This window comes from Halobacteriovorax sp. YZS-3-1, from assembly GCF_047084945.1.
GTDB classification, from domain to species: domain Bacteria; phylum Bdellovibrionota; class Bacteriovoracia; order Bacteriovoracales; family Bacteriovoracaceae; genus Halobacteriovorax_A; species Halobacteriovorax_A vibrionivorans.
The window spans coordinates 115,344-173,014 of sequence record NZ_JBKIYI010000002.1 but is presented as its reverse complement, the minus strand read 5'-3'; the positions used below and the strand labels follow the sequence as shown (position 1 = coordinate 173,014).

The following is a 57,671-nucleotide window of genomic DNA, read 5'->3' as shown; positions in this document are numbered from 1 at the left end:
ATGATAATTTACTACACGAGGTTAAAGCTTAATTATGAAATCACTTGCGATTATTGGTTCTCAATGGGGAGATGAAGGAAAAGGTAAAATCACTGATCTACTTGGATTAAAATGCGATGTTGTTGTTCGCTACCAAGGAGGAAACAACGCTGGTCACACGATCATTGTTGGTGAAAAGAAGGTGGTATTACACCTCATTCCTTCAGGAATTTTACACGATCACTGTGTCTCAGTTATTGGCCATGGTGTTGTTCTAGATCCAGAAGCATTCTCTAAAGAAATAGAAAATGTTAAAAACTCTGGTCTAACTGTTACTCCTGAGAAACTTAAGATTTCTTCTAATACCTCTGTTATCACTTTTTATAACCGTCTTCTTGACGGGCAACGTGAGGCCAAAGGTCCAGTAAAGATTGGAACAACAGGAAAAGGAATTGGCCCAGCTTATGAAGATAAGATTTCAAGAAAAGGGATCAAAGTAAAAGACCTTTTCGACAAAGAAGTTTTAACTGAAAAGCTAAAGGCAAACCTTTTAGAAAAAGAAACTCTTTTCACTAAATTATATGAGTGTGAATACCCAAGTGTTGAAGAAGAAGTAGAAAGACTTATGAACCTTGCTAAAGAACTTGAACCATTTGTTTGCGATACATTTAGCTTCCTTGATGAAGCAAAGCGCGCTGGTAAGAAGATTCTTTTTGAAGGCGCACAAGGTGTTCTTCTTGATATCGACTTTGGTTCATATCCATTTGTTACATCATCTTCAACTGCTTATGCAGGAATTTACTCTGGAGCGGGACTTCCAGGTGGTACCGTTGAAGAAGTTCTAGGGATTACAAAAGCCTACACTACTAGAGTTGGAGAAGGTCCATTCCCTACTGAATTATTTGATCAAATGGGTGAAGATATTCAAACTAAAGGTGGAGAATTTGGAGCGACAACAGGACGTAAGAGAAGATGTGGCTGGCTTGACCTTCCTCTTTTAAAATACTCTGTTAAATGCTCAAACTTAACTTCCATTGCGCTGACTAAGCTTGATGTTCTAAGTGAGATGGGACCACTTCAAGTTTGTACAGGATATGAGTACGAAGGACGTACAATCGATTGTGCCTATCCAGGAATTGATCTTTCAAAAGTTAAACCAATTCTTAAAGAAGTTGCTGGTTTTAACGATGACTTCAAAGGTGAGCTTTCAAAAGAAGTAAAAGATTATATCGCACTAATTGAAGAGGCGATTGAAATCCCAGTTGGAATCATTGCCTTCGGTCCAGAAAGATCTGAAATTAAATTTCTAAAAGAATACTTCTAATTAATCATTCAAAATAAGAAAGATTTTTGGCCTAGGTTCTACCTAGGCCTTTCTATCTTGAACGTTGTTTTGGGAGATGGCCGTTGCAGACTACCATCATTGAGGCGAGCGCCCTATTCAGAGCAACTCATTGGCGTGTGTGATATAGGTTCTATCGCATCTTTTCTAGAGCGATGTATTTTCTTACTTTCTTAGTCAAAAGATCTTTGTGCCATACCGGAGAGAGAGAGATGATCGAAATGGCACAAAGCTTTTGTACTCGTCGATAGGGACCTTCTCAGGGAGGGACAAGTTGAGATAAGCACGAGGAGTAAGAGGAGTTTTAAAAGCAGAACAAAATAAAGCTTACTTCCTTTTGCGTTCCCTATCGACAAGATTAGAATACGCAAAAGTTGATATGCATTTGTTCAACTATTGTTAGGAATCGGTTTTAAATTGTTAAAAAATTGTCAAAAGTGCCGTGAGCGGCGCAGCAATTACAATAACTCTGCAAAAACCTTATTATCTTTAAACTCTTTAAGTTGCACTTGATGAATTTGATTCTTCAAATCACCATCATGAGATACTTTTACGCGAATAAAGTTGGATGTATAACCTTCCCAAAGTCCGTTCTTATCTTTCTTTTCAAAAAGAACGTTAGACGTTTCACCAATAAAGTCTTCAGAGAACATATTAAGCTTAGCATCGCCTAACATCATCAGAGTCTTTACTCGACTCTTCTTTACTGGATGTTGGATATGGTCTTCCATACGTGCTGCAACCGTATTCTTTCTCTTAGAGTATGGGAACACATGAAAGTGTGTAATTGGTAATTCTTTTAAGAGGTTAAAAGTATCTTGAAATTGCTCATCTGTTTCACCAGGAAAACCACAAATAACATCGGCCCCAATCCCAGCATTTGGAAAACGTTCAATGATCTTATTTATAATGCGACGATAATCTTCCACAAGATACTTACGCTTCATCTTTGTGAGGATCTCATCATTTCCACTTTGCATAGGAACATGAAAGTGATCAAGAAACTTAGGTGAAGAGGCCATATAATCAAGAAGCTCATCTGTGATAGTATTTGGCTCAACACTTCCAAGGCGAATTCTCTCTAGGCCTTCAAGTGCATTTAACTCTTTCAAAAGATCCAGAAGTTTTTCACCTGACGTTGTTTCGTATTCACCAATATTAACACCAGTGAGAACAATTTCTTTAAAGCCTTGAGCAATAACACTCTTTGCTTCTTCAATCGCCTGAGCGATTGAGACGGCCTTAGAGCGTCCACGAGCAAAAGGAATAATACAGAATGAACAAACGTAATTACACCCGTCCTGAATCTTTAGAAACGCTCTCGTGTGACCTTCTTCTTTTGAAGTTGCCGCACCAAAGAAATCCTTAGATTTATCAATATGAATGGTATCTGTTTCATCTTCACTTAAATAATCAAAGACTTTATATTTCTCACTTGTTCCAAGAACAAGATCAACACCAGTCATTTTAGCAATGCGTGGGGCATCCATTTGGGCGTAACAGCCAGCGACGACAATCTTTCCATCAGGAGAAGCTCGATGGGCCTTACGAATTAAGTTGCGGCACGTAGAGTCCGCACCATCCGTTACTGTACATGTATTAATAAAAGTAACATCAGCACTATCACCAAATTCAACAACCTCATATCCACGCTCAACAAAGCCTTGAGAAATTGTTCCCGTCTCTGAAAAATTTAAACGACATCCTAAAGTGTGGAATGCCACTTTTTTTTGTGAATTATTATCTGTTGAATTTACTTCTGTCGTCACTGAAGTCTACCTTTATAAAGTCCTGTATTAATCGGCTTAAAATAGACTATTTCGGCTTTCGTGACAAGTTAGGCGATAAAAAATACCATGAGTAAATAAATTTAACTTCCTAAAAAAATTACCATTTTTCTTAACTTTTTTGAAAATCAGCATTGACTTCTGAACCAAGAACACTTATATTCTATCTCACCAAAACACAGATGGTCTCTTAGCTCAGTTGGTTAGAGCATCTCCCTTTTAAGGAGAGGGTCCTGCGTTCGAGTCGCAGAGAGATCACCATTTTGGTTTCCAAATCCGGGAAATAAGTTAGCGCTCCCATCGTCTAGCCCGGTCTAGGACACCGCCTTTTCACGGCGGTAACAGGGGTTCGAATCCCCTTGGGAGTACCAGTTTTATATTAGGCCAGATCTTAGATCTGGCCTTTTATATTTTAGGGCCTATTTTTTAATCCCCCCAATTACTTTCCCAATATCATATAAAATAAGGTCTTCTTTATATTTAACAATATGACTTTCAAGTTCCTCTACTCTTCTTTTATCTTTAATACTCAATTTGCCACTACCTAGACTTTTAATTCCATCAACGAGTACTAAAGATTTGTTAATAGTCGTATATACAAACTTACTCATTAAAATTAAGTCACAAATATAGATTAAGAGTATCTCTATCGCGGTAGGAGGATTAATGTAATGCAGGCCAACTGGAATATCAGAACTAAGTCTATATTCTTCATCAATACCCTTAAGTATAAGAAGTTCTATTTCTAGTGCATTAATTAATTGCAATGGTTGAGATAGACTAGATTTTAAATTTGATGCATTTAGAAGCGCTGCTTTTAATATGAAGTCCGTAGAATTTCTGTTGTTTAATTCTTCATAACTTCTCTTTTTGGTACATGTATAGTCTTTAAAACACTCGGAATCCTCCTTAATTGAAAGAATTGAAAGTGCCCCAGTCCCAACATAAGCAATATAGTTTAAACTATATGCCATTGGAGATACTACTGATCGCCACCACCCCTTTTCAATAGTTGCAGGCATTGAAAATAGAAGCTGAATTATAACAATAATAAATACTAGTTTGGTTTTATAAACTGGCTTATATTGATCACCTCTTTTATAAAAATAAAGAGAAAAAATAGATAAAAAGATTACTCCTACAAACAAAAATTCAAGTAATGTCCTAACCAAATACTCTTTCTTTGAAATCTTACTGATATCTAAAGATAATCTCCAAGATTCCTCTAGCTTATGAATCATTAAAGACGCAAATATTATGAATATTAAATAAAGAGCTATCAGAACGATTAAAGGAATATAGAGCCTTAATTTTAAAAAATAGTAGAAACTGATCCAAAAAATAGAAACAACAGTCAAATAGACAGAGAGATAAAATTTAGCTATTTTTCTAAACTCATCTTCAGTTAGAAGCATGACTAAAACTCATCATATTGACCCTGTAACTTTAAATGTGAACAAGGCTGCTACAGCAAGTAATAAAATATTCGTATAAATCAAACCAAATGAAATTATCAGCCAAAAAAGAACACTAAGAGCACCAGAGATGGTTTTCTTCCTCAATGCTCCGCTCTTCCATATATAGGTAATTAAAAATAAATGCATATATCCCAAGTTAAAACTTATATCTCTCACTGAAGCAAGATATGCATTTTTGTTATTTCTCATATACTCCATTAAAAGATTATAAGCCTTAAGTCGTTAAGTTCTTATAACTTCAATTACAGATAGTAATATTAAGTAATTACAGAAGCTTTCATTCTTTATTACTGCCAAGAATTGCTGTTTACTATGCTATTATTAATCTATGAATAAGTTTAAGAAATGGATATGGGATGGCGCCAACTGGTCATTCAAAGATAATTGGATCGCTTATATGACTATAGTACTGATTATACTTCCTATTATAGGAACATATCTTCTAGGACAAATTCTCGAATAAAGGACTTATATATGTGGCTAAAAACCTTCCAATCATACTCAGTTGAAGGATGGGAGATGCAAATGGCTTTCTCACTCCCCTTTATAATTTTACTTTTCAACTTCTCTCATAAGTTACAGTCAACAAAAGAAAGACTATCGCTTGAAAGAGTTGAAGAGAAAAGGGTGTTTTACAAAAAGAAAATTAGGGCCATAAGACTTGGAATGCTTATATTTATCATCTTATGGTCAGCTGCTCTGCTTCTAATCTATTAATTAATTCGGTCTGGTCAACACATAAAATGCCATGAAATCAAATGAAATACGATGAGAGGAAAGAAAGGTAAACGAATGATTTTACAACTAAGTCTTTGTTGATATTGAATTATCTTTTGCATCTGGATAAAACTTCAGTATTAGGCATCTTAAGAAGAATTTTGCTGAAAATACTCGAGGGAGAAAACGCTAACTTATTTAAATTGCATAAAGGTGTCGCATACCTGAATTACACTGTTTTTCTGAGGATTCGAACTTTCAATTAATTAATACTTCCCAACGACTAGCTTTGATTCGAAATCACGCGAGCTTCGCTCTTTGATTTCTTAAGTCACATTCATCTGTGCTTCAAAACTGCCCTTAGGGGCACTTTTGCCGCACGATGCCCCTTGGGAGTACCAGTTTTATAAAGAAGCCAGACCTAGTCTGGCTTTTTTATTTTTTGGAGGCAGCAATTGCCACGATGGCAAATTGATGCCGAACAACACCGACCGACCACTACGGGAGGTCAGGTGAACCAACTAAGCAAAATAGTCTCACTTACTTTTACTCACAATAATTCAAACAGAAGGGCCACGATGGCAAATTGATGCCGAACAACACCGACCGACCACTACGGGAGGTCAGGTGACGGGCCCTATTTTTCATTCAACCTCTAATTCATCAAATAAAATAACTAGACTAACCATTTCTTTAGAAGATATGTTCGTGAAAAAGTCACTAATAGATCATATGGAGGGGATATGAGATTTCTAGGTTTATTTTTCATCTTAATAACATTAAGCACTCAAGCATTTAATCTACCAGTTGTTGGAATTGGTAGATCGGGAAAAAAACATGAAGCCTATGAGGCCATGATTTCTTGGTGTGATAAAAATAAAGGTCAAATGGATGGTTATATTTGTCGTCGTGTAAGTAGTGAGGCCCACTGCTCATACAACACTTATGTATGCTCAGGGATTTGTATTGTTGGTGAAGAAGCATTAACAGAAGAGGCCCTAAGAGACTTTCAATTTTAATTGAAAACATTTCAATACTTTAGCACTATCAGGTACGAGATTGCGTATAAGAAGTTGCGATACGCGTCTCGTCCTGAAGCTGTATACCCGCTCTATCAGGGGTCTTCAAAGTAACAAAAACTGCATAAATATTTGTCATAACCCTGTTTAAATTACAAAAAGCACGTACCATACTGTGAATAAATACTATATATTGTATAATTAATACTATTTATTAAGGGGTGTACTAAATAGTATGCAAGCGAAAGACTACTTCCATTTGAATCAAAAATATCGTGAGTTCTTTCAAATGCACGTTTTGGCAGCAGTGATGATGATTATCATCTATATTGCCTTCTCATATTTTAATATTGAGCCTCACCTTTTAAAGGCCTTTAATCTTCTTATTCCATTTAATTTATTAATGGCATTTTGTTTTCATAAGAAATACTTTAAAAACCACTTAACGGGCTTCTTTTTTTTCACCGTTGTTGTCGAAAGTTTAATGTGGACTATTTACCCACGTTTGGCCGGATACACTCCAGCCAGCTCTTTTTGTTATATTGCTGCCATTATTATTTTGGCCTTTCATCTTCAGCATACAAATATAAAGTACTGTCTCCTGCACTTTCTTATTATTTCATTTAATAATTTTATGCTTGATGATCCCAATCTCGTATTAATTACATTTCTTCATATATTCATTACAACTGTGAGTTCAATCCAATCGATTATTTTTAGAAATAACGCTACTGAAATTCTACATAAAAAAGAATTCCACAAGAATATTTTAAATCTCAAAAGCTACTTCGCTCATAACTTATTAAATCCCATCAATAATATATTGAATGTCTTTTCTTCTGGGATTAAAGATCGAAAGAAAATAGAAGAAAGCCTAATTAAAAATAGCTCTCGTATCGAAGATTTTTTAGACGAAGACTTCGATGACGTTGACCACCTACTCGACTATCAAGTTGATATTTTCAACATTCCAATTTTCAATAACTTTAAGAAGTCTTCGATTATAGTCATCTTATCGATTTGTTTATTCTATATGCTCTATACAATTGATATCCATGCATCGATTTCAAATATCTCATATACTGGCCTAGCAATCGTTATAAACTTTCTAGTTTTTGCCTTTCATCTTTATAAGACAAAGAATCACTACTCTATTCAGAAAGTAAGTTTCTTTTATCTGCTGATAGCACAAATTCTTTTTTCAGCTAAATATTACTTCAGCCATGAGTCTGCTGTCTCACTCTCTCTACTATTGAGTAGCCTTCTATTTACAATAGTCTTAGCGGCCAATACTCGAGAGAAGTATATTTATATTTTATCGACAACGGCTTGCCTTCTCTCTCTTGTCACTGCAGATACAACACATATTATTATGTTTATTTCCTTTATCATTTACTTTACGAAAGTCGTCCTAGGATTCTATTTTAAGCATGAAATTATAAATGCAAGAATTAAAGACCTTGTTAAACAAGAAATATCTTTTGAATACTCAAATAAAATAGAGAAAAACCTAATTCCACTTTTTAGAAACCTTAAAAAAGATATTGATAACTTTATTATGAATAGTAGTGATAATCTCGATACAGAGGTTTTAAAAAGTGCACAGAGCCTCACCGAAGCGGTCTATATACTTAATCAAACAGACGAAAATGGCCAAACAGATTTCAGAAATTAATTAGATAGAGACTTTGCTAATTCAATGGCCTCTTGTACTTCATTGCCTTTAAAGCCTCGTTTTTCAATATAGCGTCGAAAAAAGCCACTCGCCTTTGCCACTAAAGTCTTGCGCTTAGGAATGACAACTAACTCAGCTCGATCTTCGAGGCCATTTAAGATCTCATCCACAACTTCTTCAACAGTGATCATTTTCCAAGGGCCTTCTTTATTTCCCCCCCATAATTTGTGCCCCACGGGATCACTCGTTACATTATCCATTAATGGAGAAGGAAAGAAAGTTGGATGATAGCTTCCAACATCGACTCCGAGATGTTTTACTTCTAATCTAATACTATTGCATACAGCGAGCATTCCGGCCTTACTAGCAGCATATGATGCCTGCAAAGGACAATGAACAAATGAGGCCATCGAGCAAATTGCAGCGAGGTAGCCCTTGCTTTCTTCAATATACGAAAGTGCAGCCTTAAATGTTCTCCATGAACCATTTAAATTTATATCGATAACTCTTGAGAAGTCTCTTTCATCAGTTGTCGTCATTGGTGCAATTTGAGTTATACCAGCATTAGCAATAACAATATCAATCTGTCCGTAATGATCGTTAACTTTGGCCATTGCCTTTTTAATCGATTCGTAATCTGTTATATCAACTTCTAATCCTAAGGCGTTGAGCTCAGTGGCCTGCTTTTTAACTTGCTCGACATCAAGGTCCATTAATGCAAGCTTAGCTCCTCGCTTTTCTAATTCAAGACTCAAGGCCTTTCCTAGTCCTCCAGTTGTACCGGTAATAGCAATGACTTTGTTTTTAAGATGACTGTTCATAGCCTATTGTAGGTCCACTTCAATAACGTTTTTAAATTTTGCATGACAGTTTAAAACCTTTTTAAAAAATCCGGTTTCTTCACACTTAATATTTGAAAGATAAGTATCTTCAAATGTTACTTCAATATTTTGCATTTTTGCCATTAGCTCAACGTAGAAATCATTAGTCATCTGTTTTATAATACTTTCTTGTGATCTCTCATCAGAATAAGAAAAGCCCATTGTAGACTCTTTGAAACGTCCAAAGTCAGAAAAAGAAAATAATCTTGCATCCACCTGCTTTCTCTCTTCCATGCTTAACTTTGCCATCTTTGCCGTTCTTCCATTCCTAACGACTGAAATGCTTCCAGCTTTCTTCTTTACAGAAACATTCCATTTAACATAACCATGGTTTTCTAACGTAAATGAACCAGCATAAATACTAGAACATAGAACGCTTATAATTAAGCAGTATATGTACCTCATAATCTCTCCTTTGCTCATTTATATCATGTCACAGAAGGCAGATTTTATAGCTTGTAAATATGATAGTGTGTTAATTCTTTAGATAGGTTAAAATACTGTAATTAAAGGATATTCTATGGCTTTTGACTTCTATGAGAAATTACCGGTAATCACTGATTTTAATAATATGACTGATCGACAATTCTACCGCGATCTACCAAGTGATTGGTCGATTATTGTAACAGACGTCAAAGGCTCGACAAAGGCCGTTGCAGCAGGAAAATATAAGGACGTAAACCTTATTGGTGCAGCAACAATCTCCTCAATTCAGGCAAAATTAAAGACCTTAAACTTCCCTTTCGTTTTTGGGGGTGATGGTGCAACTGTTGTTTTGCCAAATGAAGCCATTGAAAAAGTCAGAGGCGAGCTTATTGCATTAATGAATATTTCAAAAAAGAAATTTGGCTTAGAACTTAGAGTGGGAATGATTTTAAATTCAGAATTACTTGAAAAAGATATCAAAACAAAAATATCTCGCTATCGAATTAATCCCAATCAAAGTATTGCAGTCTTTAGTGGCGGTGGCCTCAAAGAAGCAGACCGTATTATTAAAGACCAATATGATAAATACCAACTTAAAGATAGTAACCCTATTGCCGATTCTGACTTAAGTAATTTGTCATGTCGATGGAACCCTATCCCTAGTAAAAAAGGTAAAATCTTAACTCTACTTATTGAATCAATTGGAGTTGAAGATCATTACAAAGAAATACTTCAAAGAATTAATGAGATTATGGGCAAAGATATTGCTCAATCGGGTCCAATGAATCTTGAAAAGATGTCATACAAAAGTTTTCTTCGCTGCTTAATTGAAGAGTCAAAATTTTCTCTTTCTTTTAAGCGACTGAAAGATATCTTCTTTTCTATTGTGCTTTTTAAATGGGGAAAGTTTAAAAACTACCCAAATGTCGAAAATTATCGCAATCAAATGGGAAGCCATAGTGATTATAAGAAGTTTGATGACATGATTAGGCTAGTTCTTGATTGTTCTAATGATCAAATCGAATCAATCAAGACTTATTTAGAAGAGCAATATCAAAAAGGAACTATCATCTATGGAACTCACCTATCAGATACTGCTCTCATGACTTGTTTAGTTGAAACAATCGATGATGGAGGGCATATTCACTTTATAGATGGAGGAGATGGCGGCTATACATCAGCATCTGTTCAACTTAAAGCCCAAGCAAAGGCATTAGTCGAGTAATAAGGTCCGATAACTAGAACAATAATTCCGACTAAATTTTTGAACATTTGATTAATGATAAACTTTTTTAGTGAAAGTATTATTAATATCAATACTATTCTTAATTTCTTCTTTATCTTTGGCCCAAAGTAAGCGTGCCAATGAGCTTTCTATTAAATTTGATAATGATGCTGCCTTTGAAACAGATAAGTACTACTCCAATGGAATTGAACTTATGTATAAAAGAAGATTTGGTGGTCAAAGCTCGTTAACAAAGTTTCGTCTTGGAGTTGCCCACAAGATCTTCACTCCAGAAGCAACTCTGAGTACAGCTGTTGTCGAAGGAGACCATCCATATACAGGATTACTCTATGGAATCTTTGGATTTAGCCATGTCAATAATAGCTATTATCTAAGGGCCGATCTCTGGTATGGAAAACAAGGCCCAGATGCAAAGGCCGGATCACTTCAAAATCTCTTTCATCGAATGACGCCATCATCTCAAGTAAATGGATGGCAAAATCAAACAAGTAATCAAACATTTTATAATGGTGAGTTTAAGATTATAAAAATTAATCGAGGTCCCGTTTTTGAATTCTCTCCCTGGCTACAAGGGCACACGGGTGGGCTTCTTAGAGATGTAGAACTTGGCCTTAAGATGGCCATCCATCTTGGTTTTCTTGAATTCTTTACAAATGGATCTGTTGTAAATAATTACTTCAATGCCATTTTACAAGGCTCAAAGAAGCAAGATTCTACTTATGTAATTGCCAGCGAGGATATGAAAGATATCTATTATAAGGCCGATGCAGGATTTCACCTTCTCCTACAATCATTTCGTCTAACTTTAAAAGTGAATTATTATAGCGCTCAATTTGAAGGAGCAAAAGATCATACCTACGCGACTTTAGAGACAGCTTTCTACTTCTAATCTCTAAGAATTGAGTAATATTTCATATCCCAAAACTTATTGCGATGATAAATCTCACGTCTTAATGTTCCCTCATAGGTCATTCCAAGCTTTTGCATAACCCTCTCACTTGCAAGGTTTTCAGACTTACATCGGCATTGAATTCGCTCGATATCAAAGTGCTCAAAGCAATACTCAATAACAGCATCGGCAGCTTCTACAATAATCCCTTGTCCCCAGTACTCATCATTTAGGACATAGGCCAATTCCATACTCTTATTCTTCGTTGATACCCAAAAGCATCCTACACAACCAATCAACTTTCCCTCACCTTTTAAAGTAATGGCAAAAGGCTCGGGAACTCCTTGCTCGTAATTTGAAAATGCATATTTTTCGATGAAGTCGATACTATCCTGGACAGATTCATGAGGCTCCCAAAGGGTGTATTTTGATATATGTGGCTTCTTGCCATATTCGAAAATGGCATCTTGGTCACTTAGTCTAATTTCTCTAAGCTCAAGTCGTTTTGTTTCAATTTTTGGTGGATGCCACATTTTTACCCTCCCCAGGAGATTCACTAAATATCAGATTTTATTATAAAGACAAAAAATTTACATAGGAAGTGCATTTTTCTATTGTGCGAAATTTGAGACAGGAATATTATATAACCTAGATATATAAATAAGGTATATATCTTAAGTATATACTAATAACTTATGAGGAAATTAATGATGAAAAAGCTTAGCCTACTGTTACTCCTATCTTTGATGTTCAACACTTCTTTAACGTTTGCACAAGAAGATTGGTCAGACTCAACAAGTGAGACTGAAACAGCAACAGAATATGAAAGTTCTGATAATGCACCAGCAACTGATTGCTCGGCGACTGATGATTGTGTAGATACTTCGTCAGAAGAATCATCTGCACTTGGATCTGAGACAACGTCCGATGACTCTGATCTAGAAGTCGAATATTAAACCCTTTTCGCAGCGGCCATAGTGGTCGCTGCCTTCGTTTACTAACCAGCTTTATCGTGTATATAATATGCTTGTGAAAGACTTAGCATTTTCAAGAATACTTTTAGATATTATGCCCTTTATTGTTCGCTCAATTAGAGACGAAGTTAAGGCCGTGGCATCTCCACGTATTTCCTATCCCCAATTTAGGGCCTTATCAAATATCGGTCGCGGACTGACGACAGTGGGTGAATTGGCCGAACATCATGGGATTAGCCAACCGGCCATGACAAAGACTATCAATATTCTTGTTGATGAAGGGCTTGTTACAAAGAAGAAGTCAGTTGAAGATGGAAGACTAACACTATTAAGCTTAAGCACTAAGGGCCAGGGACTTTACAATGAGGTCTGGTCAGAAGTTCAAGAAAAGATCTCAGTAAAACTTAAAGACTTTCCTATAAAAAATAGAAAGATGATGGTTTCAAATCTTGAGAAATTAAAAAGTATTATTAGTTAGGACTTTTGAAATCGATTGATATAAGTACAATGCTTACAGAACTCCTCAACTCTCTTATTATTATCAAAGCCTTTTCTCATTGCAATTGCTCTGTCAGACTTTAATATACCAGCAAGGTCTTGTTCAAATGCATTTCCAAGTGGAATCTGACATTCCTTATCCAGGCAACAAGGTACGACTGTACCGTCAGCATGGATTCCAATATGTGATTTAAGAGCATGGCAACGGCCGATCTCACCTTGATTTGGAAGATCCCAAGATGGCCAATCAAAATGCGTATCAAAATGAAGATAGACACGATTCCAAATTCTCTTACTTTTAATTGATTCAACTTGTGTACGACGATTCACTTCAATATCGTAAAAGCGCTCAAGGATCTGGAAGACTTCTTCATTTTCTTCCATAATCTGCTCATTTCGGCCGAGATTCCAAAGTCGATAATTCACATATGTCTCAGGTGAGACTTCATTTAACTCACGAGAGAAATCGAGAATAGGACGCAAGTAAGTGTAGAAATCGCGATTGGGAAAATTATCTTTATAACTTTGTATCGAAAAATTTATTTGCCTAAGAACCTTGCTTTTTAGAAGGATCTCTTTTCGATTGGCAATCACCACACCATTAGTCGTTATCTGAACAGGTACGTTATTTTCTTCACATATCTCCATCATTTTAACAAAGTTAGGATGGGCCAGTGGCTCCCCCATTAAATGAAGACATACTTGTTTCGCCAAAGGCTTTGCTTGCTTTAGAACCTTTTCAAAATCCTCAGGGCCCATGACTTTATTATCACGTTCCACCACTGGACAGAATGAGCACTGCAAATTGCAAATATTTGAAATTTCGATAAAGATTCTGTCTAACATAATCCATTTCTAACACGCTTCATCATGGCATGTCATGCTTTTTGACGAATGGCATATAGCACTCGATAATTATTATATTCAACAAAACTTAGGGAGTTCAAAATGAAGCAATTTCTATTGGTATTAGCTATTTTTATAAGCTCGGTATCGGCCCAAGCAAGCCTTGATCAATTCTGTAAATCAAAGAAAGGCGATACTGGTCACTATAAGAATGGTGATAACTACTATATCTACAAAGGAGCTTTTCTCTATAAATTTGAAGAAGATCAAATTAGATTGATCTTTTCAAAATATGAAATCCGGTCAGTAAGAGAATACGATGATAAGATCTATATCCTTACTCCAGACTATATTTTTGTCCACCGTCTCGGTGACTATGAATTCGTCACAAGTTTTCCAACTACCGATCAGCAAATGACAAAGAAGCATCAAACGGCTCAAGATATGGCAATACTCAATGATAAACTCTTTATCGCTCACGGCTCACTTGGCCTAATAAAGATTGATCTTCTTGGAAATAGCATCGAATCAAATCATCAATTTGACCTACCTCACGAAAGAGGACAAGTATCAACAGCAACAGGTATTGATACTTATAATGGAAGACTTTTTGTGATGCTCGATAATGTTACTTACAACTTCTCAACAAAGAAAAGGGCCTATGAAGGACTGGTTATCTTAGACGAAAATATGAATCAACAAAGAGTTGTTCCAATTCGTCAAAATAGAGAAGCACTACATATGCCAAAGGCCATCATTTCTGGCGGATTCCTTATTTCAAGAAATATGCAAAACCTATATTTTTATAAATTAAGTGAATTAGATCGAGTCAGAACACTCTGGCCCAAGCGTAGACTTTACGACTTTGCAGGAGTGGATTTAGACTCAAATCCTTGGATATCAAATGGACAAGTATATGGATGCTTTAATCGATATGATGGAAAAGGGTTTGAATACATGCACAGAGAATTTCAATTATAAAATAAGAAAGCCTAGCAATTGCTAGGCTCTCTTCACTTATTAGAATAAAGTTTTATCTAACAAATTCAATATGTCCTTCATTAATTCTCTCCAATTCCTCATCTAAATTAGGAACAGAAAGTTTTAATTTAATATAGGCATCAATTTCTCTATCTCCAAGAAGAGCATTTAATTCTTCTCCATTAACAACATTTTCATTAATCATATTTCTGATTAGATCACGTAGCCCCGCAAGACCTTCAACATCACCTCTTTCAACCATTTGTTCAATTTGTTCTCTTTCTTTTCTATTAAAATCAAATAAGTGAGAGATTCCTGTTGTTGCTTGTGAAACTAGGTAGAAAGCTGCACCAATACCTTCTGAAGTTAACGAGATACCATTTCCTGTATACTGTGTACCTTTTTCAAGATTGTCAGCACCAACTAGAAATGTTGTTAGTTCAGAAGATTCTTCACTGGCCTTAGCAATAAGTTCAAGTGCCTCTTCTGTTGCCATTGAAGAAATATCAATTGGCTTCTCGAGTACTTTTGAAAGGAATTCATTTAAGTCTGTTAAAAGCTCTGATCCTTTTGTCGTCGCTTCTAAAGCTAGTTCTACGATTCTCTCAATTCGAGAAAGACGTGTTGCCTTTGACAATAGCTTTGCAACTTCTTCTGTTGCCATCGATGTAATATCAATAGGCTTCTCTAATACTCTTGATAAGAATTCATTTATATTTGTCAGTAGCTCTGATCCTTCTGTTGTACCTTGATAAGCAAGGTCTAGGATGTGATCTAGAACCTCACCAGTTTTCTCTAAGCTTGGCTCTAGGAAAATATAGATTTTTCTTGAAGCTTGAAGGCCGGCTTTTGTAGCATCTCCAGATACTTCAAAAACCATCGCAATTCCATCGGCAGTGAAACGAAATACTGGTTTTGAGACTTCAGATATTTTAATAACTTGTTTAGCAATTTGTTCAGATGTACGGTAAGAAGACTGAAGACTCTTTGAAATTAAAGCTTCAAGTTGTTCACCAGTAATATCTGCGACTTCAACTGTTTTATCAATTGAACTTTTTCCGGCATCATATAATGCCTCTGATACTTTTGAAGAAGCACCTAGAGATGCATCTCTCATTTCAACTGCGTTTGCTTGAAGTGCTATTAATGTAAGCAATGCTGCTGCTGTCATCTTTTTCATTTCTATCCTCTCTGTGTATATGTATGTTTTGTTGTTTTGTTTTATAAATGGGAGCCAAAAATGGCCCCCAGTAGGAATGATTATTTTATTCCGTATACTTGTTTAAGATTTTCTTCTAAGTTAGGAACTGTAAGCTTAAGCTTGATATAAGCATCAACTGCATTGTCATCAAGTAGAGCATTAAGATCTTCACCATTTGCGATATTTTCGTTGATATTGTGTCTGATTAGATCACGAAGACCTGCTAGACCTTCAACATCACCTCTTTCAACCATTTGCTCAATCTGCTCTCTTTCTTTTCTGTTGAAATCAAATAATTGAGAGATACCAGTTGTCGCTTGAGAAACTAGGTAAAATGCTGCTCCAATTCCGTTAGAAGTTAGAGAAATTCCCTCTCCAGTATACTCAATACCTTTTTCAAGATTTTCAGCACCTAGTAAGAACTCAGAAACCTTAGTTGACTGCTCACTTGCTTTTTCAACTAGCTTTGCAATTTCTTCTAAAGTCATTGTTGTAATATCTAGTGGCTTTTCAAAAACCTCTGATAGGAATCTATTAATATCAGTAATTAGTTCAGATGCTTCTGATGTTCCTTCAAATGCAAGCTCGATGATTTCCATTAAGAATTCACCAGTTTGCTCAAGAGTTGGCTCAAGAAAAATATAGATTTTCTTTGAAACATCAAGACCTGCTTTTGTTGCATCTCCAGATACTTCAAATACCATTGCAAGACCTTTACCTGTTAAACGGAAAGCTGGCTTAGATACTTCTGATAGCTTTACGATCTGTTTAGCGATCGTCTCTGAAGCTCTGTAAGATGACTGTAGATTCTTAGAAATAAAAGCCTCTAATTGCTCACCTGTAAAATCAGCTACTTTAACTGTTTCATCTGTAGCACTTTTTCCTGCATCATAAATAGCTTCTGAAACTTTTGAAGAAGCACCAAGAGATGCATCTCTCATTTCAACTGCGTTTGCTTGAAGTGCGATTAGTGTAAGTAGTGCTGTTGCTGTCATTTTTTTCATTTTGTTCTCCTTTTTTGTTTTTTGTATTTTTAAAATTATTGGTTTGAATAAATCTTCATTGACATAATTCGTGATTCGTTTCTTATATTTCTAATTAAATCTAGTACTCTTGCTAAATCTTGTACTTCATCTTCATAGTTTGCTTTAACATCTTCTAATAACTGGTTCTCCATCTCTTCTAATTCGTGGGCCTTTGTATTGTGACGTTCAAAGTCTGAGTCCTTAACAACTAGTGGAATTCCATAATCATGGTCATTTGGTTTAACTCTTGTTGATTTACGAAGCTCATTCCATCTGTTAATTCTTTTTCCAAGTTCAGTCTCTTCTTCCATATTCTTATCTAAGAAGTTACCAACTTCTTCATCAATATAAGCTTGCTTAATCTTAAAGATTGCGCCTGTTAGAATTGAAAGATTCTTTAAACCTTGCTCAACATCTCTAGTTTCGCCAGCAAGTTTTAACTCTTCATATTTTTCAAATAAGCGATCAACATCAAATTCTTCTAAGATGTCTTTAATAAACTTTTCACGCTTAATCTTTTTATAGCGGTGGTGGTGCTGAGGACCAACTCTTCTGCGATATACTTTGTAGTCTGATTCTTCCATTCCAAATAATGACTTCTTAACATGCTTTAAAAGGTCGATATCACTTGGAAAGAACATTCCTTGCTCTTGGGCCTTTTCAAGGTCATCTAAATCTTCCTCATTTGAAAACTTACTTTCAGTAAACTTATCTAATAGTGAGTAAGGCAGAATTACTCTTTCATGTGCAAAGTCACTACTAGGAAAAGCTGCTTGAAATAATTCATTTGATTCTGAAGCACAATTGTTAGTGATAAACTTATAATCACCTTCGTACTCCCAATATGTTTCTAGAACTTTATGGATAAAGTCACGTTTCTCTTCTTTTGATAAATAGATAGGTTGGCTAATTAGGTCTCTTAACTCTCCACCATTGTACTCATTAAGTACTTCTGGAAATGAAAGCATAAATAATACTGAATCATATCCACCAAAGACACCTTTTAACATGTCACTTTTAATATCTGAAACGTTGGCACGATAAGATAGAACAACATGGTATAATTTATCTTTTAGACAGTTCTCATCGACCTTCTTTCTAAAAGGAGCACAAAGAACAATTCTAAACATTGAGTGACCAAAACCAGAAATTACAGAGTCACCTTTTGAAGCAAGTAAGTAATCAACACGATAAACACGATCTGGGTTTATATCTCTTACTGTTTTAAGATCGTCTAAAACAATCTTAGAATAGATTTCACAATTATTATCTTCAAATGGCCTGTGATTTAATAACTCACTATAGAACTTATAATAACTTGGTCTTTTACACTTATAGTCCTTATCCATTAAAAAGAATTCGAAGTTAACAGCATTATGCTCGTCTAGATTTTCATATTCGTACGAGTCTGCTGATCTCTTATTTGAAAGATTCTTTGTTTTCTTTTTAAAGAATCCCTTCTTCCAATTTGCTAATTTAAAAAATGAATGTAGTCCACTAATCGACTTTCTATTTCTCTCTTGTGAAAGTACAGCACGACATTCTGAAGACACATGATTGCGATCTTCTTTTTCTCTTTCACAAATACGTGCCTTTGATTTATGCTCGTCCGTTCTGACATATTTTAAGTCATAGAGGTGGGCAAGTTCATGTAGAATAGTTGCCTGGGCCTTACGAAGATAGTTTCGATGACCACAGTTATATTGAACTGTGCCCTCTTCATTGTTGATAATCTCGTTTATAAATAGAGAAGATATTTTTATTTCATCGCGATTAAAGAAACTTACTTTTCCGTACTTAATCCCAGCTGCATCATCACAACGATTTGTAGGAAATTTTGAAAAGGCTTCATTCTCTTTAAATTTCGTAAAGGTAATTTCAACTGCTTCACCAATGGCATCGCGAACCGTGGCCGGAACTTTCTCATCAACATTAGATAGGAATCTTTCAATATTAGGAACTAGGTCTTTTGGGACACTCTTCTTATTAAGCTTAAACACTGGCCCACTATAAGAGAAAGCCACTGTTGTTAATAAAGTAGTCACTAAGTACTTAAAAGTTTGTTGTTTCATAACATTCCTTAAACAGTTGTCTAAAACTTGTTCAGCTTGAGATAGTTAACTAGCTGAATCTCGTTCTCATTTGTTTGTTTGGAATATTATGTTGCAACCACTGTGCCAAAACTGATTTTGTTCAGTGTTTAATAGTTATTCACCCCACTTTCAATATCTTCGATATTTTCTCCGCATATACGCAATGGAGCCTGACCATTATAGCTAAGAGGAATTGTCTCCAGTAGTGTCCCCACAGCATCATCTTCATCCAGATAGCCTCGACATTCTATTGAGTTATTTCCATAAGTAATAACTTTATAGGAATAGAAGCTGGCAGGTGCCCTTTCACGTAGCTCTGGAGTTTCTTGAATACACGAGAAAAGTATTATCAGTAATATTATCCACTTTGATTTGTTCATAAGGAGTTTATCGGTTTAATTCGAATGGTGAGGAGTTAAGAAAAAATGAAAAGGGAGCTTGTGGCCCCCTTTAAGAAAATCTGAATCGCTAAAAGTTACCTGTATTCGAACCTGAACCAAAGCCTTGACTTGAGTTTGCGCTGGCCTCTGAACTAGCTGAGCTAGAACCTAGTCCACCTAAAAGGTGTCGAGAAGTGAAACGTATATAATCAATACTTTCTTCTGCACCAAATGAAGAAGTGTAAGCATGAAAGCTTGATAGGAAGTGATGCCAAAGCATTCTTCTAAAACCTTCCTCTTCTTCTGTTCGAATAATTATTCCTGCACTTCTAAAAAGCGGTTGAACCCATCCCCAATAGAGATCAATAATCTGAGGAGTTAATCGTGCTCCAACTGAGTCCTTATCTGAGACATTCTTTGTGTTGTATGCCAAAGACAAGAATTCATCCGCTATATTCTTATGAATCATTAACTCTTGGAAGACCTCTTTGTAATTTGCTGTGAGGTTATCTGCATTTGACATCGACTCATCAACCTTGAATGGCCGTTGAGTAATTGCCGCGTTCAGATTCTCTCGAAATAAACTAAAGATAACGTCTTCTTTCGACTTAAAGTAATTATAGTAAGTTCCAATTCCCAATCCACACACCTGGGCCAATTCTCGCATTCCTACTTCATCGACCCCTTTTTGAGTAAATAATTCCATTGAGTTTTTTAGAATCATTTCTCTTGTTCGTTGTTTTTTAATCTCACGTAATCCTGCCATAACACCTCCTTCATGGTCAGCGTCGAACTAGCAGCTCCCGAGCGATTCAGTCGAGAACTCTTTCTATATTGATCATAGTCGATAGATGAATGACGCTCATCTTAATTAAGTTAAAAGATGGTAATTCATTGGTAAAAATTTAGTCAGAACACCTTCATATTTACGAAGTCGAGCTTTTTACCTATAATTTGCGAATGAAATTCCTACTTAAATTAGTTCCGACGTTAGTCTCTTGGTATTTACGATTTGTCAGACTGACTTCTAAGATAACTGTCTTAAATAAAGAAAATCTTGAAAAGGCCAAGAGCATGAGCAAGCATGGCAATTATGCTCTCGCTGCTTGGCATGAACACTATCCTACAAGTGTAATTAGTGAGATTGATACAGGCATGATTGTCATGGCCTCGAAATCAAAAGATGGAACACTTGCAGCAGATACCGTTATGAAATTAGGCTTTACTCCAACGCGAGGAAGTTCATCACGAGGCGGTGCCCAGGCCCTCGAGTCCATGATCAGTCAAATTTCGCAAACTAGTCTTTGCGCTGCAATTACGGTGGACGGGCCGCGAGGACCTCGCCACAAACCAAAACGAGGAATAGTTCACGTTAGTCACGAATGTGAAATACCAATACTTCCAATTCAATGTGTTTCCAGTAGACATATCTGCTTTGAAAAAAGCTGGGATAAGACGAAGCTTCCAAAGCCATTTGGTCATATCTACATCAATTACGGTGAACCTTTTTTCGCAAAGGGTCTAAATAAAGAAGACCTCATTAAGTATTCTGAGCAGATTGTCGCATCGCAAGAGCTACTAACTAAAGAAAATCGTCTATACGTCGACTTCTAAGTACCTAAATATACGTAATTAAATCAGAGTTTTTGATGAATTAAGTCGTGAAATTATGTGTCGGAAGTGGTAGAAATTTAAGTTAGTATTAAGAGTTCAATAAGAATACATTATATAAATACTTATTAAATATCAGAAAGTGAGATGTTATGGCAGAAAAGTTGCTTGAAATTAAGAACCTAACAGTTGAATTTCAAACTGAAGATGAATCAGTAAAGGCCGTCAAAAGCCTCAACCTATCAATTCCAAAAGGAAAAACTGTTGGACTTGTTGGTGAGTCAGGGTCTGGTAAATCTGTTACTTCCCTTGCAATCATGGGCCTAATCCCTAATCCTCCAGGTCGTATCAGCGAAGGTGAAATCCTTTATCATGGTGAAGACCTAACAAAAGTTTCAAATGAAAGACTTAGACAACTTCGTGGAAATAAGATCGCAATGATCTTCCAAGAGCCTATGACTTCATTAAACCCAGTTTTTACAACTGGTAACCAAATTGATGAAGTACTAATGCTTCACCAAGGGATGAATAAAGAAGAAGCTCGCAAGAGAACAATCGAATTATATGAAGAAGTTGGTATTCCTGAGCCTAAAGAATCAGTAAATAAATATCCTCACCAAATGTCAGGTGGTCAAAAGCAACGTGTAATGATTGCAATGGCAATGGCATGTGAGCCAGAACTTCTAATTTGTGATGAGCCTACAACAGCTCTTGACGTTACAATCCAAAAGCAAGTTCTTGAACTAATGTTTGATCTACAAAGAAAGCACGGAATGAGTATGCTATTCATTACTCACGACCTTGCTGTTATTGCAGATATTGCAGATGAAGTTGCCGTAATGTTTAGAGGTGATCTTGTTGAGCAAAACACTACGAAAGCACTATTTGAAAATCCACAACACCCATATACAAAAGGTCTCCTAGCTTGTCGTCCAAGTCTTGATGAAAACCCAGTTAGACTTCTAACTGTTGATGACTTCTTAAATGCAAAAGAAGATATTGATGTTTCATCACTTGAAATGAAGAAGCCAAGAGCAATTAGCGAAACAGAAAACCCAGTACTTCTTGAAATCAAAAACTTCAATAAGCACTTTCCAATTAAAGGTGGAATCTTTGGGCGTACTGTTGATTGGTTCAAGGCCGTTGATGATGTAAGTCTTCAGGTTAGAAAAGGTCGTACCCTAGGACTTGTTGGTGAGTCTGGTTGTGGAAAGACTACTCTTGGGCGTTCAATTCTTAGACTTCTGGAGCCAACAGCTGGTGAAGTTATCTATGATGGAATTAACGTTACAAACTTAAATAAAAAAGAAATGAGAGAAATTAGAGAGAGAATGCAAATCATTTTCCAAGATCCATACTCATCTCTTAATCCACGTATGACTATTGGTGATATCATTACTGAGCCAATGGTAATTCACGGTATTGGTTCAACAAAGAGAGAAAGATATGATGTTGCGGCCGACCTTCTTGAAAAAGTTGGTCTTAAAGGTGATCACCTTAACCGTTACCCACACGAGTTCTCTGGTGGACAACGTCAAAGAATTTGTATCGCACGTGCTCTATCACTTAAGCCAGAATTTATCATCTGTGATGAGTCGGTATCAGCACTAGACGTATCAGTTCAGGCACAAGTACTTAACCTACTTCAAGACCTTCAAGATGAGCTAGGTCTTACATATATCTTCATTTCACACGACCTATCTGTTGTTAAGTATATCTCAGATGAAATTGGTGTTATGAACAAAGGTCAAATTGTAGAATATGGTCCAGCTGAAGAAGTTTACCATAATCCAAAAGACGAATACACGAAGAAGCTTCTTAGCGCGATCCCTAGAGGGGTTCCTAAAGAGCTACTTCAAGAATAAAAGAAAGTTAAAGTTTAGTTCATAAAAAGAAAGGAGGCACAATGCCTCCTTTTTTTTATTGAGACATTTCGTATATAATAAGTTGATGGAGGTTATATATGCCAGTCATTCAATCTGAATATCAATGTCATCAATCTCTTAAGAATGGCCATATTCAAACATTGATTCCATTCTTTATCCGATGGGGTAAGCCACATGAGCTCCTCACTCGTACCTTAACAACTCCCGATGGAGACTTCTTACGCTATTACGTCTCCAAAGCAGAAAATCCATTAAATCATGTCATTATCATTAGTCATGGCCTAGAAGGCAACGGTCGAGATCGCTATATCATCGATATGAAGAAGAAGTTTACGGCCCAAGGTTATGATGTCATCTCATGGGATATGCGATCTTGTGGAGGAAAACTCAATCGTACGAAAAAGTTTTATAACGCCAAGGACTTTAAAGACCTCGAATTTTTAATTGAAAATATTGCTGATGACTATGAGAAAGTTTCTTTAATGGGAATTAGTCTTGGTGGGGCGATTACAACAAATTACTTAGGAAGAAATTGCGATAACGTTCATCCTAAAGTCTATCGTGCCTTTATTCTTTCCTCACCACTTGATTTAAATGCAAGTAACAAGAAATTGAGAACTGAATTTTCGCGATTTATCTATCGCCATGCATTTGTCTACTCAATGAGAAAGAAGGTTATTGAAAAAGCCAAGGTAATGGATCTTCCTGTGGATCTAAATAAAGTAAGAAAGATTAAACATATTGATGAGTTTGATGACTATGTAACAGCTCCATTATATGGCTATCGAAATGGCGAGGATTATCGCTCTCAAGCCTCACCACTTGCCCATTTAGAAAAAATAAAAATACCATTTTATATTCTAAATGCTTATGATGATCCATTTCTATCAAAGGAAAGCTATCCCTTTAAATTAGCCAAAGAAAAAGAGAATATATTTCTTGAAGTGCCAAAACATGGTGGGCACGTGGGGTTTGTGAAGTCTTTTCGAGATGAATACTATTGGTATGAATTGAGAATCTTAGAATTTTTAAAAATGAAAATATAAAAAAAGCCTCCATGATGGAGGCTTTTGTAACTAATTTTTTACTTCTTAAATTTCACTTCGTATTCTGCTGTCGCTCCTCTATAACCATAAACTTTTATATAATAAGCTTTACTTGTTGAAACACGTAATCTTACTCGTTCATCATCTGTTGAAGACTGCTTGCGGCTTACAACTTTAAATGATCCACCTACTTTCTTATAGACAACGAAGTCTAAGTCACCTTGAGCATGAGAGAACTTGATTTCAAAATCCAATACCTCACCTGCTTTCATTTCTACTTTATAAAAATCCATCTCTTGTGAGCTCTCGATTTCAGCTTTAAATGAATCTCCCGACTCTAATTTTGCAGCTGTTTCAAATGTATTATTATCTTGTGATGGAGTTGTTGAACCATCATCACTACTATCACCACTATCAGCTAAGACTGAAGGAAAGTTTGCTTGCATATGAGGTACAATTTTACTCATTGGTACTGCGGCATTCTTGATGCCTCGCCCAGTCCATCCTCCTCCGTAACCAGCATGGTGGATAGCAAAGACCTTATCTGAGTCAGCGTTAAATACTGGAGATCCTGATGAGCCGCCTAAAGTATCAGCATCATAGAATACATCTGTTTCAACTCCGACAACCTTTCCTTCTGATACTTTCTTATTCCAGTTACAATTGTAATCAGAATAGTAGTCACAATTTTGTTGGATGATATAGATACTATCTCCTTCAACAGCTTGAGTTGTCTCTAAAGTAACTTTTCCATATCTCTGTCCAGGACTTCCTTCACATTTAACTAAGGCATAATCTAAAGTTACATCATTTCCGATAAACTCATTACACTTAACCTCTGCATATTCTGACTCAGGCACTCCTTTCTCATGCTTCATAAATACTTTCATCCCAACAACATCTGATGCACTTCCAACACAGTGCTCATTAGTCATTAGAACATCATCTGAAACAAAGAAACCTGTACATCTTCCACCATTTGCAAATTGCACATCGGCCACGGCCTTCGAATTCTTTCTGATCTCCGATTCAGAATCAAAAGTCGTAACTTCTACCCAATCAACTTCTCCTACAATAATTGATCCCGTCATTGAAGTTGCACTACCTGCAGGAACTGAATCTCCACATGAGACCGTTAAAAATGTGGACATTACGACTAAAAAAACCATGTAACCTTTCACTGACATACCCTCTCCTCAAATCTTCCTGTTTGAACTCACTCCAGATTCCCCTAATGAATCTGTTGATTAGGTAAGTTATAGAAAAATTGAAGCTAAATAAGAATGGCCATGGAGTTTCAGGAAGTTAAAAAGGCCCAAAGTTAAGCAAATGTAAGAAAAGTTACATATATTACACCCGCTACACATAAGAAATAGGTGCAAAATGATCCCTCTATGATGATTTAATCAATTGGAACTATTTCAACATCTGTATTTTTGTAACTTTTTAACTCTTTTGGAATAAGTTTTAGAATAGTTTCTTCAATAGCATCAATTACTTTCTCTTTATAGAAGATACGACTATAGGCAATAGAAACTTCACGTGTCGGAACTGGTTGTTTAAATGGACGAACCATTTTCTTGCGTGCACCAGTTATATCTTGGACATCAAGATGAGGAATAATAGTGTAACCACTATCCTTTGCCACAAGATTCTTTATCGTCTCTAAAGAGCCACTTTCAAAATGCTGAAAGCCTTTTACTTTCTTACATAGATTTAAAACTTGGCCTCTTAGACAATGACCTTCTTGTAGAAGCCACAGGCCATCTTTATCAAGGTCTGAAAAGTCTAATTGGGTCTTGTGGTAAAGTTCATGATCTTTTGAAATGAAACCATATAGTGGCTCATAAAATAATACTCTTTCAATAATTTGATTATTATGAAGAGGAGTGACTAGAAGACCAGCATCAAGCTCATCACGGTCTAATTTATCAATAATCTCTTCAGTTGTTCGCTCTTCAATAATGAGATCAACTTTAGGAAACTCTTTCATAAAACGACTCAAAAAAAGAGGAACGAGATATGGTGCAAGAGTCGGGATAACACCTAATTTAAACTCACCTTCAATTCCAACGATTGGATCACTGGCAATATCTTTTAATTTTTTAAACTCTCTTGTAACAACTCTTGCTTGAGTAATAAAGATCTCACCTTCAATTGTTGGTACAATAGGATTCTTAGAGCGATCAAATATAACAAAACCCAAACTATCTTCGAGCTTCTGGATTTGCATACTTAAAGTTGGTTGTGAAACATGGCATTCTTCAGAAGCTTTTCTGAAGTGGCGGTGTTTATCAACAGCAAGTACGTATTCCAGTTGTGTTATTGTCATAACAAAAAGTCTCCGAAAGAGTTGATTTATAGAATCTATATTATATCATACTTCCATAAGCGGAGCCTATATGCAAAATAAAATTAATCTCTTAGAGAGCCTCTCTACTTTAGATTTATTTATCTTTTTTTCAATACTTGGAATTACAATAGCAAGTGTAATCTACGGTCAGTACCGTATGAATAAAACAAATGAAAAGGAAACTTTTCTCGACCTCTTAATCATGGGAAGACGATTAACACTTCCTCTTTTTATTGCAACTTTAGTAGCAACTTGGTACGGAGGGATTTTTGGGGTTACTGAAATCGCCTTTAATCAGGGGATTTACAACTTTGTTACTCAAGGGGTGTTTTGGTATGTCGCCTATATTATCTTCGCTCTATTTCTTATTCATAAAATTGAACCATATCGTGCCGTAACACTTCCAGACCTGGTAGGAAAAATGTTTGGGCCAAAGTCTGCAAAGATCACAGCAATCTTTAACTTCTTCAATGTTATTCCTATTGCATATGCAATTAGTTTAGGGATTTTTATTCAGCTACTCTTTGGAGGCAGCTTATTTGCCAATACAGCAATAGGCGTAAGCTTTGTTGTTCTCTATTCAATGTGGGGAGGACTTCGCTCCGTTGTTTACTCAGACTTAATTCAGTTCTTTGTAATGTGTGCAGCAGTCTTACTTGTTCTCGTTTTTTCAATATTTGAATTTGGTGGAATAAGCTTTTTGAAGGCCAATCTCCCTGAAAGCTACTGGAGCTTAACTGGTAAGAACTCACTTGCAACGACATTTGTCTGGGGATTCATTGCTCTTTCAACTTTAGTTGATCCAAACTTTTATCAAAGATGTTTTTCTGCTGTTAATGGAAAGGTTTCTAAAAAAGGTATACTTATCTCAACTGCCATTTGGTTTTGCTTTGATATTTGTACAACATTCGGTGCAATGTATGCCAAGGCCGTCATTCCAGATACAGAAAGCTCACAAGCATACTTAACTTATGCCGTACAAATTCTTCCTCACGGACTTAAAGGTTTTCTACTTGCAGGAATTATTGCAACAATTCTATCAACCCTGGACTCATATCTATTTATAGCAGGTACAAATTTAGCTTACGATCTAGCGCCAAAAAAGCTTCGCGGTCGAGTTTGGATTCACCATTTTGGTGTTATTTTTGTTGGCGTATTAACAGTAATTATGTCCGTTTATTTTCAAGGAAATATAAAATCTGTTTGGAAAACATTAGGCTCTTTTTCTGCCTCGTGTCTACTGCTTCCAGTCATGTTTGGACACCTATTTCCAAAGAAAATCTCCGACAACCAATTTGTGACGGCATGTATAGCAGGAGTCATCACTACTGCAACGTGGCGACATATACCAAAAACTGGCTTCTACCAAAATATAGATGAGCTGTATATGGGTATTGTTGCAACTAGTCTAACACTGATTTCTTACCACCTAATTAGGGATAAAAAACTGGTCGGATAACTGTCAAAATTGTATCCTAGGGACTTAATTTTATATGCTTTTAAGTATGATTTTAAGTCAAAGGAATACATATGTCGGAAACAAAAACTGATAAGGCGCAAGTGGACGCGCAAAAAATTCAAAAGGCCCTTGATTATCACTCAATGGGTAAACCAGGTAAAATTGAAGTTATTGCAACGAAGCCATGTTTAACTGCTTCGGATCTAACTAAAGCATACTCACCAGGTGTTGCTCATCCATGTCTAGAAATTGCAAAAAACCCAGATGATGTTTACAAGTACACTGCAAAAGGAAACCTTGTTGCTGTTGTATCAAATGGTTCAGCGGTTTTAGGTCTTGGAAATATTGGACCTGCAGCTGGTAAGCCAGTAATGGAAGGTAAAGGTATTCTATTCAAGCGTTTTGCCGACATCGATGTATTCGACATTGAAGTAGATGAGACTTCTGTTGAAGGAATGGTAAACGTTGTAAAGTCACTTGAACCAACTTTTGGTGGGATCAACCTAGAAGACATCAAAGCTCCTGAGTGTTTTGAAATTGAAAAACAATTAATAGAAAAAATGGATATTCCAGTATTCCATGATGACCAACACGGGACTGCAATTATTGCAGCAGCTGGTTTCATCAATGCCCTAGAATTATCTGGAAAGAAAATCGAAGATGTAAAAGTTGTCTTCTCTGGTGCAGGTGCCGCTTCAATGGCATGTGCAAATATCTTCTTCGCTCTTGGTGTAAAAAACGAAAACTTGATGATGACAGACTCTCGCGGTGTTATCTACAAGGGCCGTAAAGACGGAATGAACGAATACAAAGAAAAGTACGCAATTGATACCGATGCAAGAACGCTTGGCGATGCCATGAATAATGCTGATGTATTTATTGGTTGTTCAGCAAAAGGTGTTTTAACAAAAGACATGGTTAAAACAATGGCCTCTAATCCAATTATCTTTGCAATGGCCAATCCAGACCCAGAAATTCTTCCAAGTGAAGTTGAAGAAGTTCGCGATGACGCTATTATGGCAACGGGACGCTCAGACTTCCCTAACCAAGTTAATAATGTTTTAGGTTTCCCTTCAATCTTTAGGGGGGCCCTTGATGTTCGCGCTAAGAAAATTAATGAAGAGATGAAACTAGCTGCTGTCTATGCTCTAGCAAATCTTGCAAAAGAAGAAGTTCCTGATGAAGTTAAATTAGCTTATCAAGGTGAAGACTTTAAATATGGAAGAAATTACATCATTCCAAAGCCATTTGATACAAGAGTTCTCACAAAGCTTGCACCAGCAGTTGCAAAAGCAGCAATGGATACAGGTGTTGCAAGAACAAATATTACAGATCTTCAAGAGTATTCAGAGCACCTAGCAAGTCGTCTATCGGCATCTGGTGCATTTATGAAAACTGTTCGAGATCGTCTTGCTTCACAAATTAAAGCTCGTGATGGAAAGAAAATTAAGATGGTATTTGCAGAAGGTGTTAATACGAGAATTCTTCATGTTGCTAAAACACTAGCAGAAGGTGATGCAATTCAACCAATCCTTCTTGGTCACCCAGATGATATTAGAGCTAAGATTAAATCACTCAACCTTGATGATGTTCTTGATGATAGCATCGAAATTATTCGCCCACGTAAAGCTCCAAACTTCAAAGAGTTCTACACTGAATATTGTGAAATGAAACAAAGAGAAGGTGTCTCTCTAAATGCAGCTGAAGACTTAATGATTCAAGAGAATTACTATGGATCAATGATGGTTAAAAAAGGTCTAGCAGATACATTTATTGCTGGTCCAAGTCTTAACTATAGTGACTGTCTAAAGCCAGCTTTAAGCGTAATCGGTGCACAGCCAGGAAAGAAGGCAGCCGGTGTCTTTATTCTAGTATTTAAAGACCGTGTTCTATTCCTAGCAGACACTACAGTTCAACCTGATCCTTCAGCAGAAGATCTTGTGGAGATTGCAAAGTCGACTCAGCACTTATACAAGTCTTTAATGAGAAGAGAGCCAAGAATTGCATTCTTAAGTTACTCTAACTTTGGTGACTCAAAACTTCCTGATGCAAGAAAAATGAAAAACGCAACGAAGATGGCAAAAGAGAAGTACCCTGAATTAATTATTGAAGGGGAAATGCAGGCCGACGTTGCAGTTAATGAAAATATTATGAATCACCTATTTGATTTCAGTAAGCTTGGTGGTTCTGCAGATATCCTTATCTTCCCAGAACTCAACTCAGCAAATATTTCATATAAGTTACTTGCACAATTAAGTGAAGCTTCAGCAATTGGACCAATTCTTGCTCCAATGAATCAAACAGTTAATATCATTCAAAGAACTGCTTCGATTAAAGAAATTGTTGACTCTTGTCGCTTAACAGCTCTAAGAGCACTTGAAGAACCGAAACACTAATAAAAGGATCTAATATGAGTTTTAAAAAGAATATAATCTCAACAGATAAAGCACCAAGTGCAGTAGGTACTTACTCACAAGGTGTCGAATTCAATGGCGTTTTCTACTTCTCAGGACAAATTGGAATTGATCCAGCTGACGGAGTTCTTAAAGAAGGATTTGTTCCACAGCTTGATCAAATCATGAAAAATATAGACGGCCTTTTAGAGTCTCAAGACCTTACAAGAGAAAATATTATTAAAACGACAATCTTCGTTACAGACCTTGCAAACTTCGGTGAAGTAAATGCTGCTTATGAAAAGTATTTTACAGCGCCGTATCCAGCAAGAAGCTGTGTACAAGCAGCAGCTCTTCCAAAAGATGCAGTTGTTGAAATTGAAGTTATTGCTGCAAAAAACTAGTTTAATATATGTTTGATAAGAAGTATGTATTCGAGACCACAGAGACAAGATTTTGGAGAAAGGCAACGAGCCTTTTCTTCAAAGTCTTATTTGTTTTCCTCGGATACTCACTTCTTTCTTATATCCTCATACTCTACTCACAAAACGAAAACGTAAAAACTAAAGAGACCTTCTTTAAAAAGAGGCCTGACCTTATTGCCGTCTTCACTGGTGATCGCGGACGAATTCAAGAGGCCATAAAACTAGCTAAAGAATACAATCAAGAAAATATTCTGATCTCAGGTGTTCACACAAATAATAATGTAAATATCCTAGTTAGAACTCATGATATTACAGATGAAATTAATCATGACTTTCTTGATATTGATTATAATGCGAGAAATACCCTGGAAAACGTTCTTGAGACACTACAGGCCTTACGTAAGAAGAGTAATATTGAAACTGTTTTAATCGTTTCTCACGATTATCACATCCTTAGAATCAAATCGATTCTAAACTACAGAAGAAGAGAAACTGATAATTACCAATTCTATTACTGGGGGGTCAAGTCTGATCTCGCATCTTTTAGAAGTCTAAAAATCATCTACAAAGAAGTATTTAAATACTTCAGAACACTTACTTACTTAGCTCTTGCAAGTAAAGATTAAAAAATACAAAGGGAGGAATAATGAATATCGTTCCATCAATTATGGCAACTAAGAAAAGTGCCGCAAAAAACCTACGTTCAACAGTAACAAAAGTTTATCTTCTAACTACTGAAGCTCTTAAAGACAGTAAAATTACTCATTCAGAAAGTATTCCAGAATGGATTATTGAGAGAATTGGAGATGAGAAAGAAGTTAGTATCCTTGGTAGTGAAGGACCAATTATCTTTAAGGTTATCGACACTCAAAACCAAGAAGATCAACACTATAACCTCATTGCTGACAGCAATTACTCTATTGCCAGAGAGGCCCTAGGCTCTCTTGTTGGAAGCATTAAGAAAGAGCGCTCTAAGAAAGTTGAAATCAATTTCTTTGGATTAGATGAAGAAATGGTAACTGGTGCAATCGTTGGTTTAGAACTTGCGCTATATCGTTACAACGAAGAGTTAAGTCATGGCTCAATTACATTCCTAGATGATGGGAAGAAAGTTAAAAAATCAATTGCTGATAAAGCACTGGCCATTGCTCAGTCAATTAATACAGCAAGACACCTAGTAAACCTTCCAGCAAACTTACTTAACCCAGTAACTTATACAAATGCTGTAAAGAAACACTTTGCAAAGTCTTCAACAATGAAAGTCGTTGTCTACGATGAAAAGAAGTTAGAAAAAGAAAAGTGCGGTCTAATCCTAAGTGTTGGACAAGCTGCTGCAAATCCTCCAAGAATTGTTCATTTAAAATATAGGCCAGCAGGAGCAAAGGGAAAACCTACTGCAATCGTTGGAAAAGGTATCACTTTTGATAGTGGTGGACTTAATGTTAAAAGTGGCGCCGGTATGGGTGTTATGAAAAAAGACATGGGTGGATCAGCAACAGTTATGGGCTTTGCTACATGGCTTGAGAATTCAGGAGTTAAAAAGAAAGTTGATATCTATCTAGCTCTTGCAGAAAATGCAATTAATGAGCACGCTTCTCGTCCAGGAGATATCTACACTTCTCGTAATGGACTTAAAGTCGAAATTGGAAACACTGATGCAGAAGGAAGACTAGCTCTTGCAGATGCAATGGATATTGCAATCACTCAAAAAGAAAAACCTGAAGTACTTATCGACTTCGCGACTCTTACAGGTGCAGCAAAAGTTTCAATGGGTGATTTTGTTACAAGCATGTTTGCAAATGATGATGAACTCGCTGATAAGCTTTTAAGAGCATCACAAGCAAATGGTGATCTTTCGTGGCGTATGCCTCTTTACCGCCCATATTATAAAGGATTCAAATCGAATTTTGCTGATATGAATAATATGTCTAAGGTTAAAGGTGGCTCAATTGGTGCTGCTCTTTTCCTAGAAAAGTTCATTGGTGATACAAAGTGGGCACACTTTGATATCTTCGGATGGACATCAGGATTTAGGCCATCACTTGTTCAACAAGGTGGATCTGGTCAAGGTGTTGAAACGCTAATTGGATATTTTAAAAATTAGGTATAAAAAAAGCAGGCTTATGGCCTGCTTTTTTATCTTAAAAGGGCTAGCCCCTTGTAACAGAAATTACAGCATCTAAGGCCTCAAGACCCGAGATGGTCTTTAAAAGTTCAGAATAATCTTTTACTTCAATTTCAAAAACTAAACTTCCCTTTCTATCTTGCGTTGACCTTGCAACAGCAGAGCGAATATTAACCCCTAAGTTACCAAGCTCTTTTGAGATCATCGAAAGAATACCTGGACGATCATGTGTTAGAACTCTGATATTTACAGGATGCTTAAAGCTGAAATTCTCATTCCATTCTACAGCTATTTGTCTTCCAACATCACCAACATCATAACGTGTACAATCTGAGCGGTGAATTGTAATCCCTCGTCCTCTAGTGATATAACCAATAATCGGATCACCTGGAATTGGATTACAACAACGGGCCATTCTAACCATTAAATCATCAAGGCCATCAACGATAACTGCATTATCTTTATGGGCACGTCTCTTTGCCGTTTTAGAAATTGTCGTAGAAAGAGTATCAATCTCTTTCTTCTTTGTTTCGTCTTTATCGTGATCATCTTTTAGGCCAGGAATACATTCAATAACCTTATCAACGTGAAGCTTACCTGCTCCAACGTTATTGTAGATTTCACTAAAAGTTTTTATATTAGAAAGCTTCTCTTTCGCATTATCTAATTCATTTCTTTTAAGAACCGCTTTTAAGCTTGTTCCTAGAACTTTAAATGCTTTATCTAAAGTTTCTTTACCAACTTCAATATTTCTTTCACGTTCAGCTTTTAAAAGATAAGATTTGATCTTGGCCTTAGCCTTTGATGATCTTACAATATTAAGCCAGTCTTTATTTGGTGTTTGAGTCTTAGAAGTTAGAATCTCAATTGTATCCCCAGACCTTAGAGAATATTTTAGAGGAACCATTCTTCCGTTTACTTTTGCACCAACACAGCGATTTCCGATATCAGTGTGTACACGATAAGCAAAATCTAGTGGTGTCGCATTATCCTGTAGTTCGAAAACATCACCATTTGGAGTAAAGACAAAGACTCCACCGACATCTAAGTCGTTTTTAACATGTGACATGAATTCAGAACTATTATCTGTATCTTTATTATACTCAAGAAGTTCTTGTACCCAATCAAGCTTAGTTTTACCTGATGAGACACCCTCTTTGTACTTCCAGTGGGCCGCAATCCCTCGTTCAGCAACTTCGTGCATTTCCTGGGTACGAATTTGAATTTCAATTCTCTCTGCCTTAGGCCCGACAACTGTCGTGTGAAGAGATTGATAATTGTTAACTTTTGGAATAGCGATATAGTCTTTAAAACGACCAGGAATTGGAGTAAAGGCCGAGTGAATAATTCCAAGGGCCTTATAACACTCAGTGATATTATTTACGATAATTCTAAAAGCTAGGATATCGTGGATTTGTTCAAAATCGACACCACGAGAAACCATCTTCTTATAAATTGAATAAAAGTGCTTTGAGCGTCCTGTGATATCGGCCCTTACAGAATACTCAAATAGCTTTTCTGTAACAACACCTATCGTTTCACCAATATAATTTTCACGTTCAGACTTCTTCATCGCAACTTTTTCAGCTAAGCGATAATATACATCTGGATGTAGATAGCGAAGACAGATATCTTCAAGTTCAATCTTAACTGAGTTAATACCGAGTCTTGAAGCTAATGGAACATAAATATCCAGAGTTTCTTCAGCTATTCTTTTTTGCTTTTCTTCACGCACATATTGAAGTGTTTTCATATTGTGCATTCTATCTGCAAGCTTAACAATAATAACCCTTAAGTCCTGGGCCATTGCTACAACCATCTTACGAAAGTTTTCTGCTTGAGATTGTTCCTTTGACTTAAATTTCATTTTTGAAATCTTTGTCAAGCCAACAACAATTTGTGCAATCTCTGTCGTAAACTCTTTTTCAATCTCTTCTGGTGTTACATTACAATCCTCTACAACATCGTGTAAAAGACCTGCAATGATAGTATCCAAATCCATGTGTAACTTAACTAAAGTAGCTGCTACATTTAATGGATGAATAATATACTTTTCACCAGAGCTTCGCATTTGCCCTTCATGTGATTTTTCAGCAAAGAGATACGCTTTTCTCAATAGAGTAAAGTTCGCGTCGGGATAATAGGCTTCGACACGTCGACAAAGTTCATCAATATTTAATTCACGCTCGTGAGTGAAATCAAGTTGCTGGTACATTTATCTAAGGATTCCTTCAAAAATATCTTTTAAGTCTACATATGCTTTTTCTAATTCGTCATTTACGACAAGATAGTCATAGTCATCTTTACGAAGTAATTCTCTCTTCGCATTTTCAAGACGAATATTAAGACTCTCCTCTGTCTCAGTCCCTCTACCTCTTAGCCTATTTTCTAAAGCTTCAACGCTAGGTGGAGCAATAAAGATTACTCTTGCGCGATCTCCAAAGTATTCTTTAAAAGAATCAGTTCCTTGAATATCAAGATCAAAAAGTAAGTTGTGACCTTTTGAAATCTCATCTTCAACAAACTTCTTTGAAGTACCATAATAATTCCCGTGAACCTTGGCCCATTCTAGAAATTCATCATTTTCTTTACGATCAAGAAACTCTTGTTCTGAGATGAAATTATAATGCTGTCCATTGATTTCACCTTCTCGTGCTTTACGAGTTGTAAACGACACAGATTCAAGTAAATCAAGAAACTCCGCTTTAATTCTCTTTATAAGCGTCGATTTACCTGAGCCCGATGGAGCAACAATTACGATTATCTTTCCTTTATTCATCATATTACTCGAGGTTTAATCCTTGTTCACGAATTTTCTCAAGTTGAACCTTCATTTGAACAACGGCTTCAGAGATCTCTTGTATCGTTGACTTTGAGCCAGTTGTATTTGTTTCTCGGTTCAACTCTTGAACTAAGAAGTCCAGTTGACGTCCAACTTCTCCACCTTTAGATAGAATATCATTTAACTTCGTCAGGTGGGCATTAATTCGGTTAATTTCTTCGTGAATATCCATTTTCTCAAGATAGAAGATTACTTCCTGCATAAAGCGAGGCTCATCTGTAGGCATTGAAGTTTTGTATTCTTCAAACTTCTTTTCTAATCTTTCTTTTACTGTATCTTGAAATTCTTGAGATTTATCTGTGACTACCTTAAAAAAGCTCTCATATGCTTGTTGGTGCTTTTCAATTACACTCAGCATCTTCTGGCCTTCGCTTCGACGTGACTCTTTTAAATTTTCAATCGCCAAATCTAGCGCCTCTAAGGCATAGCTCGACATTTTTTCAATAGAAGACTCATCCACTTCTTTCATGAATTCATTTCTTAAGAAATCTGTCGGTTTGATATCAAGTTGAACATCATTAGCATCGGCCAAAATTTTCATGGAACTAACAAATGCGTTCACTTTTTCTTTATCGATATCATCAAAACGTGATTTAGTTTCAAGCTTCTTGTAATTTACATTAATATCAAAACTTCCTCGCTTAAAGTTTTTAGCGATGCGATTTCTCATTTCTAATTCAGTACTATTAAAAAGTGAGGACATCTTAAATCTAATGTCTTTAAAGCGGTGATTAACTGTCTTAATCTCAACAGTTAATTGAAGTTTGTCATCTCCAGCTTCGCCTTTACCAAAACCAGTCATTGAATGTATTTCTTTGGCCATTTCCTCTCCCAATGAATGACTTTTTTAACCTAATTAAAAGACCTTATCAACAACAAGCTTTATAATAATATTCAATATTTACTAGCTTAAATATAACGCAGTCCATATCAAATCTATTGCTGCTGAATTGGCCTCTTAGATTACTCTAAAGTCCATCCATCAACCTTGCCTTTACTAAAGAAGACATATTTACTGTCCCCATTCTCATAAAAAGTCCAACGCTCATTGCCAAGTCTAGGATTACCGGCCGTATCAACTCGGTGTGGATTTCCCCATCTCTGTATAACGGCTTTCTTATCCATTCCGATCTCGATTTCACGATGTGCCTGTGCTCTTGGTGAATAATGAAAAACTGAAGCTAAATTACGACTTTTTGCGCTCGTCTTTCTATTATGTCTAAAACTTCTTTGATTGCGGTAAGCATATAGATTCTCATCATATTTCTTTTGTTCATATCGCCCTAAACTTAAATAATAGAGCTTTTGTGAATCATTTTCGAAGTAGCGCTCTTTACGATAAAACTCTTCGCGATCAGCTGGCCTTAGGCTATTAAGCTTACCTTGTAGCTCACGCTTAAGCCTTCGATCCTGGGTCCACTCTGGATAATCTTCTTCACTTGCGGGAGTTCTCTCCATCATCTCTTCACGAGTATAGCGTTCATAACTTGGATCGCCCCCAACTGTATCAAAGGCCTTTCCTGGGCTAAAAAGTGCAAATCCATCATCTTCTTCTGTTCCCATCTCATTTAAGAAACGACGGTCCATAGAAATTGGCCCACACGAAACGATTGCTATTAATGAAAGTAGTGTTAATGCTTTAAGCATAATTTCTCCTTACTTATCTCCCCCATCTTCTGCACTTTACGGTGAAAATAGGTGAAATTCTTAAAATTTGCCCACATTTAGCTCAATTTCAGCAAAATCTACCTAGCTAAATGTTTTACTCAGGAATACTTAGGAAATCTCATTTCCTACCGATAAGAATTAGAGAGAATAATGGGGATTTTCCATATGATGGACAAATGGGTCAAACTTGAAAATTTAATCAATGGGCTTTTAATTAAGCTTGTTAACTTCTTTAAGAAGTTAACGCCCAATAGTTTCAAAAATACATACCTTGGAGTTAAGAACTCTATTAGTAAATTCTTTGCAACCTTTGCAAAGATCCCTCTTTTATTTAAAGAAAATGGAAAACGTTGGTTTATGGCAAAGCTTGCCATCATTATCAGTTTTCTAATGGCCAAGAAAGAGTCTGCGGCGAAACTAGTAGCATCTCTAAAAGGCTTTAAGTTAACGGGAGAGCTTCCTCTCCTAATGTATAAAAGTACACAGCAATTTGTATCAAAGAATATTGTCGCAAAAGTTGCTGCACTATCTCCTGCAAAAGCAGTAGGTCTTACTTGTACCCTTACAGTCTTTTCACTTGGAGGAATTTCTGTTTATCAAAATGTAAAAGAAATTGCTGATAAAACATCCCCAAAGCAAGTTAGAAAAATTGCAAGTGTATCTAAAGAAGACAAAGAAAGATGGGGAAGAACAAGATTTCGCAATATTCAAAAACAACGAATCTTTCTAAGGAATGTCTATATTCCAATTTATATCAAGAATAGAAATGGAATGAAGAACTTACAAATTGATGTTTCACTTAAAACTAATAATCGCTACACCGCTCGTTACTTCTACAAGCCAGAAAACGAGATCATGATACGCGATCGATTAAACTCTTCTCTCCAGGCCGTCGTACCTAACTTTCCTCTCGAACCAGAGGGAAAGAAGATTATTAAGGAAAAAATTCGCAGAGAAGTTAATCATCTCATAGAAGACTTAAAGATCGAAGGCCGTGTCGATGAAGTATTCATTCACTCAATTTTAAATGGCTAGAACGGAGCGAACGGTCTGATCTGATACCTTCAATAAATTTGATGTCGCCTTTACATTTTGATGACAACGATTATAAACCTTTAAAAAGTACTGATATTTAAGTTCTCGATAACTCGGAAGATTTTCTTCGATATCTGAAACGAGATTACTTTTACAAGTAAGCTTCAAAAGTGCTTCATCAATTTCACAATATGTTAGTAAACTTCCCTTTGATTTAATTTTCTTCTTTTTTATATGAGCATTGATTTGTCTTATATTACCAGGCCATTCATATCCATGATAAAAACTTTTCAATTTAGGATGAATTGTAATTCCAAATTTCATCTCATATGAATCTAGAATATCTTGTAGCCTGTCTTTATTTTTACGAAGAGGCTTTAAGAAAATAGTTTCCTCAGAACTGATTCGATAATAGAAGTCTCTGCGCATCTCTCCCTTATTCACTAAGTTTAATAAATCTTGACCAGAAGAAACAATAAGACGAGTTTTCACATATTGTGGTTGATTCTCTCCAACAGGATAATAGAGCCCATCATCGAGAAAGAGTAGCAATTTAGTTTGCAGCTCTTTTGATATCGAATCAATCTCATCTAAAAAAAGAGTTCCTCCATTAGCACGTTTTAATGCTCCATCCTTATCATTTACTGCTCCAGTAAAAGACCCTTTTCGATGGCCAAATAATTCTGATTCAAGAGTTCCTTTTCCAAAGGCACTTAGATTTAAATGAACAAACTCCCCTTTAACTTGGCTTTCTTCATGTAGTTTTTTGGCCAGAAATGATTTTCCTGTTCCCGTTTCACCTTCAATTAAAACATTAAGACTGGGATGAATTGAGTTAATTAATTCTGAATGAGAGCGATCATAGGAATCACAATTTATTGGAGCCTTAATCTTAAGTTTATTGCGGCCAATAATAACTTCATCTCCAATTCTTAGATATGCATGAGAAGTATAAACACCATTGACCTTTATAAGATTTCCTCCCTTTTGATTACATGAAATACTGTAAATATCCCCAATATTTGTTGGAATTAAACTAATGCGAAATTTAACTTCAAGACCTTCATCAGGATTTATTAATTTAGGTAAAGTGATACTTGTGGCCGAAATAATCAGATCCTGACCACTTAAAACCAGATCATACCTTGTTCTCTTGAGCTCAATACGCCTCTTTCGTCCAAAAAGTGGTGTAATTTCTATATGATGGCCGAAATGGCAAAATGTATCTTTTACAAGCTTATCTAACTTTGGTACTTCTATCATGATATAACTCCTTGGAAATTAAGCACACTATAAATAATTGGAAGATAAAAGATATGGAATATAAAGTTGCCAGAGGTACTACAAAATTCAAATACGGAATGACTGATTCAAATCAATTAGTTGAATGGTTAAATGAAGAAAAACCAATTGGAGTAAGCTTTATTGGGCGCTCTAATGCAGGAAAATCTTCAACTATCAATTCTCTTTTTGGAAAGAATACAGCAGTTACTTCAAAAACTCCTGGTCGAACTCGACAAGTAAATATCTTTTCGTTTCAACTTGAAAAGGAAGGAAAACCTGTTGAGGACTTACCTCCATTTTACCTCTTTGACCTTCCTGGATATGGACATGCAAAAGTTTCTAAAGACATGAGTGCACAGTGGGCCCATCTAATGGATGAGTTCTTTAGAAATTGTGGTGATCAGAATCTAATGCTTAATCTTCAAGATGCTAGACACCCAAATCAAAAAGCAGACCTCGTCTTTAGAGATTACCTTGCTCCTTTTGGGCATGAAGCATTTTTACTATTTAACAAATTAGATAAGCTAAAAACTCAAAAAGAAAGAGCGGCGCTTAATAAATTAAAGCCAGAGATCTTTAAGCAACATAAATGGGTTTCGCAAATTCACTTTATTTCGGCATTAAAAGGCAAAGGTCTTCCTCAACTAGAAGATGCCATTGTAAATTATCTACTCTTACAAAATGAGCTTAATAAGCAAGCTTCAATGTAAGAAAGATTATTTCTTAGATTTAATTTTTGAGACATCTTTTTCCATAAGATCGAGCTGATTTTCGTACTCTTCAATTTCTTTTAAGAGTTCATTAACTCTTGGATTTTCCCACTCTAATATTCCACTACGAAGATGTTTAGCGGCAAGCTGGCCAAGTTCTTGATACTTCTCATTGAGAGCTGCATTAGTATGAGAAGCAGTAAGCATTTTCTTACCAATAACAGTAGCTTTTGACAGTTCCTGAGAGCAGTCATCAACTATTCTCTTAATCTTGGTTTTCCATTCCTCTTTTTGCATAATTCACTCTTTCAGATAGAATAAAGTAAGGGTTTCCCCAATAATTGTTATAGCAACATCTTACAAAAAGTTGAGTATGATTTCATTAGATTTTTTCACTAAAAAATTCATTAGTTTTGAACAAGTTCTTGAAAAAAAACTCTCAGCTTACTTAGAGATGCTTACCAATAAAGAAAAAGAACAAGTTGAGAAATCTTATCAAGCACTTCTTGAAAAATACGGTGAAAATGAAGATCCTTGGGGACTAAATATCCCAAAGGCCAGAAAGAGTATCGAAATACTCTACGCCATATATCAGCATTATTTTAAAGTACGCTTCTTTGGTAAAGAAAATATTAAAGACGAACATTATATGGTTATTTCAAACCACTCAGGACAAATCGCTATTGATGGCCTACTAATAGGCTGTGCCTTTGCTTTTGAAGTTGATAAACCAAGAGTATTAAGGCCAATGGTTGAGAGGTTTTTTACAGCACTTCCCTTTATAAATAAGTGGTCTGCTGAGTGCGGAGCAGTCTTAGGTGACCGCGACAATTGCCTAAATCTTTTAAAACGAAAAGAATCTCTACTCATCTTCCCAGAAGGTGTTCGTGGAGTATCAAAGAGTACTAGTGACTTTTACAAACTTCAGGACTTTACAACAGGGTTTTATCGTATGGCCCTTAAAAGCGGAGTTAAAATACTTCCTGTTGCAGTCGTTGGAGCTGAAGAAGTTTTCCCTTATGTATATCAAGCTAAAGGGATTGCCCAAGCACTTAATCTTCCCGCATTACCCATAAGTGCCAATTACTTTCCTCTACCTTCTCCTATCGATATTCATGTCGGTAAACCAATAGAGCTTCCAACTGATATTAATTCAGAAAGTGAAGACCATTTGATCACACCACATATAAGAGAGATTGAAAGAACAATTCAAGAGATGATTAATAAGGGAAGAGAAAAAAGAAGACCTTGGATCTTCTCAAAAGATCAAAAAAAGGATGCAAATTAATGAACAAGCAACCTTCAATTCTTATCATTGGTGCCGCTGGTGGACTTGCCAATATTCTATGTGGAATACTGTCAAAACGCAGAAGTGAATGTCGTGTCATAGGGATCGATACAAGGGCCTTAAAAAATGATATCGACTTTGAGAACTTCTCTTTTGAAAGAATGAGATACACTCGAAGAAATTTTGAGAAGCTTTTTAGAGAAAATAAATTCGATGCCATCTATCAACTTGGACGTCTCACCCCTCCAGGTGGGACAATTGAACAACGCCTAAGTTTTAGTCTCGTCAATACAAATAAGGTTTTAGAATTAGCACAGAAAAATAAAGTAAAGAAATATATCCTATTAAGCTCGTACCATGTTTATGGAGCACTTGCAGATAATCCAGTTTTTATTACTGAAGACTTCCCTCTTAGAGCAAGTATCAAACACTCAGAATTAAGAGATGTTACCGAAGTTGATGCTCTATGTACGAACTGGATGTGGAAAAATCAAGATTCTATTGAGACTGTTGTGCTAAGGCCATGTAATATTATTGGGCCTCAAATTGATAATACAATCACAAAGTACCTAACATCACATATGACACCTGTTCCAATTGACTTTAATCCGATTCTTCAATTCATTCACGAATATGATATGGCCAATATATTGTTTGAAACATTAGATAAAGTTCCAACAGGTGTATATAATGTTGCTCCAGACCAGACAATCTCCTTACAAGAAGCAAAGAAAATCATCGGTACAAAGAATATCCCATTTCCTATATTCACTGTAGGAGTAGTTTCTAAAGTATTTAAAAAGCTATGGACATTTCCGGGGTACTTTTTAGACTTTCTTATGTATTCATGTGTTATTGATAATTCTAAGATTCAAAAATATATTTCAAAAGATATTTTCAAATACGATACGAAAAAGACTTTATCGCTATTAAGAAAGCCCCTCCCTTAAAAAAGGAAGGAGCTATAAAGTTTAGTCTTCTTGCTCACTCGCAATTGAGCGCTCAACAAGCTGCTTAAGTGCTGGATCATTTTGCCAATCATAAATCATATCAAATTTAGAGAAAGCAGAGATCGCTTTTTCATTAGAACCTTCTGTCACAGAAACGAGGTCCTGCTGAATCAAATTCTCAACATTATCGAGATTATTATAGATACTCGACCATACTTCAGGCTTCATTCTTAATTCGACAGTTTTTTCCTTTTCGATTCTCTTTTGATCATCAACAAAGTCAACAACTGCATTTCTAATATTTAGTCCATATTTCATACCGTTGCCAAAATCCAGAGAAATAAATTCTCTAGTTCCTACTGACTGCTCTGGATTAATTCTAATCCTAAAGTAGTTCACAAAGTCACCAACATTATTAACAACTTGAGTCTTATCTGCTGGTGCATTCTTAATTATTGCAGCTTTACCTTCAGCTTCTCTTGCTTGGCTAAGGGCCCAGCTTCGAGCTGTCGTCGCAAGACTTCTATATCCAATTTCATTGAGACAATTTGCCTTAATCTTACGATTATCCTTACTGTCATTAACATCCACTAAATATCGTGCTAACTGACAAGACCACTGGTAATCACCATCACGATAAGCCTTATCTGCAAGATACTTAACACGTGCTTCCCCACCCATAGACATTACCATACGGTTAGCTTCATCTTTTGGGTGAAGCTTAAACAGAGTTGTCGCATCACGATTAAATTGCCCAAAGATTGCTGTAAAAATACGAGGGGCCATTGTCGAAATTGGGCCATAGTTTTGAATCAATGTCGCTTCTTCTGAAAGATATTCAGGAAGTTTTACAAAATAGCGAAGTTCATCAGGCCCCATACCAAGTGCAATACCCTTGAGAGTTTGATCAAGAACATAAGACAGGCCATCTTGATAATTTTGTAATCTTTGTGCAACTTTCTCTGCTCCAACAACACTTGTCGAATGTGTACTCATAAGAACTTCAGGTTTTAATTTTTTGATTAACTCAACTGACTGTTTCCATCCTAATGGATTTCGATAACGTCCACCACGTAGACTATAAATATTTGGATACCAGCCCCACATGACATTATTTAAAACTGCTTTCTTAGATGGGATATGTACGAGAACTTGATTATTAGTGTCAGTTCCAACTCCTTCTGTATAAAAGACCATCTGAATTCCAGCCACTGTTAATTTTTGACCATCTTTAACGGGAGTATTTACAGGTACAAATCCAGAGGCTCCTGGAATAATGGTATTTTTAAATCTGGCATCAGGACCTGAGTCTGGAAGATAGAGATTAAATTGTTCAACTGATCTTGCCATAAGAACACCTCCAACCTCTGGATGAAGAGTTGAAACTCCTCCAGTAGTTAGCATTTCTTTATTTGTATCCGGATGGCCGATGATTCGAATCCTTGAATTTCCACGCTTCTTTTCTTCATCAACAATATACTTAGTACCAAGTGCATAATGTTCATGAGAATAGATAATGGCCTTAACAGGATAATTTGTGACCTTTCTCATTTCACTATAGAACTGTTTTGCGTCATGGGCATTATCTCCAGTATCATAGATAATGACTCCACCCTTGCCTACAATGAAATGCGAGTTTACAATACTCTCACTTCCAATAGTGTAAAGACCGTTTCCTAAGTTAACTGTTGTCAACTTATCATAAGAGCCTCTCTTCTCACTTTCTGATGGAAGATTTAAATAATCTTTTGTCTCTTGAGTGACTTTTGCTCCATTTTCAAGTGATACAAGTTTATCTTCTTTAGCATTCATCATTGGGTTTTTAAAATACTGCTTGGTTTCAGTGAATGCCGTCGACATGACACTTGTGCCTCGTCCAACAAAGAATGAGATTAGGCATAAAAATACAATTGCAAATCCTAGTTTCATAACTTTTCCTTTTTTATAGTTACGTAAACTTTTTCGGAACTGTATTCACATGTAATAAGTTAAGAAAGGTAAATTATTAAATGAAGGTTTTTTATTTTAAAACAACATTATTAAAAACCCAGCCATGGTGCGCGGCACAAATAAAGACTAATAATATTAATAATTGACTGATATTTCATATATGAATAGACTTATAACTCACGTATCTCTATGCCTTGGTGGTGGAATGGTAGACACGACGGATTCAAAATCCGTTGCTAGCAATAGCGTGCGAGTTCAAGTCTCGCCCGAGGCACCATAAAAAAAGACTAGCTTATGCTAGTCTTTTTTATTCTTATAATTAATTTGGCCAAACAAAGTATTTTAAAAGAGTTCTCTCTAAATTATCAAGATTAACTTCTGTAGATACTAGAAGCCTTCCATCTTTTTCAATAATATGCTCGCCAGACATTGTCACAGGAGAGATTCCAACTTCTAAGTTTGTAACATCCATGACAAATCCACTTTCTTTAATCTTTGCAATTACTGCTAAAACAAGATCCTTTCCTAGGTGAAACTCCTCTGTATTAGAGCTATTATGTAGGAAAAACAAAATTCCATCCTCTGTAACAGTATCAAACCTAAAATAGTGAAGAAGTACTCTTTCTAAAGTATCTTCATCAATTGTAATTGAAACAAATAGCTTCCCATCCTTTAATACACTTAATCCTTCAGGCATCTTAACTGGTGTTATACCAATATCCAAAGTTGGTTGAATTGGTGTAAAGCCTTCATCAATGATTCCCTTAAGAACAGAGTTAACAAGTTCTCGTCCTCTTAAAAACTCTTTTACATTTGCTCCGTTATGAGCTGAATAATGTATCTTTAATGATTTAACTGAGTCAGTCAGTGCGTATTCAACAGTATTTAAAATATCAGATGTTTGAGCACTAGCGCCTTGTGCAAATAGTAAATTTAATAAAAATAGTGTTGTTGTAAGAACTCTTTTCATTTCCCCTCCATACAAGTTAATTAAAAAATTAGATGTACTTGTAGCAATAGAAAAAGACTCAGAGTACTTAAAGAAGGTTAATTGTAAGTAAAAAAAAAGGCCCTAAAGCAGGGCCTTTCTTTACCTTGTTATTGTTGTTAAATTAGAACATTTATTCTTTTTATAAAACTTTTGTAAGCCAACTGTTCGATCGCGATTATTAACAATCTCCATCATTATTTGACCTAGGCGGTCTGCTCTTAATCCCTTATGACCAAATTTATCATCCAGGTACTCTTGGGCTTCTTCTAATGTCAACTCTTTACCGTAAAAGTTAATCGTACGAGCAACATTATCAGCAACTTCTAATGAGTAAGTCTCTCCTTCAATTTCAACTTCACTTCTTCCTAATTCTCTTTGCATTGAGATTTTCTTTAAGTAATTTCTAGCAGTAATGATTCTTCTTGCTAGAATTGCTGAATCATTATGAGACTTAATTTTTCTGCGATCCTTATTATCAGCATCTCCAAAGATATCATTATTTGTGGCCAAAAAGTCATAACCAAGCTCTGATAACTTTTGAGCATAAACCCATACTTCTCGAGTTGTTTGAACATCAACACAAGCATTTAGTTTTCTATCTTCGCCTAAGTCATCAGACTCACCAGATTTACTAATATTGTAATACTTCTCTAAATCCTTATACTTATCATTAAAGTTCTTATTTTGATCTTCTGCCATACTTCTCATTTTATCGACAAATTCACGGCCGTACTTTCCGTATACATGATTTCTAATGATATCTAATGATTTAATAATTTCTCTTAGATCACCATCCTTAGAGTCTTCAGACGAGTATTCCTTTTTTGCAATAATCGCAGCAAGTCTATTGTCGACATCTGAAATTGCAGCTAAAGCATCAGTGATTCTCTTTTCTCTCTTTTTAAGATCTTCACTCTTTAATAGTTCCTTATACTCTTTCACTGTTATATTTTCATCACCCAAAGAGATAATATATGTGTCATCAAATATTGATCTTGCTTTCTCTCTCTTTGCACTAATATTTTTAAGAACACGATTGAAAGAGCTTGCCATATCAGCAAGAAATTCTTTGTTAAAGTCTTTCACGCTCATTTCCATAAGTGCCATAGGATTATCCAAAAGACTTAGTTTCTGCTTAAATAAAATATTTAAGAAACGATCAGCTCCTTTTGACTCTGAAATATAAGAATCTAAGTACTCTTCTAATAAATCTTTAGAAAAAGCCAACTCTCCTAAAACTTCAGCTTGCTGATAGCGAGCAGACTTTCCTGGCAGATCTGTTAAAGGGGTTTTCATCTTCTCATAGAGACCTGAGATTAATTTTTCAACTTCTGCATCTATCTTATTAACTTCTGCCGACTTAATCTTTTCAAACTCTGCTTCAACATTTTCTTTCGCTTTTGCTAATGCTTCATAATCTTTTTTAATTTGTGCAACAAGTGCTTTTGAAAGTTCACGATCTGTATAGTGTCTTTGAGTGTCAATATCAAAAATTTCTAAAGCTTTCACCTGATTACGAACATCATAGTAAGCACAATTAAGTTTTACGAAAGTATTTATATCTTCTTCATTTTCAAATTCAAATCTATCATTAAAGATATTGCTTACAAATCTTAAGATTGAAGCAACTGCTAATCCACCATATGCAACAGTAATTCCAGATGGAGAATATAAACCAAATTGTGAAAATGTTTGAATGATATCTGCTGATCGTTCTAAGAAAGGTGTTCTCTCTAAACTAGAACAACTATTATTTGAAAATAACGTATTTACCCCATTTATTACTTGAGCTACAGGAATACCATCTACAGTTACCTCTTCACTACTTGGGATTACATCTGTCGTTTCTTTTCCTTGCTCTTCTTTCAATTTATTTAATTCAGTTTCTAACTCATTTGAACTATCAATAAGGTTTCCAATTAAAGACTCATTCCCATCAAAACAATCATCTTTAAATACCGTTACAATATTTTTTAGACTTGTTAATGCTTGTTCATATGAGCGAGTGTTATTTAGTGGACAAAACTCTGGACGAGTAAGTGGTAATTTATTTCGAGATACAACATCTTTGATTTCAGCTTCAAGTTGTGAATCTAGTTTTGCATTCTTAATGGTCCTCACATAACTCTCAAAATCAGAAGCATGAGCACTAACTGATGTGGACAAGATAAGAACTGAAAGAACTCCAGACATTACTCTTTTCATTTTATTCTCCCTAAACAATAATGATGCGTAGCAGAATTATGACATATTCATGTTTGAGCACGATCATTTCGTGGGAAAATTGTAATAATTACCAGAGCTAAACACTTAAAATTACGTATCTCTAGATTAATCTCGCTTAAGAAGTAGCTTAACTTCTCTCATGACCTTATTGATTTCATTCTTTGAGAGACCAAGCTTTTCAAGGTGCTTTCTTTCTAAGTGCTTAATAACGACGATATTTCTTTGCAATAGGGCCTTCTTCTCTCGTGCCCTTAAAGTCGATAAAGCTGTTATTGGATAGATACGATATTTTTGAATCAATTGGCAGAAAGTATTCTTCTTAGGGTAATTCATTGAATAAAGAAGCAAGCCTACTCCATTAGCATAGGCGATTGCATCTTCAGAAAATTGTGTATTGGACATCAGTGCATATTGGAATTTTAATTCTGGATTGGCCTCTTTTATATCTAGGTAGCGCGAATGAACATAGAGTGGAATTTTCACATCGTTCTTATAATATTTGCGATTGTGAAATTTGCATTCACAATATATATCACCATCAGCACGTTCCGCGACAACATCCACTTCATGTAGAACATTCACTCCTTTTTTTAAAACAGAAACTTGAGTTTCGTACCCCTTGGCCTTAAACATTTCTGCACATAAGACTTCAAAAGGATAACCTGTTGGACCTAATTTATAGATGGCCCTTTTGATATTATAATTAGCTGCATCGACTTTGGAGATCTTCTTTAAAGCTCGATATGTTTGCTGATGTATTTTGGTTGTTGATGATAGGGGCTCTAGTCCCTGATAGACCTCATTAACAATATCTTCAGTGTCCTCTTTCGATACACCAGCAGCTTTTAAACTTTTTGCAAACTTCTTCTTATCAAATTCTTCATACGTACGATTCACTTTTCGAATTAAGTACTTAAGCTTTTTATTTTTTCTAGCGCTCATTAACTATCCAAAAGATATGTCTTACCATCTTCAACATTGATGGCCTTAATCTTTAATCGCTCTTCAATACTCTTAGCAAAATGTATGACTGTTTCTTCTTCTCCGTGATTTAAGAAGACTTTCTTTAGCGATGGCCCAACTTTTTGAATAAATTCGATTAATTCATCTCGATCAGCATGAGCAGATAAAGACTCTAGCTTCTCCACATGTGCCTTAACCTCCATACTATGTCCAAGTAAGTAAATTTCTCTTTCTTCTTCTACTAACTTCCTTCCGATTGTTCCTTCACCTTGAAACCCAGTTATAAGAATAGTGTTATTTTCATGTTTTCCATACATTTCCATGTATTTGAGAACTTTTCCACCGCTTATCATTCCCGACGAACTAATTAGAATAAATGGTTTCTTTGTTCTAGCGAGCTTCTTAGTATCGGAGCTATATTCTATAAACTTCACAGACTTCATTGCTTCATTAAATTGTTCAGGATCAACTTTTAGCGAGTCGGCCATACCCATATAGAGTCTTGTGGCCCTAACCCCCATTGGAGTATCTAGATAGACAGGTATTTTTACTTGAGGCTCTTTTGCAAACAGCTCAGACATTAGATACATAAGAACCTGCGCTCTTGCGACAGCAAAAGCAGGGATAAGTAAGACGCCATTTGTTGAAATTATTCTTTCAATATGTTTTTTTAATATTTCAATAGAATCTTCTTTCTTATGAAGCCGATCACCATATGTTGACTCTAAAACAAGATAGTCCGCTTGAATATTTTTTTGTGGCGGATTATGAATTAGATCATCTCTTCTTCCTACATCTCCAGAAAAACATATTTTCTTTGTCCCATTATCAAATGTGATATTGGCGGCACCGAGGATATGACCCGCTTCTTCATAGATAAATCGAAAGCCTTTGTCATACCATTTATTTAAACTTACAGACCTTAGATGACTTAGAGTTGCATCAACATCATCAAGATCATAGAGGATTGACTGAGACTTACCTTCTTTAAACTCGTAAGCTTGAATACTAGCAGAGTCTCTTAAAATAAGCTCAACAATCTTACGTGTTCCCTCTGTACAATAGATCTTGCCTTTAAAGCCATTCTTTATTAGCACAGGTAAGTAGCCACAATGATCGTAATGAGCGTGAGTTAAAAAGATTGCATCAATTTCATTAATATTGAAATTGGGAAGAACTTGATTCTTTTTCGTAGAATCTTTATCACCTTGATACATTCCACTATCAACAAGAACCTTCTTATTATTAATTTCTAATAATGTCTTAGATCCGGTTACTGTTGAAGTGGCACCATAAAATACAAGTTTCATATTATCCATAGGGGATATTATATCGCTTATTATTCTAATGTTACAAATATAAGAAAGTAAAAAAGCCTCCAAAAAGGAGGCTTATATCATGAAATTAGATGTTTTATATGATCACCAATAAAGCTAGCAATGAAATAATAGCTATGGTCATAGCCTTCACGATAATTAACTTGTAAATCCTGATTATTATCAGTGCAAGCATCTTCGAAGTTCTTAGTTTTTAGTTGTCCCTCAAAGAATTCGTCAGCTAAACCTTGTTCAATTAAGATTTTCTTAACATGACGCTTCCCACTTTTTACAAGCTCACAAGCATCATATGCTTTCCATGCTTCACGATCATCACCAAGGTAACCTGTAAGGGCCTTCTCTCCCCAAGCTACTGCTGTAGGATTAACAATTGGAGAAAATGCAGAAATCGCTTTAAAAAGATCAGGGTTTCTTAAACCAATAACAAGAGCTCCGTGTCCCCCCATTGAATGACCTGTGATTGAAAAGTTCTCAGGCTTAAATTCATCCTTAAGCATTGGAATGAGTTCAGTCACAATATAGTCATACATATTATAATGATCTTTATATCCTTCAGTTGTGGCATTAAGATAAAAACCGGCGCCAGAACCGAAATCATAACTATCATGCTCACCAGGAAGATCAAGTCCTCTTGGTGAGGTATCAGGACAAACAATCATTGTATTAGTATTTGCAAGATGAAGCTGAGCTCCTGCTTTTGTAATAAAGTTTTCTTCAGTACAAGTAAGTCCAGATAACCAAATAATGATATTTTCAATTTTATCTGTCTTAGGCTTGAAGTACGAAAACTTCATATCTGTTTTTGTTACACTTGATGAGTGGAGACAGAAAACTGTCTCCCCTTCAAACGATTTATGACTCTTTACTTTTTCAAAGCTCATAGCTTACCCTTCAGTGTTAAAATCAATAACTGTTCTAATGGCCTTACCTTCGTGCATTAGATCGAAAGCTTCATTGATTTTTTCTAGTGGAAGTTTGAATGTTACAAGATCATCAAGATTGATTTCTCCAGACATATAACGATCAACGTAGCCTGGAAGTTCAGTTCTTCCTTTTACACCACCGAAAGCACTACCACGCCAAACACGTCCAGTTACTAGTTGGAATGGACGAGTACTAATCTCTTGTCCAGCACCGGCAACACCAATGATAATCGATTCACCCCAACCTTTATGACAACACTCAAGAGCAGATCTCATAAGATCAACATTACCAACACACTCAAATGAATAATCAACGCCACCATCAGTTAATTCAACAATAACTTCTTGGATTGGCTTGTCATATTTTTTTGGATTAACAAAGTCAGTTGCACCAAATTTCATGGCCATCTCTTTCTTATCGTCATTAATATCAATTGCAATAATTCTTCCTGCTTTTGCCATCTTGGCACCTTGGATAACTGAAAGTCCAATACCACCTAGTCCAAAAACTGCAATTGTTGCACCTTCTTCTACCTTTGCAGTATTGAATACTGCACCAATACCAGTTGTTACACCACAACCAAGAAGGCAGATTTTATCAAGAGGAGCTTCCTTACTTACTTTTGCTAGTGAAACTTCTGCCACTACTGTGTATTCAGCAAAAGTTGAAGTTCCCATATAGTGGTGGATCATCTTTCCATCTTTAGAGAAACGGCTTGTCCCATCTGGCATCAGTCCTCGACCTTGTGTTTCTCTTACTGAAGAACAAAGATTGGTCTTTCCAGACTTACACATTTTACATTCACCACATTCAGCAGTGTATAGAGGAATAACATGATCACCAACTTCTACACTTGTTACACCTTCACCTACTTCAACAACAACCCCACCACCTTCATGGCCAAGAATTACAGGGAAAAGCCCTTCAGGATCCGCACCAGAAAGCGTATATGCATCAGTATGGCAAACACCAGTTGCGTGCATTTTGACTAGAACTTCACCTTTCTTTGGTCCTTCTAGATCGACTTCTTCAATTTTAAGTGGCTCATTTGGGCCCCAAGCGACAGCTGCTTTTACTTTCATATATACCTCCGATTAATTATTTATTTGATTCATTATTATAAGGGGAAACTAGATTGTTGACAATTGTGACATACTGATACAAATTGTTTACATATGGAAACAATAAAGGACCTTACCCATATTTATAGCTTTATCAAAGTTGCCCAATTTCGCTCATTTACAAAGGCAGCAGAAGCGCTCAAGGTTTCTCGCTCACATTTGAGTAAGTCTGTTAAGGAGCTAGAAGAAAAGCTCGGTCAGCCTCTCTTAAAAAGAAATACCCGTTTTATTGACTTTACTGATTTTGGTAAAAAATACTTCGAAACTTGTGCAAATCATATCGAAGAAATAGAAAGATTTACTAAGATTTCTAAAGAAACAGTAAAAGACACCAAAGGTAAGATTAGAATTTCTTTAGCTGGTGCATACGGAGAAGATGTTATCGCACCAATGATATCAAATATCTTATTAAAGCATCCAGGAATAGAAGCGGAATTAGACTTCTCCACAGAGCTTGTGGATATAACAACTCATGAGTTTGATCTTGCAATTCGCGTCGCTGAAAAAAAACCTACAAAGGGATTTGCCATACAGATTTCAGAAAGAAAAGAATTTGTGTGTGCTTCTCCAAATTACTTAAATAAATTCGGTATTCCAAAAAAACCAAAAGAACTTATTAACCACAATTGTCTTATCGGTAGCAATGAAAAGTGGAGCTTTACTCATGATAGTGGAAATGAAAAAGTTTCAATAAAAGGAAACTTTAAAAGTTCAAACGGTAGGGCCATCATGAATGCTTCTCTTCAAGGCCTAGGTATTTGCAAACTCCCAGGTGTCTATGTTTTAGACCATATTAGAAATAAAACACTACTACCACTTCTAAGTGACTACACACAACAATCAATCCCAATTTGGGCCGTAACACCATCAAAGAAATCAATTTCTTCCTCTGTTAAGTTATTACTACAAGAGTTTGGTGTCTTTCTATTTTAAGAACAAGCTTGTAAAGAGCTAGACTCTTCAATCTCAGAAAGATATTCAAAGAGAATTTCATTTTCTCGATCCATGTGAATATTAATATCTGAAACAACTCTCTTGATATCTTTAATAAATTCAGTCCACTCTTTATTCACTTCATTGCTTAATTCGTATCCCTGAACCTTTGCCATTAGCTCTTTTAATTCAAGCTCCTGCTCTTCATGCCCTTCTAATATTTCTTTGATATCTTCACAGGCTTCTAGCTCATCTGATAAAAGAAGGGGGAATAAATGAGATTCTTCTTTTTGCATATCTGCTTCTATAGTAATCCAAAAACGTATAAAGAAATATGAGAGTCCTTTTGGAATATTTGGATCATCTTGGTACTTCTCTTCAATTTCATATGATCTACGCATTAATGCTTTAAACTCATTTCGAATAATTTGATGATAAGAGATTAACTCTTCTACTTTGGCTTTGAATTCAGCACTCACTTTTACACCCTTGATAAGACAACTATACTTAGCTTCTTATTCTAACTCAACGCAGTGCAAATAATATGATATTGATCATGGTAAATTTGGTATAAGCTTTTAAACTACAAAGTTATTAAGCCGATGAAATTAAAGAGTTTTTCTTTGTAAGATTAATTTATTTGCACAAATATTTTATTGATAAAATATGACCTCACTAACTGACTTCAAGCTCAAGTTCAAGTTCTAAATCGAGCTCATCAATTGACTCACTATCAAAGATAACAATTGATTTTTTTAAAAAATGATCTTCTTTTTTAACATGGTCCTGTAGGTCTTCAACAAATAGGCGTGTTCTCTTAACTAGGCTCTTCCATAAATCACAACTTTTTGTCGCAACTTCATAGTTTAACACTTCATCAATTAGTGGTTGTAATTCTTTTTCAAAACAGCGATGTATTGCTAATACCTCTTGTATATCACCATAACTTTCATCTACACGATCATCTAAGATCAAAGGAAATATGGTCCCTTCTTCTTTTTGTATCAATGCCTCAATAGTGACCCAAAAGCGCAATAAGAATGTTGAAATCTCTTTTGGAACATCCGGGTCAACACATTTCACTTCCACTTCTTTGGCCATGATAATGAGCTCTTTAAAGTCATCTCGTAATGACTTATGATCAGAAACTAATTCTTGAATTTCAGAATTGACTTCATTACTCATATTCTCCCCCTAAGTACATAACTATGTTATTGCCTAAACTAAATTATAGCTCAATAAGAGGTCGATAATAGTTTATAGATCATAATACTTTTGACACTTTTACGTTTTTCCACAATTTTAGTAGAACTGTAACACATAGTATTTATAGGCTTTGAGAGAGATATTATTTATTAAATATTTCTAGTTTCAAACTTAAAACTTCACCCATCCATAAAGTATTTTGAGTATGATCAAGATAATCATTACCAGTGTTAGCGTGTAAGAAAACTGTTAATTCATCTCTATTTTCAAATAGCCAAGGTATAAAATCATTAAGCTTTTCTTTAGAAAAAAGAAACTGACAACTCCATCGAGGATGAGGACCAACCTCTTTTTGATGGGCCCTTCCAACCTGAATATAGTTAAGATCTCGAGCTTTATTAATAACTCTTAATGCTTTTTCATAAGTTTCTTGGTCGTAATATAGGTGTGCATGGTAGTCCAAAACTTTCATGGGCGAATTCTCCCTAATAAAAAGTTAAATTGCAAGCAGTATGAATATCGAATAGCATCAATAAAAACCACTGATTTGGTCAAAGTAATATGTGGAATTGAGTGAATGGTGGATAATTGGATTTATTATTTCTATCGTAAATATTGCGATCTGGATGACAGTAGACGGTATTTGGTGGAAATTTTTAGGATTATATTAGGGATAACTCATAAATGAGTTACCCCTAAATGATAACTTAAGCGGCTTTATTATTCTTCGGTGAAGCCTTCTTTGCTTTGGGCATAAAGTTGATCACTTCGCCTTTTTTTACAAAAGAAGTATTCTCAGTAATTAATGTTTTTAAGTTAGTAATATTACCACCAATATTTACTACTGACTGACTTAGATCTGTTGAAGCAGCTTTAAGGTCATGAGCAGATTGACTTGTCTGACTAGCAGAGCTCGAAATTTCCTGCATTGCCTTACTAACTTCTTCGACTCCAATAAGTTGTTCTTTTGATGCTGATGCGACCTCATTTGAGTTTGCAGCAACTTCATCAAAGTTATTAATAACTTGTCCAAAAACTTTTTGACACTGGCCACTAATCTCAACACTCTTATTAATTTTATCCTTACTTGCATTTAAAGAATTATTAACCTGACGACTTGAGTCTTCAACAATCTGTGAAACTTTCTTTAAACTATCTACGAGAAGCTTTGAAATTTCATCAGCTGATTCACCACTCATTTTTGCAAGATTACCAACTTCTTCAGCGACAACAGAGAAGCCCTTACCATTCTCTCCAGCTCTAGCAGCTTCTACTGAAGCATTGAAAGAAAGGAGCTTCGTTTGAAACACAATATCGTTAATAACTTGCGTTTTAACGTTAATCTCTTCAAATACTTTTACAATTTCATTTAGCTCTTCATTACTTTTTTCTACAGTCGTTGCTAATTCTGTCGTACTAGAGTCAACCTCTTTTACACCTTGAGCAAGATCAGAAAGATAACCAACACCATCATTTACAAGTCCCTGACTCTCTTGAATTAGATGAGCAACCTTATTTGATCCATCCGTATTACTCTTAATCATTTGAGATATTTCATGAAGAGAGCTCGATGTTTCTGTAGCCGCAGCAGATAATTGTTCAGAGATTGAACTTAATGCTACAGAACGACTACTAAATGTTTTTGAAACTGCATCAAGATTATTTCCTTCAGTTGAGATTGAATCCACGATTCCGTTAATACGACTATCAATTTTACGTGCCATAAAGACAGCAATAAAGATCGAACCAATAAAGCTGAATATTGAAATAAATGTCATTAAAAATACTGAACTAGAGTATGTTTTATCAGCTTCTTTAAACTCTGCTGCTCCCATACTCATAATAAGTTCCTGTAACTTATTTAAGTCTTCACGGGCTTCTTCAAAAGATGTATTTAACGTTGTAAGAGAATGCTTTCTCACATCCGCCTTAGAAATACCTGCTGGTAAATCACCATTACCATCGATAGCAAAATGCGCCTTTGCGGCTTTATCAAAAGAATCAATATGTTTTTCAAAGCCAGCAGAAATCTCTTTTTCAGCTTGAGTATTAGCGAGCTTTCGATACTTATTAAAGCGATCAACAACTTGTTGTTTGTTATCGAAATAATCTTGTGCAAAAGACTTCTTTTGTTCTGCAGTAAGTCCATCTAATAAAAGTGATCTTTCGGCTACAAGCATCTGTTGGAAATCTCTATCTGCCTGTACTAATGCATCAATACCAGGAAGTCTTTTTGAAAAAACTGTGTATAGATGTGATTTTACGGAAGTAAGAGAAGTATATCCTACGGCCGCAATAATTAATTGAATTAAAAGCATTGTTCCTGACAAAGCAATTAATTGCTTTTTAATTGTCCATTGTTTCTTCATACGTCCCCCAAACTCCTCTTCTCTATTTTATCTTTGATAAGATCTTGTCGGTTATCTTATCAAGGGCCAATGACTCACAGGATGCACCAAGTTCGAATGCTTTTTTCGGCATTCCATAAACAACAGATGTGTCTTCATCTTGTGTAATCGTAAATGATTTATTTTCTTTTAGTTTTAATAATCCCTTAGCACCATCTGCTCCCATACCTGTTAATAATACAGCAGTAACACAATGGGATTTAACTTTTGCTAAGTTTTCAAAAAGGTAATCAACACTAGGCTTATGACCTGAATATAGTGGTGTTTCCTCATCTAACTTGATAGCTAAATTCTTATTTCCTATTACACCCATATGAATTCCACCAGGTGCAATATAAACGGTATTATTTTTTAATTCCTCTCCATCAACTGCTTCCTTTACGGTAAATGGACATAATTCATTAAGTCTATTTGCAAAAGCAGTAGAAAAAACTGGTGGAATATGTTGAACAATTAAAATAGGTGGAAATTGTTTTGGCATAGTAAGTAACAATTGTTTAATTGCCTCTGTTCCACCTGTCGAGGCCCCAATAGCAATAAGCTGTCCTTCTTGAAAATTGAAAGTACCTTGACCTTGCCAACTTGATAAACGTCCTCTCTTACTTTTTACAATACTACTATAAGCAAGATTAATTTTTTCCGTTAAGGCTTTTTTGAAATTGAAGATATCGTCAAAAGATGGCTTTTTAATGTAATCAAAGGCACCATCTTCAAGACACCTCATAACAATATCACCATCACTCTTACTTACAGAACTAATTAAAATTGTTTCTACCTTCAGATTACTTGGCAGTCGCTTAATTACCTCGTGACCTGACATTTTAGGCATATTAATATCAAGAGTGATAACATCTGGCCTAAGCTCTTTAATCTTATCAAGGCCATCTTGACCATCTACTGCCTCTCCAACAATTTCAAAATCATTATTATCCACAAGACATTTCTTAATAAGCTTTCTAACTGTTGCCGAATCATCGACAATCAGAATTCGTTTCTTTGCACTTTTATTAAGTTGAACAGGTGAATTTACATCAGTATCAGTTCTAAAGAAGATAGACTGGCCAATATTTTGGAAACCTTCATATTTTAGCAGTGTTTCG

The 57,671-nt window shown here is 35.7% G+C and carries 55 protein-coding genes and 3 tRNA genes (2 of these 58 cut by a window edge); 27 read left to right on the top strand and 31 right to left on the bottom strand.

What is annotated here, in order from left to right:
* Together ACMAZI_RS10730 and ACMAZI_RS10725 are read left to right on the top strand one after the other, a co-directional pair.
* Positions 1-32: the 3' end of a hydroxyacid dehydrogenase gene (locus ACMAZI_RS10730; RefSeq protein WP_158536870.1), read on the top strand. Its footprint begins 916 nt before the window's first position; the window shows 32 of its 948 coding nt (coding positions 917-948); its start codon lies beyond the left edge, outside the window; it ends in the stop codon at positions 30-32.
* A 2-nt stretch (positions 33-34) separates the two neighbouring features.
* Positions 35-1,303, top strand: coding sequence for an adenylosuccinate synthase (locus ACMAZI_RS10725; protein ID WP_412474080.1), 1,269 nt, complete (start codon positions 35-37; stop codon positions 1,301-1,303).
* Between the two features lie 476 nt (positions 1,304-1,779).
* Here the strand turns inward: ACMAZI_RS10725 and mtaB are convergent, their stop codons facing one another.
* A complete protein-coding gene (mtaB, locus tag ACMAZI_RS10720; RefSeq protein WP_115361985.1) occupies positions 1,780-3,090 on the bottom strand; it encodes a tRNA (N(6)-L-threonylcarbamoyladenosine(37)-C(2))-methylthiotransferase MtaB in 1,311 nt (436 codons plus the stop codon).
* A 202-nt stretch (positions 3,091-3,292) separates the two neighbouring features.
* On the opposite strand from mtaB, the gene ACMAZI_RS10715 reads away from it, so the two are divergent.
* Positions 3,293-3,369 (top strand) — tRNA-Lys (locus ACMAZI_RS10715).
* A gap of 32 nt (positions 3,370-3,401) precedes the next feature.
* Positions 3,402-3,479 (top strand) — tRNA-Glu (locus tag ACMAZI_RS10710).
* A 48-nt stretch (positions 3,480-3,527) separates the two neighbouring features.
* On the opposite strand, the gene ACMAZI_RS10705 is transcribed toward ACMAZI_RS10710, so the two are convergent.
* Entirely contained in the window at positions 3,528-4,523 is a 996-nt protein-coding gene (locus tag ACMAZI_RS10705) for a hypothetical protein (protein WP_412474079.1), read from the bottom strand.
* Between the two features lie 391 nt (positions 4,524-4,914).
* Here ACMAZI_RS10705 and ACMAZI_RS10700 point away from each other — a divergent pair, with 391 nt between their 5' ends.
* The 4 genes from ACMAZI_RS10700 (at position 4,915) to ACMAZI_RS10685 (ending at position 7,997) form a co-directional block, all read left to right on the top strand.
* Positions 4,915-5,049 (top strand): hypothetical protein, encoded by a 135-nt coding sequence (locus ACMAZI_RS10700; RefSeq protein ID WP_412474078.1) that lies wholly within the window; start codon positions 4,915-4,917, stop codon positions 5,047-5,049.
* Positions 5,050-5,060: 11 nt separating this feature from the next.
* A complete protein-coding gene (locus tag ACMAZI_RS10695; RefSeq protein ID WP_412474077.1) occupies positions 5,061-5,303 on the top strand; it encodes a hypothetical protein in 243 nt (80 codons plus the stop codon).
* 743 nt (positions 5,304-6,046) lie between these two features.
* The gene (locus ACMAZI_RS10690; RefSeq protein WP_115361987.1) at positions 6,047-6,322 is read left to right on the top strand and encodes a hypothetical protein; all 276 of its coding nucleotides are present in this window, start codon (positions 6,047-6,049) and stop codon (positions 6,320-6,322) included.
* A 235-nt stretch (positions 6,323-6,557) separates the two neighbouring features.
* On the top strand, positions 6,558-7,997 hold the full coding sequence (locus ACMAZI_RS10685) for a hypothetical protein (RefSeq protein WP_115361989.1): 1,440 nt from the start codon (positions 6,558-6,560) through the stop codon (positions 7,995-7,997).
* Here the strand turns inward: ACMAZI_RS10685 and ACMAZI_RS10680 are convergent.
* Both ACMAZI_RS10680 and ACMAZI_RS10675 read right to left on the bottom strand, forming a co-directional pair.
* Complete coding sequence (locus ACMAZI_RS10680; protein ID WP_115361991.1) at positions 7,994-8,818, bottom strand: SDR family NAD(P)-dependent oxidoreductase; 825 nt, start codon at positions 8,816-8,818, stop codon at positions 7,994-7,996. The genes ACMAZI_RS10685 and ACMAZI_RS10680 overlap by 4 nt on opposite strands.
* Positions 8,819-8,821: 3 nt before the next feature.
* On the bottom strand, positions 8,822-9,283 hold the full coding sequence (locus ACMAZI_RS10675) for a hypothetical protein (RefSeq protein ID WP_115361993.1): 462 nt from the start codon (positions 9,281-9,283) through the stop codon (positions 8,822-8,824).
* Positions 9,284-9,398: 115 nt separating this feature from the next.
* Here ACMAZI_RS10675 and ACMAZI_RS10670 point away from each other — a divergent pair, with 115 nt between their 5' ends.
* Complete coding sequence (locus ACMAZI_RS10670) at positions 9,399-10,529, top strand: DUF3095 family protein (RefSeq protein ID WP_115361995.1); 1,131 nt, start codon at positions 9,399-9,401, stop codon at positions 10,527-10,529.
* A gap of 70 nt (positions 10,530-10,599) precedes the next feature.
* Positions 10,600-11,439, top strand: coding sequence for a lipid A-modifier LpxR family protein (locus ACMAZI_RS10665; RefSeq protein ID WP_412474076.1), 840 nt, complete (start codon positions 10,600-10,602; stop codon positions 11,437-11,439).
* Here the strand turns inward: ACMAZI_RS10665 and ACMAZI_RS10660 are convergent.
* The gene (locus tag ACMAZI_RS10660) at positions 11,436-11,972 is read right to left on the bottom strand and encodes a GNAT family N-acetyltransferase (RefSeq protein ID WP_115361999.1); all 537 of its coding nucleotides are present in this window, start codon (positions 11,970-11,972) and stop codon (positions 11,436-11,438) included. The two genes, ACMAZI_RS10665 and ACMAZI_RS10660, sit on opposite strands and share 4 nt — an antisense overlap.
* Before the next feature lie 177 nt (positions 11,973-12,149).
* Between ACMAZI_RS10660 and ACMAZI_RS10655 the strand changes: the two genes are divergently transcribed.
* On the top strand, positions 12,150-12,395 hold the full coding sequence (locus tag ACMAZI_RS10655; RefSeq protein ID WP_334678778.1) for a hypothetical protein: 246 nt from the start codon (positions 12,150-12,152) through the stop codon (positions 12,393-12,395).
* Positions 12,396-12,468: 73 nt separating this feature from the next.
* Complete coding sequence (locus tag ACMAZI_RS10650; RefSeq protein WP_158536871.1) at positions 12,469-12,891, top strand: MarR family winged helix-turn-helix transcriptional regulator; 423 nt, start codon at positions 12,469-12,471, stop codon at positions 12,889-12,891.
* On the opposite strand, the gene ACMAZI_RS10645 is transcribed toward ACMAZI_RS10650, so the two are convergent.
* Entirely contained in the window at positions 12,888-13,757 is an 870-nt protein-coding gene (locus tag ACMAZI_RS10645) for a radical SAM/SPASM domain-containing protein (protein WP_120404153.1), read from the bottom strand. The two genes, ACMAZI_RS10650 and ACMAZI_RS10645, sit on opposite strands and share 4 nt — an antisense overlap.
* A 102-nt stretch (positions 13,758-13,859) precedes the next feature.
* Between ACMAZI_RS10645 and ACMAZI_RS10640 the strand changes: the two genes are divergently transcribed.
* Positions 13,860-14,738: a hypothetical protein gene (locus ACMAZI_RS10640; protein WP_412474075.1), complete on the top strand. Its 879-nt coding sequence runs from the start codon at positions 13,860-13,862 to the stop codon at positions 14,736-14,738.
* A gap of 52 nt (positions 14,739-14,790) precedes the next feature.
* On the opposite strand, the gene ACMAZI_RS10635 is transcribed toward ACMAZI_RS10640, so the two are convergent.
* The 5 genes from ACMAZI_RS10635 to ACMAZI_RS10615 form a co-directional block, all read right to left on the bottom strand.
* Entirely contained in the window at positions 14,791-15,918 is a 1,128-nt protein-coding gene (locus ACMAZI_RS10635; protein WP_115362004.1) for a hypothetical protein, read from the bottom strand.
* Between the two features lie 80 nt (positions 15,919-15,998).
* Positions 15,999-16,943 (bottom strand): hypothetical protein, encoded by a 945-nt coding sequence (locus ACMAZI_RS10630; protein ID WP_115362005.1) that lies wholly within the window; start codon positions 16,941-16,943, stop codon positions 15,999-16,001.
* Between the two features lie 35 nt (positions 16,944-16,978).
* Positions 16,979-19,036, bottom strand: a complete 2,058-nt coding sequence (locus ACMAZI_RS10625; RefSeq protein WP_115362006.1) for a DUF4105 domain-containing protein — start codon at positions 19,034-19,036, stop codon at positions 16,979-16,981.
* Positions 19,037-19,164: 128 nt separating this feature from the next.
* The gene (locus ACMAZI_RS10620; RefSeq protein ID WP_115362007.1) at positions 19,165-19,437 is read right to left on the bottom strand and encodes a hypothetical protein; all 273 of its coding nucleotides are present in this window, start codon (positions 19,435-19,437) and stop codon (positions 19,165-19,167) included.
* Positions 19,438-19,525: 88 nt separating this feature from the next.
* A complete protein-coding gene (locus ACMAZI_RS10615) occupies positions 19,526-20,203 on the bottom strand; it encodes a TetR/AcrR family transcriptional regulator (RefSeq protein ID WP_115362008.1) in 678 nt (225 codons plus the stop codon).
* A gap of 194 nt (positions 20,204-20,397) precedes the next feature.
* Between ACMAZI_RS10615 and ACMAZI_RS10610 the strand changes: the two genes are divergently transcribed.
* The 3 genes from ACMAZI_RS10610 (at position 20,398) to ACMAZI_RS10600 (ending at position 23,980) form a co-directional block, all read left to right on the top strand.
* Positions 20,398-21,051, top strand: coding sequence for a lysophospholipid acyltransferase family protein (locus tag ACMAZI_RS10610; RefSeq protein WP_115362009.1), 654 nt, complete (start codon positions 20,398-20,400; stop codon positions 21,049-21,051).
* Positions 21,052-21,200: 149 nt separating this feature from the next.
* On the top strand, positions 21,201-22,913 hold the full coding sequence (locus ACMAZI_RS10605; protein WP_115362010.1) for an ABC transporter ATP-binding protein: 1,713 nt from the start codon (positions 21,201-21,203) through the stop codon (positions 22,911-22,913).
* A gap of 98 nt (positions 22,914-23,011) precedes the next feature.
* A complete protein-coding gene (locus ACMAZI_RS10600) occupies positions 23,012-23,980 on the top strand; it encodes a YheT family hydrolase (protein WP_120404148.1) in 969 nt (322 codons plus the stop codon).
* 38 nt (positions 23,981-24,018) lie between these two features.
* On the opposite strand, the gene ACMAZI_RS10595 is transcribed toward ACMAZI_RS10600, so the two are convergent.
* Together ACMAZI_RS10595 and ACMAZI_RS10590 are read right to left on the bottom strand one after the other, a co-directional pair.
* Positions 24,019-25,167, bottom strand: coding sequence for a trypsin-like serine peptidase (locus ACMAZI_RS10595; RefSeq protein WP_412474074.1), 1,149 nt, complete (start codon positions 25,165-25,167; stop codon positions 24,019-24,021).
* Positions 25,168-25,382: 215 nt separating this feature from the next.
* Positions 25,383-26,312: a LysR substrate-binding domain-containing protein gene (locus ACMAZI_RS10590; protein WP_115362013.1), complete on the bottom strand. Its 930-nt coding sequence runs from the start codon at positions 26,310-26,312 to the stop codon at positions 25,383-25,385.
* Between the two features lie 70 nt (positions 26,313-26,382).
* On the opposite strand from ACMAZI_RS10590, the gene ACMAZI_RS10585 reads away from it, so the two are divergent.
* From ACMAZI_RS10585 to ACMAZI_RS10565, 5 genes are all read left to right on the top strand, one after another.
* Positions 26,383-27,792: a sodium:solute symporter family protein gene (locus ACMAZI_RS10585; protein ID WP_334678773.1), complete on the top strand. Its 1,410-nt coding sequence runs from the start codon at positions 26,383-26,385 to the stop codon at positions 27,790-27,792.
* Positions 27,793-27,863: 71 nt separating this feature from the next.
* On the top strand, positions 27,864-30,188 hold the full coding sequence (locus ACMAZI_RS10580) for an NADP-dependent malic enzyme (protein ID WP_148666856.1): 2,325 nt from the start codon (positions 27,864-27,866) through the stop codon (positions 30,186-30,188).
* 14 nt (positions 30,189-30,202) lie between these two features.
* Positions 30,203-30,589, top strand: a complete 387-nt coding sequence (locus tag ACMAZI_RS10575; protein WP_412474073.1) for a Rid family detoxifying hydrolase — start codon at positions 30,203-30,205, stop codon at positions 30,587-30,589.
* 8 nt (positions 30,590-30,597) lie between these two features.
* Positions 30,598-31,236: a YdcF family protein gene (locus ACMAZI_RS10570; protein WP_115362019.1), complete on the top strand. Its 639-nt coding sequence runs from the start codon at positions 30,598-30,600 to the stop codon at positions 31,234-31,236.
* 20 nt (positions 31,237-31,256) lie between these two features.
* The gene (locus tag ACMAZI_RS10565) at positions 31,257-32,714 is read left to right on the top strand and encodes a leucyl aminopeptidase family protein (RefSeq protein ID WP_120404144.1); all 1,458 of its coding nucleotides are present in this window, start codon (positions 31,257-31,259) and stop codon (positions 32,712-32,714) included.
* 46 nt (positions 32,715-32,760) lie between these two features.
* Here the strand turns inward: ACMAZI_RS10565 and ACMAZI_RS10560 are convergent, their stop codons facing one another.
* The 4 genes from ACMAZI_RS10560 to ACMAZI_RS10545 form a co-directional block, all read right to left on the bottom strand.
* On the bottom strand, positions 32,761-34,950 hold the full coding sequence (locus tag ACMAZI_RS10560; RefSeq protein WP_115362023.1) for a RelA/SpoT family protein: 2,190 nt from the start codon (positions 34,948-34,950) through the stop codon (positions 32,761-32,763).
* Positions 34,951-35,514, bottom strand: a complete 564-nt coding sequence (gene gmk, locus ACMAZI_RS10555; protein ID WP_412475122.1) for a guanylate kinase — start codon at positions 35,512-35,514, stop codon at positions 34,951-34,953.
* 4 nt (positions 35,515-35,518) lie between these two features.
* On the bottom strand, positions 35,519-36,400 hold the full coding sequence (locus ACMAZI_RS10550; RefSeq protein ID WP_115362027.1) for a YicC/YloC family endoribonuclease: 882 nt from the start codon (positions 36,398-36,400) through the stop codon (positions 35,519-35,521).
* 140 nt (positions 36,401-36,540) lie between these two features.
* The gene (locus ACMAZI_RS10545) at positions 36,541-37,224 is read right to left on the bottom strand and encodes a hypothetical protein (RefSeq protein ID WP_334678770.1); all 684 of its coding nucleotides are present in this window, start codon (positions 37,222-37,224) and stop codon (positions 36,541-36,543) included.
* Positions 37,225-37,410: 186 nt separating this feature from the next.
* On the opposite strand from ACMAZI_RS10545, the gene ACMAZI_RS10540 reads away from it, so the two are divergent.
* Positions 37,411-38,280, top strand: a complete 870-nt coding sequence (locus ACMAZI_RS10540; RefSeq protein WP_412474071.1) for a flagellar basal body-associated FliL family protein — start codon at positions 37,411-37,413, stop codon at positions 38,278-38,280.
* Here the strand turns inward: ACMAZI_RS10540 and ACMAZI_RS10535 are convergent.
* The gene (locus tag ACMAZI_RS10535) at positions 38,269-39,543 is read right to left on the bottom strand and encodes a sigma-54-dependent transcriptional regulator (RefSeq protein WP_412474070.1); all 1,275 of its coding nucleotides are present in this window, start codon (positions 39,541-39,543) and stop codon (positions 38,269-38,271) included. The two genes, ACMAZI_RS10540 and ACMAZI_RS10535, sit on opposite strands and share 12 nt — an antisense overlap.
* 53 nt (positions 39,544-39,596) lie before the next feature.
* On the opposite strand from ACMAZI_RS10535, the gene yihA reads away from it, so the two are divergent.
* Positions 39,597-40,274, top strand: a complete 678-nt coding sequence (gene yihA, locus ACMAZI_RS10530; RefSeq protein ID WP_115362035.1) for a ribosome biogenesis GTP-binding protein YihA/YsxC — start codon at positions 39,597-39,599, stop codon at positions 40,272-40,274.
* Between the two features lie 6 nt (positions 40,275-40,280).
* Here the strand turns inward: yihA and ACMAZI_RS10525 are convergent, their stop codons facing one another.
* The gene (locus ACMAZI_RS10525; RefSeq protein WP_115362037.1) at positions 40,281-40,571 is read right to left on the bottom strand and encodes a hypothetical protein; all 291 of its coding nucleotides are present in this window, start codon (positions 40,569-40,571) and stop codon (positions 40,281-40,283) included.
* Between the two features lie 76 nt (positions 40,572-40,647).
* Here ACMAZI_RS10525 and ACMAZI_RS10520 point away from each other — a divergent pair, with 76 nt between their 5' ends.
* Together ACMAZI_RS10520 and ACMAZI_RS10515 are read left to right on the top strand one after the other, a co-directional pair.
* Entirely contained in the window at positions 40,648-41,562 is a 915-nt protein-coding gene (locus tag ACMAZI_RS10520; protein ID WP_412474069.1) for a lysophospholipid acyltransferase family protein, read from the top strand.
* Positions 41,562-42,512, top strand: a complete 951-nt coding sequence (locus ACMAZI_RS10515) for an NAD-dependent epimerase/dehydratase family protein (protein ID WP_115362041.1) — start codon at positions 41,562-41,564, stop codon at positions 42,510-42,512. The genes ACMAZI_RS10520 and ACMAZI_RS10515 overlap by 1 nt, the downstream gene beginning before the upstream one ends.
* 21 nt (positions 42,513-42,533) lie before the next feature.
* On the opposite strand, the gene ACMAZI_RS10510 is transcribed toward ACMAZI_RS10515, so the two are convergent.
* Positions 42,534-44,441 (bottom strand): alkyl sulfatase dimerization domain-containing protein, encoded by a 1,908-nt coding sequence (locus ACMAZI_RS10510; RefSeq protein WP_412474068.1) that lies wholly within the window; start codon positions 44,439-44,441, stop codon positions 42,534-42,536.
* Positions 44,442-44,653: 212 nt separating this feature from the next.
* On the opposite strand from ACMAZI_RS10510, the gene ACMAZI_RS10505 reads away from it, so the two are divergent.
* Positions 44,654-44,739: transfer RNA gene (locus ACMAZI_RS10505), tRNA-Leu, on the top strand.
* A gap of 42 nt (positions 44,740-44,781) precedes the next feature.
* On the opposite strand, the gene ACMAZI_RS10500 is transcribed toward ACMAZI_RS10505, so the two are convergent.
* The 6 genes from ACMAZI_RS10500 to ACMAZI_RS10475 all read right to left on the bottom strand — a co-directional run bounded on the left by ACMAZI_RS10500 (position 44,782) and on the right by ACMAZI_RS10475 (position 51,985).
* Positions 44,782-45,432, bottom strand: a complete 651-nt coding sequence (locus tag ACMAZI_RS10500) for a hypothetical protein (protein WP_412474067.1) — start codon at positions 45,430-45,432, stop codon at positions 44,782-44,784.
* 120 nt (positions 45,433-45,552) lie between these two features.
* Positions 45,553-47,658, bottom strand: coding sequence for a hypothetical protein (locus tag ACMAZI_RS10495; protein ID WP_412474066.1), 2,106 nt, complete (start codon positions 47,656-47,658; stop codon positions 45,553-45,555).
* A 126-nt stretch (positions 47,659-47,784) separates the two neighbouring features.
* Positions 47,785-48,621, bottom strand: coding sequence for a restriction endonuclease (locus tag ACMAZI_RS10490; protein WP_115362048.1), 837 nt, complete (start codon positions 48,619-48,621; stop codon positions 47,785-47,787).
* Positions 48,621-49,961, bottom strand: a complete 1,341-nt coding sequence (locus ACMAZI_RS10485; RefSeq protein WP_412474065.1) for an MBL fold metallo-hydrolase RNA specificity domain-containing protein — start codon at positions 49,959-49,961, stop codon at positions 48,621-48,623. Before ACMAZI_RS10485 ends, ACMAZI_RS10490 begins: the two co-directional genes overlap by 1 nt.
* A gap of 77 nt (positions 49,962-50,038) precedes the next feature.
* Positions 50,039-50,860 carry an S-formylglutathione hydrolase gene (gene fghA / locus ACMAZI_RS10480; protein WP_412474064.1) on the bottom strand — a complete coding sequence of 274 codons (822 nt, stop codon included), beginning with the start codon at positions 50,858-50,860 and terminating at the stop codon, positions 50,039-50,041.
* A gap of 3 nt (positions 50,861-50,863) precedes the next feature.
* On the bottom strand, positions 50,864-51,985 hold the full coding sequence (locus ACMAZI_RS10475) for an S-(hydroxymethyl)glutathione dehydrogenase/class III alcohol dehydrogenase (RefSeq protein ID WP_412474063.1): 1,122 nt from the start codon (positions 51,983-51,985) through the stop codon (positions 50,864-50,866).
* 93 nt (positions 51,986-52,078) lie between these two features.
* Here ACMAZI_RS10475 and ACMAZI_RS10470 point away from each other — a divergent pair, with 93 nt between their 5' ends.
* Positions 52,079-52,957, top strand: coding sequence for a LysR substrate-binding domain-containing protein (locus ACMAZI_RS10470; RefSeq protein ID WP_115362055.1), 879 nt, complete (start codon positions 52,079-52,081; stop codon positions 52,955-52,957).
* Here ACMAZI_RS10470 and ACMAZI_RS10465 read toward each other — a convergent pair.
* From ACMAZI_RS10465 to cheB, 5 genes are all read right to left on the bottom strand, one after another.
* Positions 52,954-53,436: a hemerythrin domain-containing protein gene (locus tag ACMAZI_RS10465; RefSeq protein WP_412474062.1), complete on the bottom strand. Its 483-nt coding sequence runs from the start codon at positions 53,434-53,436 to the stop codon at positions 52,954-52,956. The genes ACMAZI_RS10470 and ACMAZI_RS10465 overlap by 4 nt on opposite strands.
* Before the next feature lie 196 nt (positions 53,437-53,632).
* The gene (locus tag ACMAZI_RS10460; RefSeq protein ID WP_412474061.1) at positions 53,633-54,142 is read right to left on the bottom strand and encodes a hemerythrin domain-containing protein; all 510 of its coding nucleotides are present in this window, start codon (positions 54,140-54,142) and stop codon (positions 53,633-53,635) included.
* 163 nt (positions 54,143-54,305) lie between these two features.
* Positions 54,306-54,635 (bottom strand): DOPA 4,5-dioxygenase family protein, encoded by a 330-nt coding sequence (locus ACMAZI_RS10455; protein ID WP_412474060.1) that lies wholly within the window; start codon positions 54,633-54,635, stop codon positions 54,306-54,308.
* A 235-nt stretch (positions 54,636-54,870) separates the two neighbouring features.
* Complete coding sequence (locus ACMAZI_RS10450) at positions 54,871-56,532, bottom strand: methyl-accepting chemotaxis protein (RefSeq protein WP_412474059.1); 1,662 nt, start codon at positions 56,530-56,532, stop codon at positions 54,871-54,873.
* Positions 56,533-56,554: 22 nt separating this feature from the next.
* Positions 56,555-57,671, bottom strand: the 3' portion of a protein-coding gene (gene cheB, locus ACMAZI_RS10445) for a chemotaxis-specific protein-glutamate methyltransferase CheB (protein WP_412475121.1). The gene runs 761 nt beyond the window's last position; 1,117 of the gene's 1,878 nt are visible here — the last part of the coding sequence; its start codon lies off the right edge, out of view; it ends in the stop codon at positions 56,555-56,557.

Excerpts from the sequence above, each read along its gene's own strand:
- ACMAZI_RS10545 (WP_334678770.1), bottom strand. The coding sequence starts at position 37,224 with ATGCTTAAAGCATTAACACTACTTTCATTAATAGCAATCGTTTCGTGT.
- ACMAZI_RS10695 (WP_412474077.1), top strand. The coding sequence starts at position 5,061 with ATGTGGCTAAAAACCTTCCAATCATACTCAGTTGAAGGATGGGAGATG.
- ACMAZI_RS10475 (WP_412474063.1), bottom strand. The coding sequence starts at position 51,985 with ATGAAAGTAAAAGCAGCTGTCGCTTGGGGCCCAAATGAGCCACTTAAA.
- ACMAZI_RS10485 (WP_412474065.1), bottom strand. The coding sequence starts at position 49,961 with ATGGATAATATGAAACTTGTATTTTATGGTGCCACTTCAACAGTAACC.
- gmk (WP_412475122.1), bottom strand. The coding sequence starts at position 35,514 with ATGAATAAAGGAAAGATAATCGTAATTGTTGCTCCATCGGGCTCAGGT.
- ACMAZI_RS10660 (WP_115361999.1), bottom strand. The coding sequence starts at position 11,972 with ATGTGGCATCCACCAAAAATTGAAACAAAACGACTTGAGCTTAGAGAA.
- ACMAZI_RS10600 (WP_120404148.1), top strand. The coding sequence starts at position 23,012 with ATGCCAGTCATTCAATCTGAATATCAATGTCATCAATCTCTTAAGAAT.
- ACMAZI_RS10540 (WP_412474071.1), top strand. The coding sequence starts at position 37,411 with ATGATGGACAAATGGGTCAAACTTGAAAATTTAATCAATGGGCTTTTA.
- ACMAZI_RS10450 (WP_412474059.1), bottom strand. The coding sequence starts at position 56,532 with ATGAAGAAACAATGGACAATTAAAAAGCAATTAATTGCTTTGTCAGGA.
- fghA (WP_412474064.1), bottom strand. The coding sequence starts at position 50,860 with ATGAGCTTTGAAAAAGTAAAGAGTCATAAATCGTTTGAAGGGGAGACA.
- ACMAZI_RS10560 (WP_115362023.1), bottom strand. The coding sequence starts at position 34,950 with ATGTACCAGCAACTTGATTTCACTCACGAGCGTGAATTAAATATTGAT.
- ACMAZI_RS10670 (WP_115361995.1), top strand. The coding sequence starts at position 9,399 with ATGGCTTTTGACTTCTATGAGAAATTACCGGTAATCACTGATTTTAAT.
- ACMAZI_RS10595 (WP_412474074.1), bottom strand. The coding sequence starts at position 25,167 with ATGTCAGTGAAAGGTTACATGGTTTTTTTAGTCGTAATGTCCACATTT.
- ACMAZI_RS10705 (WP_412474079.1), bottom strand. The coding sequence starts at position 4,523 with ATGCTTCTAACTGAAGATGAGTTTAGAAAAATAGCTAAATTTTATCTC.
- ACMAZI_RS10460 (WP_412474061.1), bottom strand. The coding sequence starts at position 54,142 with ATGAGTAATGAAGTCAATTCTGAAATTCAAGAATTAGTTTCTGATCAT.
- ACMAZI_RS10495 (WP_412474066.1), bottom strand. The coding sequence starts at position 47,658 with ATGAAAAGAGTAATGTCTGGAGTTCTTTCAGTTCTTATCTTGTCCACA.
- ACMAZI_RS10455 (WP_412474060.1), bottom strand. The coding sequence starts at position 54,635 with ATGAAAGTTTTGGACTACCATGCACACCTATATTACGACCAAGAAACT.
- ACMAZI_RS10630 (WP_115362005.1), bottom strand. The coding sequence starts at position 16,943 with ATGAAAAAAATGACAGCAACAGCACTACTTACACTAATCGCACTTCAA.
- ACMAZI_RS10635 (WP_115362004.1), bottom strand. The coding sequence starts at position 15,918 with ATGAAAAAGATGACAGCAGCAGCATTGCTTACATTAATAGCACTTCAA.
- ACMAZI_RS10640 (WP_412474075.1), top strand. The coding sequence starts at position 13,860 with ATGAAGCAATTTCTATTGGTATTAGCTATTTTTATAAGCTCGGTATCG.
- ACMAZI_RS10675 (WP_115361993.1), bottom strand. The coding sequence starts at position 9,283 with ATGAGGTACATATACTGCTTAATTATAAGCGTTCTATGTTCTAGTATT.
- ACMAZI_RS10515 (WP_115362041.1), top strand. The coding sequence starts at position 41,562 with ATGAACAAGCAACCTTCAATTCTTATCATTGGTGCCGCTGGTGGACTT.
- ACMAZI_RS10605 (WP_115362010.1), top strand. The coding sequence starts at position 21,201 with ATGGCAGAAAAGTTGCTTGAAATTAAGAACCTAACAGTTGAATTTCAA.
- ACMAZI_RS10585 (WP_334678773.1), top strand. The coding sequence starts at position 26,383 with ATGCAAAATAAAATTAATCTCTTAGAGAGCCTCTCTACTTTAGATTTA.
- ACMAZI_RS10685 (WP_115361989.1), top strand. The coding sequence starts at position 6,558 with ATGCAAGCGAAAGACTACTTCCATTTGAATCAAAAATATCGTGAGTTC.
- ACMAZI_RS10610 (WP_115362009.1), top strand. The coding sequence starts at position 20,398 with ATGAAATTCCTACTTAAATTAGTTCCGACGTTAGTCTCTTGGTATTTA.
- ACMAZI_RS10525 (WP_115362037.1), bottom strand. The coding sequence starts at position 40,571 with ATGCAAAAAGAGGAATGGAAAACCAAGATTAAGAGAATAGTTGATGAC.
- ACMAZI_RS10510 (WP_412474068.1), bottom strand. The coding sequence starts at position 44,441 with ATGAAACTAGGATTTGCAATTGTATTTTTATGCCTAATCTCATTCTTT.
- ACMAZI_RS10565 (WP_120404144.1), top strand. The coding sequence starts at position 31,257 with ATGAATATCGTTCCATCAATTATGGCAACTAAGAAAAGTGCCGCAAAA.
- ACMAZI_RS10520 (WP_412474069.1), top strand. The coding sequence starts at position 40,648 with ATGATTTCATTAGATTTTTTCACTAAAAAATTCATTAGTTTTGAACAA.
- ACMAZI_RS10620 (WP_115362007.1), bottom strand. The coding sequence starts at position 19,437 with ATGAACAAATCAAAGTGGATAATATTACTGATAATACTTTTCTCGTGT.
- ACMAZI_RS10550 (WP_115362027.1), bottom strand. The coding sequence starts at position 36,400 with ATGGCCAAAGAAATACATTCAATGACTGGTTTTGGTAAAGGCGAAGCT.
- ACMAZI_RS10625 (WP_115362006.1), bottom strand. The coding sequence starts at position 19,036 with ATGAAACAACAAACTTTTAAGTACTTAGTGACTACTTTATTAACAACA.
- ACMAZI_RS10580 (WP_148666856.1), top strand. The coding sequence starts at position 27,864 with ATGTCGGAAACAAAAACTGATAAGGCGCAAGTGGACGCGCAAAAAATT.
- ACMAZI_RS10575 (WP_412474073.1), top strand. The coding sequence starts at position 30,203 with ATGAGTTTTAAAAAGAATATAATCTCAACAGATAAAGCACCAAGTGCA.
- ACMAZI_RS10590 (WP_115362013.1), bottom strand. The coding sequence starts at position 26,312 with ATGACAATAACACAACTGGAATACGTACTTGCTGTTGATAAACACCGC.
- ACMAZI_RS10470 (WP_115362055.1), top strand. The coding sequence starts at position 52,079 with ATGGAAACAATAAAGGACCTTACCCATATTTATAGCTTTATCAAAGTT.
- ACMAZI_RS10570 (WP_115362019.1), top strand. The coding sequence starts at position 30,598 with ATGTTTGATAAGAAGTATGTATTCGAGACCACAGAGACAAGATTTTGG.
- ACMAZI_RS10690 (WP_115361987.1), top strand. The coding sequence starts at position 6,047 with ATGAGATTTCTAGGTTTATTTTTCATCTTAATAACATTAAGCACTCAA.
- ACMAZI_RS10535 (WP_412474070.1), bottom strand. The coding sequence starts at position 39,543 with ATGATAGAAGTACCAAAGTTAGATAAGCTTGTAAAAGATACATTTTGC.
- ACMAZI_RS10490 (WP_115362048.1), bottom strand. The coding sequence starts at position 48,621 with ATGAGCGCTAGAAAAAATAAAAAGCTTAAGTACTTAATTCGAAAAGTG.
- ACMAZI_RS10645 (WP_120404153.1), bottom strand. The coding sequence starts at position 13,757 with ATGTTAGACAGAATCTTTATCGAAATTTCAAATATTTGCAATTTGCAG.
- ACMAZI_RS10655 (WP_334678778.1), top strand. The coding sequence starts at position 12,150 with ATGAAAAAGCTTAGCCTACTGTTACTCCTATCTTTGATGTTCAACACT.
- ACMAZI_RS10725 (WP_412474080.1), top strand. The coding sequence starts at position 35 with ATGAAATCACTTGCGATTATTGGTTCTCAATGGGGAGATGAAGGAAAA.
- ACMAZI_RS10500 (WP_412474067.1), bottom strand. The coding sequence starts at position 45,432 with ATGAAAAGAGTTCTTACAACAACACTATTTTTATTAAATTTACTATTT.
- ACMAZI_RS10680 (WP_115361991.1), bottom strand. The coding sequence starts at position 8,818 with ATGAACAGTCATCTTAAAAACAAAGTCATTGCTATTACCGGTACAACT.
- ACMAZI_RS10700 (WP_412474078.1), top strand. The coding sequence starts at position 4,915 with ATGAATAAGTTTAAGAAATGGATATGGGATGGCGCCAACTGGTCATTC.
- yihA (WP_115362035.1), top strand. The coding sequence starts at position 39,597 with ATGGAATATAAAGTTGCCAGAGGTACTACAAAATTCAAATACGGAATG.
- ACMAZI_RS10615 (WP_115362008.1), bottom strand. The coding sequence starts at position 20,203 with ATGGCAGGATTACGTGAGATTAAAAAACAACGAACAAGAGAAATGATT.